This is a genomic window from Caballeronia sp. PC1, assembly GCF_021353155.1.
Classification (GTDB): Bacteria; Pseudomonadota; Gammaproteobacteria; order Burkholderiales; family Burkholderiaceae; genus Caballeronia; species Caballeronia cordobensis.
This window is the reverse complement of the sequence record NZ_JAJUBH010000003.1, coordinates 854752-912422: the sequence shown is the minus strand read 5'-3', so window position 1 is coordinate 912422 and position 57671 is coordinate 854752. Positions and strand designations below refer to the sequence as shown.

Below are 57671 nucleotides of genomic sequence, written 5' to 3'. Positions count from 1 at the left end.
CCTTAGCTCATCGACTTTTTTCGAAAGTATTGGTGGCTTTTATCCGCACAGAATCCGACTCAGCCGGAGGATGTCAGGAAGCTCAAAATCATGGACATCAAGTTGTCGATTACCTTTAACAAGAGCGGTATCTTGCGCAAATCGGAACGCCACCGAGCGCTCTCGAAGAAGCGCCTCTAGGCCTTCTCTGATGAGTCTCTTGTCTTTGTCCGACAGTCCATTTTTGAGCACGAGATTTCCGCCGGCATCGTTACCGCTTGTGTTCCCAGGGCATATTTGATTTCGTTTTTCCATATTTCCTAAGACTGAGGCCGACTCCCTTCCCACGCCCGTTGTAGTAGTCCACGCAGGGGCACGGCTTCGATTGAACGAGGGTTCCAGTAAGGGTTTGATAGCGCTACATCGCACGCGCGGTCGAGGTCATCTTCCTTCATGCCAATCTCGCGCAATCCCATCGGAACATTCAACGCTCGGGCTAAATCGTAGATGCCATCGGCGGCCGACTCTGACTCAAGCGCACGAGCAATCCGTGCCATGGCATCAGGGACGGCCACACTGTTATACGCGAGCGCGTGAGAGAGCACAATCGCGTGAGTCTCCGCATGAGGCAAATTAAATGTCCCGCCAAGAGTGTGGCAAAGCTTGTGATGCAGGGCCATGCCGACGTTGCCGAGCACCATTCCGCAAAGCCAGGCTCCGTAAAGACATTCGCTGCGCGCTTGCATTGCCCGTGCATTGCTCTGTAATCCACTCAGACCCTGCGCGAGGGAGCGAATCCCTTCCTCCGCCATCAAGGACACTACCGGATTCCCGTCCTGCGCGTAGATGCCCTCCGCAGCGTGAGCGATAGCGTTCAGGCCACTCACAAAAGACATCTTGACCGGCAAACTCACCGATAACTCCGGGTCGTACAAGACCGTGCGAGGAAGCACGCGCGGGTCCTTTCCAGTCCGTTTGAGATTTCCCTCGGTGATTCCGAATATCGGGGTCATCTCCGAACCGGCGTAGGTTGTCGGAATAGCAAGGATGGGTAGTGCCGATTCGAGCGCTATGGCCTTGCCAAGTCCAATGGTAGACCCGCCTCCAATGGCCACCGCGCAATCAGCGCTAACTGAGTTAGCAAACTCCCTGGCTTGCCGTGCGTGCTCAATCGGCACATGCATGACTGCGCCGTCGAAGACTCCTGCGCTAGAAGGACCAAGAAGCCCTGAGACAATTTCAGCTTGCTCCCGCTGCTCGGGCGTGCACAGAACAATCGCACGTCTCGCGCCCAGTGCTTCGACTTCCCTTTGGACCAGCTTCAAACTTCCAGCGCCGAACACTACTCGCGAAGACTGGGTGGTATAGATGAAGTCATACATGGGGATGGTCCTCATGAAAGGGATTGGAGGCATGCTCAAACATAATCGACTTGGTAACGCGCGACTCGAACGTCTCCGAGCGCTTGTCGCACTCGAAGGTGTTCCGGGTGGCTGGCGTAAGCTTGCAGAAATTCCTCATTCTCGAATTCCGTGTAAAGAACTACGTCGCACGCGTAATCGACCCGGCTAACATCCATGCCGACCTCAAGCCTGGTCATCCCAGGAATTTTTCCGCCCAAGCTCTCGAAAGCGTTCTTGACCATCTCCGCAGTCTGCTGCTTTTGTTCAGGCGTCTCGCCGCGAACATTCCACATCACGATGTGCTTAATCATGTTGAGTCCATGTGTTAAAAACTGAACGCGAAGCGACGAAGCGCCGTGACTCTTTCTACGTTCATATACCGATGACTGCTGGGCCACCGAAAGTTGGGAATCGGTCGGGCGCGCTGTAGATGCGTCGTTCACTACGCATCTACAGCACTCGTTTGGTCAGGCTTTGTTTTTGTTATAGACGTCGACGAAGACCGCCGCGAGAAGCACAAGCCCCTTGATGACTTGTTGATAATCTACGCCAATTCCCATAATCGACATGCCGTTGTTCATCACGCCCATGATGAACGCGCCTACAACCGCACCGAGAACTTTGCCGACGCCACCGGAGGCCGAAGCTCCCCCAATAAAGCAGGCGGCAATCACGTCGAGTTCGAAGCCGGTACCAGCCTTCGGCGTGCCGCTGTTCAAACGTGCCGCGAATATGAGGCCAGCAAGCGCAGCAAGTATCCCCATGTTGACGAACGTCAGGAAACTGACGCCTTGCGTATTCACCCCAGAAAGCTTCGCTGCTTTAACGTTGCCGCCGACTGCGTAGATACGTCGTCCGATGGTTGTACGGTTCATGATGAAGGTGTACGCACCAATCAGAACACCCATGATGACCAGCACGGTCGGCATGCCGCGGTAGCAAGCAAGGAGGTAGCAGAAAAACACGAGCAACCCCGTAAGTACGACATTCTTAATAACGAACATCGAAACCGAGCCGCTTTCAACGCCATGCTTCGCAGCGCTTGAGCGATGACGCAGCTCGATAAAGAAGAAAAGCGCGCCGACGACTACTCCAAGCAGAATTGACGTGATGTGCAAACCTTGGCCATGGAACACGTCCGGAATGAAACCGGAGCTGACTTTTGCAAAGTCACTCGGAAAAGGTCCAATTGATTGACCTTGCAGCACAAGGTTGGTCAAGCCGCGAAAAACCAACATACCTGCCAGCGTCACGATGAACGAAGGCATGCGCCAGAAAGCAATCCAGTATCCTTGTGCCGCCCCAATAACGGCGCCGGCTAAGATGCAGAGGACGGTAGCAAGCACGTAATTGACGTTCATTTGCACCATCAATACTGCCGCGAGAGCACCGATAAATCCCGCTGTCGAGCCTACGGAAAGGTCGATGTGACCGCACACAATCACCATCAACATGCCCAGCGCCATGATGACGATGTAGCTGTTCTGAAGTACGAGGTTGGTCAGGTTGAGCGACTGCATCAATACGCCGCTGGTAGCAACCTGGAAGAAAGCCATGATGACCACAAGCGAAATCAGGAGCCCGTACTCACTCAGGCCTCGCTTGATTGCCTTCAGCGAGTCATTGCGTTTTGCTTCAGTGTCCGGCGACACAGCCGGTGAAAGAGCTTTTCTCATTTCAGTTTCCTCCATTGCGCATGATTGCCCGCATGATTTTTTCCTGCGAAACTTCTTCCGCAGTAAATTCGCCGACGAAGCGTCCCTCGTTCATTACATAGACGCGGTCGCACATGCCGAGGAGCTCGGGCATTTCAGACGAAATCATGACCACACATTTGCCTGCGGCAACGACTTGATTGATGATGTTGTAAATCTCGTATTTCGCGCCAACATCGATTCCACGGGTCGGCTCGTCCAGAATTAGCACGTCCGGCTCCGAGAAGAGCCACTTGCTTAAGACGACCTTCTGCTGATTGCCGCCCGACAGATTACCCACGACATGGTTCACACCTTGTGCTCGAATCCGAAGCTTCTTGAGGAAGTCAGACGCGACGGTGATTTCCTCATGCTCGTTCACGACGCCCGCTTTCGAAACGCCGCCCAAGTTCGCGAGGCTGATGTTGCGCTGGATGTTGTCGTCCAACAGCAAACCGTTTCCCTTCCGGTCTTCCGTGACATAAGCGATCCCACAATTGATTGCTCTTTGCACGGACGACGTGTCAACCTGCTTCCCCTTCATCAGAACCGTTCCGGAGATATCGCGGCCGTAAGTACCCCCGAAAACGCTCATTGCGAGTTCCGTGCGGCCTGAGCCCATCAATCCCGCAATCCCGACAATTTCACCTCGCCTGGCTTGTAGGTTGACGCCTTTGATGACGGTGCGTTCTCGTTGCGTTGGGTGCTGCACTCGCCAGTCACGGATTTCAAATACAACCTCCCCGATATCAGGAGTCCGCTTAGGGTACCGGTCCGACATCTCCCGTCCAACCATCGCCTTGATGATTCGGTCTTCACTCACCGATTCGGCTTTGCAGTCAAGCGCGTCGACCGTTGACCCATCCCGAATCACCGTGATGGCGTCTGCGACCCGTGAGATTTCGTTCAGCTTGTGCGAGATAATGATGGATGTGACGCCCCGCGATTTGAGCTCCAGCAGCAGAGTCAGCAAAGTGTCGCTATCCTTATCGTTCAGACTCGCGGTCGGCTCATCAAGAATAAGAAGGCGGACCTCCTTTGAGAGAGCTTTCGCAATCTCGACCAGTTGCTGTTTTCCGATGCCGAGCGTTCCGATTAACGTGTCCGGAGCGTCCGTCAGGCCAACTCGCCCAAGCAGTTGCTTAGCTTTCGCGAAGGACCCTTGCCAATCGATGACTCCGCCTTTTGCCTGCTCATTCCCGAGGAAGATGTTCTCGGTTATCGACAGCATGGGAACGAGCGCGAGTTCCTGATGGATGATGATGATGCCTACCGCCTCGCTTTCGTGAATCCCATCGAACTCCCGCTCGATTCCGTCGTAGACGACCGAACCGTTGAACGACCCATGCGGATATACGCCGCTCAGAATCTTCATCAGCGTCGACTTTCCAGCGCCGTTTTCTCCACAAATCGCGTGTATTTCACCTTGCTTGACTGAGAGGTCGACGTTGGTCAATGCTTTTACCGCGCCGAAGCTCTTCTGAATACCGCGCATCTCCAGAATCGTATCCATCTTGGTTCCTTCGTAGGGTCACTAAGCGCACGTCAGAGCAACGTTGATGGTTCACAACGTTCAACGCCGCTTCCTTGATGCATTACTTCAATTGCGCTTCGGTGTAGTAGTGGCCTTGGGTGACCAACGTGTTCTTCCAGTTGCTGGCGTCGACCAGGACAGGCTTCACGAGATACGTGGGAACAACCTTCGCTCCGTTGTTGTAGCTTTTTGTGTCGTTGACCGGGACCGGTTTTCCGGTCAAGGCGTCATCGACCATCGTGGCCGCGATAGTTGCCAGTTGGCGAGTGTCCTTGTACACCGTGGTCGTTTGGTCACCACGGATAATTGCCTTGACGTTCTGCATTTCGGCATCCTGTCCAGTAATGACCGGCATCGGCTGCTGAGGCGTTCCGTAGCCCACGCCTTTCAATGAGGAGATGATGCCGATGGAAATGCCATCGTTCGGGCAGAGAACTGCGTCTACGCGTGCATTGCCGTAATTCGCGCTGAGCAGGTTGTCCATGCGTGCCTGAGCTGTCGCGCCGTCCCAATTGTGGGTTGCCACCTTGTCGATAGAAACCTGCTTGCTGCGAACAACGAACTTTCCACTGTCAATATAGGGCTTCAAAACAGACATGCCGCCGTCGTAGACCATGTGCGCGTTGTTGTCGTCGATGGAGCCTGCAAAAATCTCGACGTTGAAGGGTGTCTTGCTACCCTTTTGCTTCCAGATGTCGACGATGCTTTGTGCTTGCAGCGCGCCGACTTGGAAGTTGTCGAACGTAGCGTTGTAGTCGACATTTTTGGTGTCGCGGATAAGTCGGTCATACGAGATGACCTTGATGTGTCGCTGTGCGGCCAGGCTCAGCACGTCAGAGAGTGTTTTGCCGTCGATGGGCGCGATGACCAGCGCCTTAACGCCCTTGGATACCATGTTCTCAAGTTGATTAACCTGAGTCGGAACGTCATCGTTGGCATATTGAAGGTCAGCGGTGTAACCCTTCTCCTTAAGAGCGGCAACCATGCTGTTTCCGTCCGTAATCCAGCGGGATTGAGTCTTGTTCGGAAGAGTGATGCCGACTACGCCTTTGTCTTCCGCATGCACGGTGACGGCAAACGTCGACATCACAACTGAGGCTGCAATGGTCAATGCGAAGCTCTTGAAAATATTCATCTCTGTCTCCTGATTAGGATTACATACTGAATGGCCGGCTTTCTTCCGACCTTGAATTGGTCGTTGATGCCGATTCTGGCATCAACGACTTTGTTGTTATTCGAGGAAGATTTCCGTGCCTGCCTTCTTTGAGGATTCGAACATCGCTTCAAGAAGGCGGTTAATGTTGTATGCCTGAGTTGCAGACACGACCGACGGGGTGCCGTTGCGAAGCGCATCGAAGAACGCGTTTCCTTCACGGTCGAAGTAAATCGGATTTCCGATTTCAGCGATTTCGGGCGAATACACGGTCTTCTTCGTTGCCCAGATTTCGGGGAAGCTCGTCTCGCTCCATTCCGTCCACCCCTTCGGGTGAGCGCCATTTCCTGCATCGTAAAGCTTGTAGCTGGACGGGAGCGAGCGCGCCGACATCACGCCATCGGTTCCGTAGACTGTAAAATCCCAAGTTTCCGTCCAAGGCAAGACATCCCATGACATGAAATCAAGGGTGACGATTTTGTCTTCATAGTTTAGAACTGCGCCGGCTGCGTCTTCGCGCGACTCGTCACCGTGAAAGTCCGGAAACTTGGTAATTCGAGCGTTCACCGACTTAGGCATGCCGAAATGAAGAAGAATGCGGTCAATGGTGTGGCATCCGATGACGAAGACAGCACCGCCGATGTCACCAGGCTGCGTCATATGAGCCGTCCCAGCCTCGTTATGTGAACATCCCGCGTGCGCTCGTACCTGAACCACGCGGCCGAGACGGCCGCTGTGAATCGCCTCTTGCATTGCGTCGATTGACGGTGCGAACCGCCAGCAATATCCGACTTGAACCAGTCCGCCCGTGCGCTCGACGGCGTCAACGATGCGCTTTGCATCAACCGCGCTGCGGCCAGCCGGCTTTTCGCACAGGACTGCCTTTCCAGCCTCCAGCGCTTCGATGGTAAGGTCCGCCATCTTTTCGCTCTTGGAATGGACCAGCACGACGTGCACGTTGTCGTCGGCTAGGATGTCTTCCTTCGAACGAGTCTCGAGTCCAAGCGCATCCACAAACGGGGCAAGCAATGGACTGCTATCCCACGCACCGAGCATCTTCGCGTCGGAGCGACGTTGAATAGCCTTCACACGGCCCGAGGTATGCGGGTGCGTGATGCCGAGGCAAGCGACGCCAAGGGTCTGGCCAGCTGCAATTTTCTGAGCCATTTCTGTGCTCCTCCAGTTATTGGTTAGACTTTAACTGACCTACACGACATCGCAGATTCAAGAGCGCAGTCAGCAAGCCGCAACGCTTTAAGCCCGTCCGCAACAGAAGTCGGGAACGTAGTGTTCGTTCGCAATGCCTCTACAAAGGCGGTGAGCTCCGTCTTATATGCCGCTTCATAGCGCTCCAGGAAAAAGTTAAGGAGCGGCTCACGGGCATCGGTTGCACTCGCGCTCCAGCGGCGAATCGTGGAGGGTCGCAGATTTTCCTGAAGGAGCATGCCGCGGGAGCCGAACACTTCGAGGCGTTGGTCGTAACCGTAGACGGCCTCGCGACAGCAATTGATGTGGCATTGCTTTCCGCTTTCGGTACGCAGTTGCAGCATGACCGTATCGAAGTCCGGAACTTCCGCGAGGCTTGGTTCCACGAGCCGGCTACCAGTGGCCATCACTTCAATGGGCTCTTCTCCAAGAAACCATCGTGCGAGGTCAAGGTCGTGAATAACCATGTCGCGGAAGATGCCGCCGGAGTGCGTCACATACTCTCGCGGGGGCATACCGGGGTCGCGACTGGTAATGACAACCTGTCGGACATCACCGACTTCCCCATCATCGATGGCTTTCCGGAAGGCCTGCGACGTCGGGTCGAATCGACGATTGAATGCCAGCATCACGCGTCCATCGTGCCGTTCGACCTCCTTGGCTGCCGCGAGCGACTTTTTCATATCCAGGTCGATGGGTTTCTCGCAGAGAACTGCCTTCCCTTTTGAAACCGCATGAAGCATGAACTGGATGTGGGTATCGGTCGGCGTGCCAATGACGACAGCATCGACGTCGTCCCTCTCGATAACAGAGAGACAGTCGGTGGACGCTTCGCAACCGAGCTTCTCCGCCAAAGAGTTGGCTGCGCCTTCGAACGGGTCTGCAACCACGACGAGCTTCGCGTCCGAGTTCGATGCAACGTTCGCTGCGTGAATCTTTCCGATACGGCCTGCTCCGAGAACTGCAATGCGAGTCATCATCGTCTCCTTTTATTGAAATCGGTCGCTTAAACGCTCGCAGTTGTCGTGAACTGCGCCATAGTCGTTTCATACGCACGCGTAGCCATTTCTTCGAGCGGCAACTTGCGGAACGTTTCGGAGATGAGTTCGACGCCGTAGTACGGAACGGCGAAACCAGCTTTCTGAATCGAATCAATGAAAGCGGGACAATCGAGGTCGCCCTCACCACAGAGCTGACGCTGGAACCGTGTGTCTTCGAACAGCGTACCGACCACTTGCGTATTGGCGTCGTCCAGTTCGACACCCGTGATGAATCGTGCGGGAATGGATTCGATATCGCTAAATGGTGCACCGCTGCGCGCCACATGCCAGATATCAAGCATCAGGCCACCATTGGGCCGGTTTGCACTTTCGACGATGGTCCGCGCTTGCTGCAGCGTGCTGATGCTGGAGAAAGGCATGAATTCTAACGAGACGTTCGCGCCCACCTGAGCTACGTCATCACAGAGTCGGCCAAATTCTTCAGCCACGAGTTCTAAGTTGGGGGTGGCTTCGTCGAGATGACTTGCACCAATTTTCAGGTTGCGCATTCCGAGTTGAGAGCCCACTTCGATAAAATCTCGACGGTTACGGTCCGATATCGCGCGCGTCTCGTCCTTTCTATACCAGTCCACAAGAATTTCTAGCTCGAAATACTTCATCCCAGTGTCTTCAAGGATTTTTTTCACGCCATCGACGCCGTACGTTTGAACGCTGTGTTTCAAATCGTCAAGGATGAGACCGATGCCTCTCCATCCGGCGCGGGATGCGGCTTCAGCGCGGTCTCTTAATGGAAATGGGCTTACCTCATTCGGAGCACAGGGGTACACATCGCCGGCAATAGTCCAGTACGCTGCCAGCAGTTCAATGTTCTGGGCGCTCATAATTCTCTCGGGTTTCGAAGGTTGTTGAAGCAATCGGGCAACCCTGACTCCCTTGCATGAAGGGGCGTAGGGGAATTACTCAGACAGAGGATTGCTCGCGCTGTGTAGTGGTCGCGAGGGTAAAGTTCCAGTCCACGGACCAAAACGTTGAAGCAAACCCCAAGCGCATTGCAGCTGCCTCGTCTTCGATTCTTTGGAAGTCGGCGATGAGTTCGCGCTTTACTCCAAACACAGCGTCCTCGCCCAAGTAGGGACAATCGGGAGTGAAAATGTGCGTGATGACTGCGTCGTAATCTGGTGCGGTTACGATGAAATGCAAGTGAGCGGCGCGATTGGGATGACGGCCCAGCGCGCCGAGAAGCTTGCCCACGGGGCCGTCCGACGGAATGGGATAGTGACGAGGCTTGACCGACTTGAACCAGTAACGGCCATCGGAATCGGAGTGGAACACTCCGCGCAGATTGTGGTCGGGTTGAATACCTTTTTGCTGAACATCATAGTAGCCGTCGTCGTTAGTTTGCCAGACCTCGAGCTTCGCGTTCACGATAGGATTGCCTTCAACGTCGGTGACACGACCCTGAACGACCATTGGCTCGCCTTTCGCGTCGAGGCAAATATTTGCTCCGTTCTCGTACTCGGGTGCGCCCTCAACATAGAACGGCCCCAAAATCGTGTTCGGAGTGGCAGCGCTGGGCCTTCGGTGATTGATGGCGTCGACAAGCATGGAGACGCCAAGAATGTCCGACAAGAGGATGTATTCCTGGCGCCAATCTGTACACATCTGACCGGTCTGTGTCAGGAAACGAATCGCGCTGAGCCACTCTTCGTGGGTCGGCTCGACTTCCTTGACGGCCGCGTGCAGGTGTTTGACCAAGACGGCCATCACTTCGCGCAGCCGAGGATTGGCGTCGGAGGTCATGCGTGCGTTAACGACTTCGGCCGATTTAGCCTCATCGAAATACGGAGAAGGCGCATGAACAGATTGCGTTGTCTTGGGCATTACGTGTCTCCATCAATTTTCTTGTGCAGCTTGGATACAAGTCTATATTTGTGGTTTCTGGCAAAACAGAGCTGAAAAGGGAATGTCTTTCGCGATGACTGGGAAAGTCGTACGGCGGGCGAACATAGTGCCCATGTGCCGGCGCCACGCGGTAGTCGGCGCGGCACCAGCACCCTTGCATCGGTCCGTCAGTGCGTCCAGAGCCGTTCGAATTCGTTTTTCGCGAAACGGTCGACGAGAGCGTCGATGAAGAGTCGCACCTTGACCGGCATGTGGGCACGAGTCTGGAAAGCGATGTTCATGGTCAGGCGGGGCAAATCCCACTCGTCAAGCACTGGAACAAGGCGGCCTGCTAACAAGTCGTCGTACACGATGTACTTCGGCTGAACAAGAATGCCCATGCCTTCCATTGCCGCGACTCGAAGGACTTGTCCGTCATTGGACTCAAGAAGGGGTTTGACATTCACGACGATGGTCTGGCCATCACGTTGAAACGAAAGCTCACGAGGGTTATCCGCAAGTCCATAGTTCAGCAGGCGGTGTCTTCCTAGTTCCGCTGGGAACCGCGGCGCCCCGTGTGCCTTTATGTAAGACGGCGCGGCTGCAAGAATTCGTCTCGTGGATGCAAGCCGCTTTATCGTGATGTTGCTGTCAGCTTCCAGCACTTTCGTACGGACAGCAACATCGATACCATTTTCGATGATGTCGTAGTAGCGGTTTGCTGCAATAACCTCGACGGATATCTCCGGGTAGCGCGCTGTGAAATCAAGTAGTAACGGTGCAATGTGCTGAGTGCAAAATGAGAGCGACGCCGTCACTCGCAGTGTTCCGCTAGGGCGCACGGTGGAGTCTTTGACTACCGACTCGGCCTCTATGAGGTCGGCGAGGATGCTCTTGCAACGCCGGTAAAACTCTACGCCTGCTTCGGTGAGAGCAAGGTTTCTAGTCGTACGCCGAACCAGTTGCACGCCAAGCCGCGACTCGAGGGAAATTAGGTAGCGGCTTGCTGCAGAAATCGATAGATCTACTGATTCTGCGGCTTTGCTGATGCTGCCCGATTCGGCGACCTCGACGAAAAGCTGAACTTCTTTGAACTGATCCATGACACGGCAACGGTACGGTTTTTTTTAGCAATTTGTCTCCTTGCGAAAGGAAGCAGGCTGAGGCCTGGACCGGAGGGTACCCGTTCCCGGTTGCCACGTGCGTCGACAAATCACCTCAGAAATCTATCAGATTCGGGCTCAATGGTGCCACGCCCGGCGCTACAGTCGACTGATTTCGTTTGTTATTGAGTCACAGCATAGGCTAAAAGCGAGCACACGAGTTAACATAAACACATCAAAAATCTATCAATTGGAAAAGTGTGAACATGGCTCATCGCTTTCTTATCAAGGAGATAGCGCTCCAGGCCGGCGTCGGTATAGCCACTGTCGACCGAGTCTTAAACGGCCGCGCTAACGTCAGGGAAGGTACGCGAAGGAGAATCGAGCAGGCAATCAAAGAGCTTGAGAAGCAAGAACTGCAATTGGCGACATCCGGCCGAAAGCTTGTCATTGACGTTTTGGTTGAGGCACCGGACCGCTTCGCTAGCGAGATTCAGGAGGCGCTCGAATCCGAACTCCCGAGTTTTCATCCGGCCATATTCAGGCCACGCTTCCACCTTCGGGAGACGATGACGACTGCGGAGGTTGTAGATGCACTTCAATCGATTGCGAAGCGTGGAAGCCACGGCGTCTTCCTGAAGGCACGCGACGTGCCGGAAATTTCACATGCAATCGGTGCGCTCCAGCGTGAGCACATTCCTGTTGTCACCACGTTCACTGACGTTCCGCTGTCCGGCCGAATCGCTTACGCTGGGCTAGACAATCGGGTCGCTGGAGCAACGGCCGCGTATCTCATCGGACAATGGCTCAGAAGATCACCAAGCACGGTGCTGATAACGATGAGTGACGAACGATTTCGCGGCGAGGAAGAACGTGAAATAAGCTTTCGTCGGGCCATCCGCATGCACTATCCCAATCTGGATTTACTTGACGCGAGCGGGGGCCACGGATTGGACATACCGACCGAAGCGAAAATCGAAGAAGCTCTCTCGCGCAATGCCAAGATTGCTGCTGTATATTCGATGGGCGGTGGAAATATGGCAATCCTGCGCGCGTTGGAAGCAGCAAATCAAGTAATCTGTTGCTTTATCGGTCACGATTTGGACCGTGACAACGTACATTTGCTTCGCAAACGAAAAATACACGCTGTGATTTATCACGACCTTCGACAAGACATGCGGTCTGCATGCCAACATGTACTTCACTTTCACAAGCTATTGCCTCCTGCGGCGATTTCGCAACCGTCTTCCGTAGTGGTTGTAACTCCCGAAAACCTCCCTGAGCACATTGCAAGCCGGATGCGGTAGCTGACGGACAGCAGTGAGGCTGTTGAAGTATCCGAAGTAGTCTTGCCTCGAGACGCTAGACGTTTGAGCGCCGGCGTTTTGAAGCCAGCGAGTTTTTGGCGTGTTACCTGAGGCCCCGCGCAGAGCGCGGAAACGGCTACACTGACGCGATGCAGATATTGCAGCGCTATGCCGTTCTATCATCAGGGATGACGTATCTGCGGTATAACCCGCGCATTCGGTTCCGACCGTTGGATTGACCTTCTGCATCAGAGAATGCTCGAAAGTAATCGACGCATACTTTGCTCGCAATCCGTGGGATAGGTGATGCTGAAAGCAGGCGCGACGACTAGCGCGACGCTGATAATTCTTTACGTAAAATAGTGCGTATCACGCACAATGCGAACCGTCGGAAGAATGACCGAAGAAATCTAAACAATTGCGCGCTCTGGATCGACGATCAAACCGGCTATCAGTCTGCTTACAGACTCCATGAGGTAATTCGAATCGTCGAGAAATGAACAAAGAGTTAGGATAACTCTAGCTTCGATGAAGCTGTTTATGACCTCATTTATTGCGTATAAGACCGTTCATCCCCGACGGCGATTCAGTTGGAGCACGTAACAAACAGATGCAACTAAAGTCGAAATCGAGGTTTCCTATCTCGACATTTGTGGGTGGCTGTCGTGCCTTCTAATTCAAACTTACCTGCGAAATAGAGCGACGGAAAATAGTTCGTCTTGACAGCGTTGTTCGAAAAGACTCTGCGCGTTAAAGTTACGAGGCGCGATTCGCACGAAACGACTGACTTCTTCGTCGAATGGCATGAGTTCGGTGTCAACAACGTCAGTATGCAGCCGAGTTCGGCCGAGGCGTGTGAATACGCACTGACCGCCAAAATTGAATTAACGCACTGGGACCGGCTAATTCATTAAGCGATCCGTTGAAGGCGATGGCTGCTTTACGGAATCGTATCGCAAGGCGTCCTCGAGCTGGGAAGACCGGCATCTGTGCGGTACGCCAGCGAAGCTTACGGTAAAAGCATACGGCGACTTTGCAACAATATTCCGTTGTTGGCGCGACAGACAAACTCGGCTTGAGCGATGCCACATTTGGTCGGCGACAGAAAAAAGCTGAGAGGACAGACGCTGTCGCGAATTGTGGGGAAAACCACTATTCGATGTGGGCTAGCTTCGACCGCTCAGATAAACTTCATGTTTGCGGAGGCGCGTACTGGCCAAACATAGAAAGCGTCGCTGCGTGATGTTTACGATCAGAAAATACAACAACGTCGAGGCGTCTATGCGGGTCATCGAATCGTGGAAAAAGCAGGTTTTCAGCGTTTCACTTTGCAGTATGCTTACTTTCGTTTGCTACGCCTGCCATGATAGCTCGGGCGACGCGGCAAACACGGACACAGCTAGCAGCGAACAATCAGCACAACAGGCTCAGCCAGTGCCACCGCCAACAACTGCAGTGCAAGAGCCTCGCTACGTCACAGGTCTTCGGTCTTTGGTAAGAAGCGGCTTGGCCTACGAGCCAGGCTCCTATGCAAAAGGACAAATACGTTCGGGCGATTACGTCTTCGTGAGCAAAAACGGCGGCTACTTTTCTGAAGAGCTTAATGGTCAAATTCTTGACAATCAAAATTTTGCATCGTTCGGCTACGCCTATGTTCATGGACTCGGAGATATCAAAACGGACGGGTATCTCATCGCGACGAGTGCAGTCAAAGAACTAGGTGTAACGAGCGCTTTAGATCTTTATCGCGCAATGACGCGGCAGAGTCAGTACAACTTTTCCGGTGTTTATAAAGGTGGTGTTGACCTTCCTGCAGGCCGCTACGTCCTTCAAAGCGCAGGTAGCGCTTATGTGTCTGTGAATACCGGTCCTCTTGGGAAAGCTGACATTGTCTGGAACGATAACTTCAACGGGAGCAAGTCTGTCGATTTGCAAAACGGGCAGTATCTCGAGGTAGACCGGGCCTCCATCGTGCGTGAACCGTCGGCCGAAAGTCAGTCTACAACGACCGATTCATCGACAACCATAGCCGCCAGTGACGAAACAACGAATTCTCAGGCGTCGCCTGCGCCCGATTCACAAGTAAATGTGAACGCCAACACCTTTGAAACCAGTTTCGACTGCAATGCTGCAAAGTCCATCCCAGAGTATCTAATCTGTCACGATGCGGACTTGGCAAGTTCCGACCGACAACTGGCGACGTCGGTTCAGCAGGCAAGGGATGCCGCAACTGATAAAGCGCTGTTTGTGGCGCGAATCAAAAAACAGTGGAACTACCGCGAACGACATTGTCGCGATAAGGCGTGCTTACAAGAGTGGTTTAGCTATCAAGAAGGTGTGATGCAAAGAATTGCTCAAAGCGGAGATCCGAGCGTTCAGTGATAAAGCGCTGGTGTGGCCCGACGTCTGGTAGCTTACATCCCGTACCGCGTCTCGGACTCTCATAGTTGAGATCAGGATCCCGTACGCCTCGGTGTATACATGACGAAATCACTGCACTAAGGCACGCCGGCCACTGGAGCCAAACCTGAATAGAGCACGAAGCAGCTATCGCAACCGGCGAAGTCAACCGCGAAGACCAAGCGGTACTTCATGCTCCGTGTCGGTAGCCTGTATCGGGGTGGTTGCATCTACGTTTAAGAGCGGATGTCCGCATGGCACGCCTAGTAGAGCTCGCAGATCGTTGTGTACAACCTATGACGCGAGGACGCTTGGTCGCAAGAGCACTACTTGGCGGGGTTCTTGACTAGGATTGTTGGTTCATTGTCCTCAGGAACTCCAGCATTCTTTCTTCGTCGCTGTGAAGTAGCGATCACCAACTTGAGCGCTCGTGTTGCAAGCCCAAACTGGCAATGCCTCGAGGCCGGAGTCCAGAAGCGCACAAGCGTTGAAGTCAAACAGTCTTCCGACTCGTGCGTCCCGAAAGACTGTCCGCTAGCCCCAGATTTCGACCAGTTCGGCAATCTTCGTCGCCACCATCGCCATCGAATCTTCAGTGGTGTCTAGGCCAGTTCTGGAAGCAAGCATCGGGCTAACATTGCGGAGATCCGAATACGTTGTCTGATGCACGATAGGCACGAGTCGGTTGCCCGCCAGCAGCGCGGAAAGCTCCTTGTCGGCAACACCCTCTTGCGGGAGGCGGCGCAACAGATTCGGAGTAACGAGAACAAGCCCAATCCGCGAATTTGCCAACCCCTTGTCAATCGCACGCATCATCGGCACGCCCAGTCCAAGATCCCTCTCGCTGAACCAGACCTTCACACCAGCAGCTACAAGAGATTCGTATAGTTCTTTAGCTGCCCCCTGACGGTCGTCCCACGCGTGACACAAAAAGCAATCGCGAAGATCAGGTTGCGCCGCCGCCGATCTCTCGACGGATTCGCGAATCGGCGTGAGCGACTGCACTTGCGATGGAGTGTACGACACGGAAGAACTTGGTCGCGACCAGCGTGGCCTTGCTCCGCCACTGGACCGACTGCTGCCCCCGCTGTAGCCGCTTCCGCTGCTGCTTGATGCGGAATAAGGCGAATAACCACCGCCGTAGCGGTAGCTACGGCTGCTGCATGCAGGACATGCCGCTGCAGCCGCTGCCGAGTTGTGTCCACGTACCGGTGCCGTGCATCTTGTCATAGCCATGCTACCTATTTAAGCGCGACCGGATTGACATTGATGCAGTTGTCTAGCGGTCGCAGGTTTTTTTGACATCAATCCGAAGACTGTCTTCGAGTAAGAGACTGAGTTGTCAATTAGCGTCTCCCTCGCTTCCCTTTACTTGGTTCAGTTCAGGACGTACTTTTTCGCTCGTCACTGACAAAGAAAAAAACCCAGCGCTGCTGCACTGGGCAAACCATCGGCCTAGCCGGTGGCGGAGGAGCCGAAAAGCAAACTGGCCGCCTATCGATTTCGACAGCGGCCAGACATTGCGTTTGAGGTCCGAGCCTCTCGTCAGTCGACAGAGCCTACGCGGACCCGTGTGACGCTATCGCAATGAAACACATCGACACAGGTGGGGGCTTAGTTAGCGACTCCGCCATAGCCCTGGTCGTTCTGTGCTGCTACCTTTGCATTGGCGGCTTGGATGTCAGCGGGATAAAGTGCGTGGTCAGCGGCGGGTTTGTAGCCAGCTTTTTCAGCTTGAATCAGTTGCGCCTTCACTTCTGCACGGGTCAGCGGTTGGCTGGTTTCTGCGAAAGAAACAGCGGGAATTGCGAGTGCAGCGGCGACGAGAATGGTTGCGAGTTTCATGACCTACCTCCGGGCATTGTTTTCCGCAAACACCTCTGTTTGCGTTCGAGTGAGCCCAGTGTAAGCAAAACTGTCTTCAGGGTTAACCAGCAAATGCACAAAGGACTGTTGTCTGCCGAGGGATAAAAGTTTCTCCAGTACGTTGTCCGACGATGAGGTACCGCTTACACCGCTGCGCGTCCTATGGGAGCCTTTCTTTAACAAACGAAAGGCTCCTACCGGCCTCACTGACCCTTGGCAGCGTTGGCGTCGATTTTCTTCTGCGCGTTCTGAAGATTTTGCGGATAAGTAGCATTGTCTCGCGAGGCAGGATTGTAGCCAGCGTCCTCCAGCTTCTTGAGCTCTGCGTTTTTCTTGGCCCGCGCCTGTTTTCGCGCAGCTTTTTTCTGCTCCTTCGTCATTGGCGCAGACTGCTCAGGGTTCGTCGCAGTCGAGCCTGTATCCTGTGCATACGTCAGGGGCCCGGCAATTGTGCCTAGCACCGCGATAGACAGCGAAAGACTGATAATCGTTGATTTAATTCTCATGTCGACCCTCACCTATCAGTTGATACAGAAGCAAACGCCTGTGTCCTGACGACACTCCAGTGCAAACGCATCGTCTGACCTACAGGATCCATGTGTCCAATCGCGAGCATCCTCAAGCTACTACTAAGTCGTAGTTCGCACATAAGTCGCGCGCGTCACGATTTCCGGCGTAACAACAAAAAAGACGCTCCTAGCAATGCCTGTCAAAGGCGCTTGCCGACGCATCCGCGACTAATTGGTCACAACGTTTGCGCCTTCGGCGGGAACCGCTTAGAACGCAAAAACCGTCGAGGCACATCTTACTTGCACGCATCAATGCCAATCCGACGTCATGAATTTTGTGCAACTTACAATTGCATGAAAATCAACTGGAACCGGGTGCTCTCCTTGATACGTCACCCAAACCATCTAAGTCTCCACCGATTCTCTGCGTCGCCGCTGTGAGCTCCGTGCAAGGCCGATGACTGGCGACTATTCGTTCTCGTCGAAATAGTGCCCAAACCGCACTTGCTTGGTCTTAACATAACGCTCATTTTCTTCACGCGTCGGGATCGCTAGCGCGACGCGTTCACAAACGGGGATACCATGCTTGCGTAGGCTCTCGAACTTTGTGGGGTTGTTGCTCATCAACCGCACCGATCTTACGTTCAAGGTTCGCAGGATGGCCGCCGCGGAACTGTATTCACGAGAGTCTTCAGGCAAGCCTAGGTGAAGATTTGCGTCCACCGTATCGAGACCTTGTTCTTGGAGCGCATACGCGCGAATCTTGTTCGCTAATCCGATACCCCGCCCCTCGTGCCCTCTTAGGTAAAGGAGGACACCACAATTCTCGGCTGCAATATATCGCAACGCCAGATCCAACTGCTCCCCACAGTCACACCGATACGAACCGAATACGTCACCAGTTACACACTCCGAGTGCAGCCGCGTCAGCACGGAGTGTCCGCTGTCAACTACACCCCTCACAAACGCGATATGCTCAACTTCCGTATGTTTCACCCGATAGACGTAGGATTGGAACGTTCCATATCGGGTGGGGACGGCTGCTGTTGCAGCCAGTTCAGCGTCCGCTCCCTCATCGCACTCCCCAAAGTCCGACTGCATATACTGTGTTTTTTGCGGAAGCGATGCGACCTTCATAGTCATTCTATTGTCGATATTGATGTGAGCGTCGTGCCTACGGGACCCGTACGGTCGGTCATGCTGACGATTGCGAAAGTTCAACGATTCTCGCACGTGACTGCAATTTTTCCCATGTTGGGCAGGACCTCAAGGTAGCGCGTCACGAACATGGCATTGTCCAGCAATGGAAAGCGCAGAAAATTCGTGTCGTACGCTTCCGTAATACTGATCGAAAAATGAGGCTGTATGACGTGCGGATGCGGCCAAAACCCCAAGCTAGTGCGCTGGCTCTCCTCTCAAAGAATACACATGGACGCCAGCATGTCTCTATCAGCATACGGTGGCGCGCAAGCCTGAGTTCACAAGTATTGAGGCGGGGAGCGCCAACGTGTGGGGAGCCACACAGCCGCCACTAGTTTGCTGATACCAATCAGGCTTTTGTGCCTTTGAACAGACATCCGCGCTGCTATCGATAACTGGCGCTCGAAAGAAAACAAAAAAGCCCTGTCTACGACTACCGAACAGGGCAAGGCCTTAACGGCCGGAGTCAATCAAGCCTACCATCTCAACGCCGCGAGACTATCTGAAGATCTTTTGTGAGACTCAAGGCGATTACGTCACGGTCATGTCACAGTATATTGTCAAGGTCCAGCGCGTATGATTACTAGATACAGCACGAGCGACGGTGAACTACAAGAAGCCGCGCCGAATAGTTGGATCCTCAATGATGCCGCCTAAGCTACCAGCGTGCGATTGCTTTACACATACCTGAGTTGCTAGTGGAGAAGCGAAAAGATGAAAACAAAGTTTAGCTACTATCTGGCAAGCTTCGCTTTTGTTCTTTTGGGCGCGGTCGCATTTGGCGCGGTCGCTTATGCACTTCTTAAGGGTGTTCTTGTCGTGATGCTCGCGCTTCACGGCAAACTCGAGGTACGTTGAGCAGATGCAGTGCCTATTGGCAATGCAGGGCGAACCTAACATACACGACGTCTCACCTTTAGGTCCAGACGGCTATTGTTGCAACTTCAACGAGGACCGGGGGTCGATACTGCGCAGATAGCGGTCTCCATGAAAATCATGTAGGTTGCTTAGGAAATGACGTAAAAGTACTTGGTCGCTAGCCAATTGTGCGTGAATGCGCGACAGGAAGTCCTCTCGATCAACGCGCATTCCCGCTATTTTGCGCTCAATAGCCGCCTCAATTTCCGGGTCATTATGGCGTTCGGTCCGAGCAAAGCTTGGCAGAGGGCGCTCTATCCGCCGCGACTCTTCACGTTCAGATCCGGACTCTTCCAGCAACCGGCCCAGTCTCTCGACGTTTTGCTCATATAGCTCTCTAAAACGAGGGTCTTGTTTTTTAATTTCAATCTCTTTGGTCGATTTGGCGAAATCAAACGCAGCTTTGATGATGGTCCGCTCAGCAAACAAGTCTTTCTCAAGCTCGGACGTCGAAACTTGAAGAGCTTGTGCCGGAGTAACGTAGTCATTCAATTGTGATACACCATCATTGATAGCTTTGAAGAATGATCTAACCGAAAAGCGCTGCTTGTTCGGCATACCGGTCACCTCCTCTGCGAGAGTCGAGTTTGACTGTCTCGCCGAACTTGTTGAAGACAGGCTTCTCGGAAGGGCCGAGGATGTCTCAGACTTTAGCGCCGAAGTCGCGTTTATCGACAGGGAGGAAGTGGGCGCCGTGCCCCGATCAGTGAGAGTCTTCGAAATTGACGCCCGCTTTCCTGGCTTGTAGGTACAGGTAGGGAAGTTGGAACAGGACCGAAACTCGCCGTACGGCCCTGTTCGCATGACCAGCACTCCTTGCTTGCACCAAGGACAATGCTGTTCGTTAATAGCATTGCCATCCGAGTCTGTGATCGACACGAGGCCGTCATCAACCAACTCCTGCAAGAAGCTGGAGCGAGAACCGCTGACCGTGAACATCGCGACGCTTCGCCGGGCTCGAGTCAACGCGACGTAAAACAGGCGCCGCTCTTCCCCTTGGTCGTACTCGTCGCCTGTGGGCATGGCAAGCGTCAAAACCGGATCGTCAGCGCGAGTGTTAGGAAAACTTCGACCCCTCGCCACGCTTATCATCTCAGGCAAAATGACGTAGTCTGCTTCGCTGCCCTTGGACCGGTGAATTGTGAGGAAGGAAAGGTCTACCCAACGCTCGAATCGAGCCTTGCGTGACGGCACGTAATAGCGGTCAACGTTGTAGCGGCCCAGCACATAAACTGACACCTTCCCTTCACGCCCTGGCGGGATGCTCCCGTCTTTTACTCCCGCTGCCAGACGCATGACAAACCGGTCAATCGCATCGGTTAGTTTGTCTTTATGCGTCACCTGAAACCCCTGAAGCACGTCTCCGACAGCCGGCGTTACTGATTTCACCTGCTTGCGAATCTGAGCTGGATTCTTCGAAATAAACCGACTCGACACGTCACAAAGCCCTTGGGGGCAACGAAATGTTTGTTCGAGGGTCATGACTGAAACGTCGGCTCCTGCGAAGCGATTGATGGATTGCCAGTCATCACCGACTGCAAAAAAATATCGGCCAGGCTTCTGAACCAGGGCACGACACAAACGAGCACGGGCTCGAGAGGCATCCTGAAACTCATCGGCCATGACCAGCTCGAATGGCGTCTCGTGGCGCCCGCTCTCCAGAAGCTCGGCGGCCTGGTTGAGCATGTCCTCAAAATCGATGCCTTTCTCAGCCGCCAAAGCAGCATTCCACGCGTCAAGCACTGGCTCCGCGAGAGAAAGGAACTTGTCGTGGCGATAAATGAAGGTATCTACGGGCAGCGATTTCAATCGCGCCCGCATCGCGGAGAATGTTAAACAGTTGCTTTTGACATGACTGGTGAACGTTCGCATGAGTCCGACTAGCTCAGCGGACGCCATCGGATTCTGGCCGCCAAAAGGAACCGGACGATCGGGATTGAAATCGAGCTGGATACCTCGGCTACTCAACTCGGCTGCCAGATGATCGAATGCCTCGTCGATAAGCATTTGGTGCGAAGTCGTCTCGATTAGTTCGGTCCCACTCTCTTTGTGCAGTTGGCGCTTCCACTCCACGCCCTCAACATAGTTTTTGAAGTGAGCCGGGGCCTTTCCATCGGCGTCCAACGCAAAGTGCTCATGGTAGAGGTCGACATCCGGGTAATAGAAATCCGGTCGATATTGACGGTGGTCCTCGTCGGCGGTTGGGAGACGGTACTGCTCTTCATATCTGTAGTTGACGCCATTGAAGAAAAGCCAGTTCGCGAGGAAAAGCTCCTCTTGGCTGCGCACCCGCTTTCCGTCAATTGTGTCCCAGCGATCGTTGCCGTTAAACGTCGACGTTTGCAAATCCCGCGGAGTGACGCATCGGAACATGTCCCAGTTGGTCCGAAAGCTCGGGGAGGCGTCTTTGAGCTCGTCGATAATCTGAGTGAGCTTTCGGAATCCCGCGGTCGTGTCAGTCGCCCAATCGGGAATGTCTGGCTTTTGGCCGGTGGCCTTGCCGATGATGCCAAGACCAAGAGCGTGAAAGGTGGACGCCCTGACCGAGACATGAGTCATGCCCAGCCGTTCGAAGGACTTTGTCGTTCGCTCCTCCAACTCGTCGGCCGCGCTTTTGTTGAAGGCCAAAAGGACGATTCATTCTGGTGCAACAATACCGCGGTCGATTGCGTATGCTGCCTTCGCAACCATTGTGGATGTTTTGCCTGAGCCGGCAGACGCAACAACCTGAACTCTATTATCAAAACAAATCACTGCCCGGGATTGTTCCTCGGTCAGAGGCTTGCTTTCGACTTTATCAAACAAATTTTTGCAGTCAACCAGTTCGCGCTCTGTATGCGCAGCGTTGAGAGAAGCCCAAAATGTGCGATGGTCGGCAGCCCATTGATCAAGGGAGCGCTCAATGCCTCCCGCGGCTTCGGCCAGGAATGCTTTGACAGCCGGCTTCTCCATGCGCGCTCGCACGTCCGCCGCGTCGATTGTGGGCCGCGCCTGTATAAGGGCCGTCTGCATTTCACTCGTGAACCACCGTCGATTGGATTTGGCGCTCAACTCCTGCGCGGCTTTGCTATCAAGCCACTGGCTTATGGCCTGTTGAGCGCCTTGTATATGAGCGACGTCTTCCCGCGTTCGCTTATCGAACAATGCAGTTTCGAGAGCTTCGGACAGAGAGGCTGCCTGAGCATTGGGAAGACCATCAGCCTTAATCTCCAGTCGATGCCCCGGATAGAACGTCACATCCGTCCACAGCAGACCCTGATTAATGCGGTACGCAGTCTCTTCCTCCACGTTGACTCGATGAGTCTGTCCATTTAGCGCTAGTGACAATTGAAGCCCCGAAAGCTCCAACTGCCAGTCGACCGATCCCGTCATTTTCCGGCCTAGCATGGATGGAGCCCATTGCTTTGTCATTCTTTTTCCCGTGGTCTCGTCGAGGTCCTCCTCGTTATAACGAGAAGCTCAACTCGACATGATAGCTTGACAAACTCGCGGACACGGTGCTCGAGGACGCATTTGATGTGATCTGTTTTTTGGACGTCACAACGAACGCAAGCGCACGGGCAAAAACGGCCGGTGCGCTTGCGAGAATATCTAGTTCAGCGAGCACAAAAAGTTGCTAACGCGCCCCGACACAACCATAGCCCTAAAGGTTCAATGTCTTCAATGAACTGTTCCAGACGCACGTTCAGCTAGAAAATCGGAGGACATTGACACGGACATATGGTGAACGACCTTCTTGATGCGGTTTGTTATCAAGATGTTGACAGCCTCTCGATTGTTCGAAATACCTAGCTGTTCAACGCCCGCATCTTGCAACGCATTGCCAATCGCGATGATGGCCTTCAGGACGTCCCAGGTATCCGGAGACTTGCCTTCGCGACTTCCAGGCAGCACCGACTTTGGCTCGAACGAGCTTTGTAGCTCGAGCGTTCCAAAAAGACAATTAGATGGCGCACCGTCCGGTAGCCACAGGGCGAACGCTGCCTTACCTGCTCGGTTCCATTCATCCATCGCCAAGCGAAGTTCCCGCGCGCTCGCGTCCGCCAGCCAGTGCACGTTGAGTGCGCCCACTTGAAGAGAGATTTGCAACAAGTTAGCTGACTCGTGCGACACGGCCTCAAACGCGAGAGACCCTCCCCCTTCGCTTTCGGATTCAATTGCACGGTACTCAAAATGACTGAGCGCTGCCGTCAACACTGGGAACGTGGGCGCTACCGTCTGCGCCATTGCGAACCCGCTCCGGAACTGCTTCGCCTCAGCAAGCTCGCCCACCGGAAAAAAGCCGCTATCTTTGTTGTTGCCAAACATCATGTCGACATGCCCTATGTAAGTGTGAACATCGCTTTGGATAGCGACCTTCGATTTGTTCGCAGCAGCACGGGCGTCCAATTGCGATTACCCCATGCTTACCTGTCACATATAGCGATGCTTGCACAACGTGTATTTTCTAAATTTTAGAATCAGACTTTTCTTCGCGATCCGCCAAAGACTGCCAGATGCCTTTCCTTCTCACTGGCATGTCGGATTCGACGCGAATAGCCCGGACCGAGCGCACTCAAGCGCAGCGGCGTTGGCTCGCAGATAGAGCCGTTGTTGAAAGCAGAACGTAGTTGATCCGTGGATAACGCACAGGCTCACTGAATCGCCAGCGTATGCGCCGCGGAATTTAGGCACTCCGCCGTAGACCATCCGCGTGCCGATCTGTCCTCGACCAACTACGCGACGAATTCATGCCGTGTCGTCCCACGATTCTCGGAATGCCGCGAACTCGACCTGTTTGCCACGGCGATTCGTCGATGGCAGTGAGCCATCTACAAAAGTCAAAATTCCGAAGCCGTTATCTTGACCTCACGAAATGCCGAACACTGATAGATACGATTTTACGGAGGTCATTCGACAGCCTTCCATCACCGTGAGATGACATAGCTCATCACGCTCGATGGCTCCTCTTGACGGCCATCGCCAAGACACACCGATCGCCTCTCTTGCCAGCAGCTTCCGCCACCACTATGTCGCGCGCTGAGAACTTATCAGCAAAACGAGTGGGCTCTCTCCGCAGCTTCTGGCTCGTGCCCAACAGCTATTGTCGCTATCTACCCAGACGGCGAACTAAATCTTCATACGAATTATGCCTAGCGAACCTCATTCTGCGGGAAATTGGTATCGCCGAGCGGGACGAGGTTAATGCTGCCTACCATCGCTGTATATACTGCCTTTCTCTCACTCCTAAGCACACGACAATGAGACTCCTGGACGGCGCGACCACCGATTTTTTGCTAATCGACGAACGACATACAGGCTTACAAGTCAACGAGTTACTTCGAGCAAGCGGCGCCACAAATGTGGTCGCTCGCGTGAATCAAGAACAAGGCCTTTGGTGGCGAGCAGATGAGCTTTCCGAACTACTTTTTTCGGGAGCAAACTCTCCTCTACTTCATGCCCTCAAGCGTCTGTCGACGGGAGCGCCGAATGAAGCCAGCGCGTCTGAAACCCAAGAGGATGTGGAGGAGCTGACCGCGTCGTCCTTGCATGTGCTCGTTCCGTTGGTAGATGGTGACCTTCCCATTGACGCTGTCCCAGCGCAATGTATCGCGATCGACGGCGATGTCATCGCGGGTATCTGGGACGCAGACGACCCGGCCTTTGCGGCTCGCCGGCGCGCCGGTGATGTAACTGCCGGTAGCCGACATGTGCGCGGGGAACCGATTAACGTTCCCTTCGCTGACGTACAGTCAGGAGCGTGCGTGCTCAGTGTCGACTTTCCCTCACGGCTCGCGGTTGGCGAACAACGGTCAATGCTTGTAAGGCTGGTTCAATCGACGGTCGAAGACTCGAGCTTCGGGTCGGCGAGCAATGACACGTTTGACGTTGTTGTGCAGCCAATTGCAAACGTAGAAATCGTCGGCTCATGCGAGCTACAGATGCGCGTCGCAACAAGCGACAACTCACCGCCCATTCGCTTTTTGACGTTAGCAAAGAATGCCGGAACTGCCCGAATAAGAGTATTTGTGTTCCGAGGGGGAGAAGCGGTTGCACAGTTGACCGTGGCCGCCCAAGTAACTAACGACGGCCCAACGTCGTCGACACGCACACAGGTAGCGCTGCAAGCTCAGACAGAGCGCGAATTCGGGCATGGAAATGATTTGACGATGCTCGTACTTGAGCAAAAGACACCCCCGTCGTACACCATCTTCCTGAATGCAGCAGATGCCAGCCATAAAGTAAACTTTATGAAGTTCGGGCCGATCCCTGTCGAACAGAATCCTCAACAACTATTCGACGATTTTTTCGCTGATTTTGAGGCCCTCGCGGACGCTTCAACCCGGACGTCCTCGCACATTGAACTGCACTTGGCACAACGAGGGAGCTGGCCCCTTGAGACGGTCTTTCCCCGCGACCTACGCGAACTCGTTTGGACCCTTAGGACTCGCATCAAGACGGTTTTGATCCAATCTGACGAACCCTATATCCCTTGGGAGCTATGTAAGCTTCAAGGCCTTGAGGATGGCACGATTGTAGAGGGTCCATTTTTCTGTGAGGCTTTCCAGCTCACTCGATGGATGCCCGGCGTTCCGCGCCGCTCGAATCTCACGCTTGATTGCATGGCGGTTGTAGCGCCCGTCGATTCGGGGCTTCGAGCCACCGAAGAGGAAACAGAGTTTCTGCGGTCGCAGAACGGCAAGCAGCGCAGAGTCGAAGGCCTAAACGCGGATTACGCGAGCATCATCGGCGCGTTCGCAAATGCTCAATATGATGGGTTTCATTTTGCGGGTCATGGCGCGTTTGGTGGAAGCGCGGGGCGCTCAGAGATTGAGCTGGACGCAGGATTGTGTTTGCGCAGCACAGATATCTCAGGATCCGCTCGCAATCTTGGAAAACGGAAACCGCTTATCTTCCTCAATTCGTGTCAGTCAGGACGCGCAGGTTTATCTTTGACCAATGTTGGTGGCTGGTCGGCACAATTTCTTCGAGCTGGCGCAGGCGCTTTCGTCGGCACATATTGGTCAGTCTTCGACGATGGTGCTGCGCTGTTTTCGCGTACGTTCTACCAAGGTCTTTTCGATGGACTGTCAATCAGCGAGTCAACGCAGTTGGCGCGCGCTGCTGTCAAAGCGACCGGGGATCCGAGCTACCTGGCGTACACCGTGTTTGCCGAGCCCGGAGCAACTGTGGATGTCATCAACGATCGCGACGCCGGGCTAATCAATGACGAGAGTAACTGACAACTTTCTCCTAACCCTACCTGAAACGGCAATAGATATCGCTGGTGGGGGGGACATCACGCTTGCTCGCGTCCTACTTCAACATTGCCGGGAAGCCGCTGAAGACGCCGGTGACCCGATCTTGATTGAAGAATCTGTTCAGGCTGTCCAAGCGCTCGGCAGCATGATTGACAGCATGGTGGCGGAAGTGAGCGCAGGCAACGATCCTGAACTCGAAAATGCCGATTCCGAGGTGACTGAGCTCCAGGCACTTCTGATACAGAGCATGGAAGCGCTCAAGCATGCGCAATGGAAGGTTGCCGAGATTGGGTTTTCCGCAGGAAGCGAACGAGCACTTAACCTCGGCGCTTCTTCGGAGCATATGTTTGCCACGGTTGGACTCTTGACGGCACTGTCGGCGCTTAGGAAATCGGCGGTCGCTAGACAAACGGGCCTCGCTGCGTTGGACGAGGTGCTGCGAACACCCGAGCCTTTGGCACAAGAGCCGCAACTTTCAGATGACACTTCCGAGTTTCTAGCGCGACAAAACCTTTATCACCGAGCGCAGCAGGCTTCGAGTGAGGGTAATTTACAGCTTGTTGACGCGACATATACAGAGTTGTTGAAGTCGCTGCAGCGGTTTCCGGAGTCAAGAGATCATATCGTTGAACAAATCAGTGTCCTCATAAATAGATGCATTCTTCTCGATTCAATGTCGCGTAGCGCCGAAGCCGAAGAATGCTTCAACGACGCTCTCTTACTCATCAGCCGACTTCCCGACGATGACGTGACCCAAGAATGCCGCGCTTTTGTGCTGATGAACTACGCCGTGACGCTCTCCTCTTCAGGGGACACAGCCCGATCAGACGCGTTTGCGCAGGAAGCACAAGGGATTTTTGATCACTTTGCACCGTACTCGGCGGATTCGCGTCGAAACGCAGTGACCGTCAGAATCAATCGAGCCAAGTCCTACCGGCAAGCCGGCCGTTCACTAGAGGCGGATACACTGTATGTGCAAGCGTTATATCTGCTAAATGCATTGCCTTCAGGAGAAAGAGATGCCGCACAATCCGATTTGGCAAGCATTAGCCTAGGGCGGACGAATAGCGCTCTTGATCAAGGCCGCCTTGATGAAGCGGAGCAACTTGCGCAACAGACTGAAAGGTACTACGAGCAGTTGCCTGAAGGCCCAGAGAGGACCTACAAGCTAGTTGGCATCCGCCAGAACCGTGCACTCATTTTGCGGAGACGTGGCCAACTAAAGGATGCCGAAGACCAGTTCAAGTCGTTGCAGGCACTGGCAGATCAACTTCCCGATGGGCCGCCTAAGCTGGAACAGCAGGCATTGATATCCCTAAATCGTGGCGAGAATCTTGACGCGATGGGTCGCTACGACGAAGCCCAGTACTGCCACCAACAATCCAATGCCTTCTATGACCAACTGTCAGGACTTGGTGCGGAATTAGGTGGCATTAGCGCGCGCATTAACTATGCGATGACGCTCAACGCACAGGGGAGATTCGATGACGCTGAGCACGCGTTCTGCCTCGTCGATGCTCGGATTGCACCGCTTCCGCAACTAGCCGAAGTTAGAGAAATGCGATTCTTGCTGCGACTGAATCGGGCCAGAAATTTCCTGCACTTGAAGCAGCTCAATGCAGCAGCAAATGAACTTGACCGTGCCGCTGCTGTCCTTGGGGAGTTTGGGCAGGAAGCAGAATTCCCTTTTGAATATGTCGACGTCCTTGTGAATCAGGGCGTTACTGCGATGCTTGCTCGAAAACATACTGAAGCACGCGAACATCTCAGCCACGCCCTTAGAATCGCAGACCAGCTTCCCGAATCTGATCGTGCATTTTCGCATCGAATCGTAGTGCGACTCAATCTCATCTCCAACGCTTTGGCCGCCTCCGACGTGGCTTACGTTGTGACCATGTGGCCAAGATGTTTCGAACTCTTGCAGTCACTTCAAGGTAACGCAGACGCTCAGTTGCCGGAAGTCGCAACCTCGCTAATGCAGGCATTGATTGAGCTTAGTGATGCTTCTGCAATCGGTGTTAGCGAATGCGCCGAGCGCGCCATGATGCTATGCGACTGGTCACTCGATTGGCTCGATATCGTCAATGACCCACTCGATGAGAAGCCCGCTGGAGCTGGACAGATGGCCACCGTCCTCGGACTCGCGTTGGGATGGTTGTGCCAACACGAAGTCAAACTTGTACCGGCATTGCTGTCGAATCAATTCGGACGCTTCGCGGCAGCTCTTCGAGAAAGTTCAAACTTGCCTTCAGAGAATGGAGCGGGTGTGGCAAGCTCGGTACGAGTGCTTCGGCGAGCAATTCGACAAATCGGTGGAGAGCTTCAATCACTCGAAGCCCGAGCTCAGGACCTCAGTACGCCAAGCTCTACGCTACGTGAAGCAGAGATCCGTATATTCGATTTGCGTGCACGTCGAGAACGCACCATTTCAGAGTTGCGTACCGCCTTGAGGGCTACCCGTGCAGGAGATAAGCAAACGGACGGAATTAGCATTGACCGTTTAATGAGGGCAACAGCCTCGCCTAGCATCGACCACCATCGCGCATTTGTAGTCATTTTCCGATTTCTGATGACTGAGGCATCTGGTGGAGATGGTCGCACAATCCTGCGTCCAGCAGCCGGCGCGCTCATCGTTCAGTCGGTTGCTCCCGAAGTCCAAGTGGTAACTCTGCCACCACTCGTGCTGGATGTGGCATTGCACGGAAGAGCAACGCGGGCATGGTCAGACGTGACATTAAGAGGGTTGAGTGCCGGCTTTCTGACGGGGACGCCGTCGCTAAATGGAGCACATGTCGACTCGCACCCTGTGATTGCCGACGGTGAGTTTCTTCGCAAGGCCGTGGAAGCAGGCTGGGCGACGATTCAGCCTTACCTTGCCCCCTCTGTAGAGAACATTTTCTTCGCGACGCATCACGAACTCGGACATCTTCCTTGGCAAATCCTGAATGACCGCGCACCCATGCGGGTCTTTCACGGCATTCAGTTGGCGACGCAAGCCGCCGAGCGTCTGGAAGAGACGCGCGTGATTCGTCCTCCGAGCCCCGGCCGATTGCTCGGAGTGTTGGCTCATTCACCGCGTCACGCTGGTGCGCAGCGCGACAATGTCCATCGGGATACTGCGATGGAAGCAATTCCGGGCGTCTACGCAGACTTGCTTGTCACCAGAGAACAGTGGCGCAATTCAAGTGAAATACTTCTCGGCAAAGAAGCATTGCTTCAACGCACGCCGACATTGGTCCAACTGTCGTGCCACGGGACTGCGCGGACAGCCTTCACGGGGCTTGAGGATGCTTCGACTAGTGCATATGAGCTTGCGAGAGTTATCGCAACTCGGCCTGAAAGCGGGCGAATTGAAGCGCTAATCACCATTGCCTGCGCCAGCGCGCAGGCAGGGACTAACGCTTTTGGCGAGGCCGGAGGCTGGTCTGTTGTATTGCACGGCCACGCTGATGTTGTCTTGGGCGCACTTTTCCCCGTCGACGATGTACTGTGTTCTTTGTTCGTGCTTCTGCTACATCGCTCGTGGAAACAATGTGGGGACCTCCGACTTGCCCTTGACGCGACACGCAAGTGTCTCCGCGGCGGTGAATGGGCGAACAGTCTCGAACAGGAAGTCGAAATCTACATGCAATGGGCAAAAGCACTCGCCGACGCGCTTACAAGAGCGTTAGCGCCGCCTGCACACACTGTTGCGGTCATGGAACGCGCGAGAGATCACTTCGAACATCGCAAGTCACTGTATCTCGACGACGAACGCCTGCGCCTCATAACCGAGGCATTCGTCATCTTAGGATGATTCAGACAAACGCATTAGACGCCTGAGATCACGACGGATCTGTCTCAAAGAGCTCCCGAATGCACAAACCATGTTTATCGGCGCAAGCCGTCCGCCTGTGCCCCACTCTTTGACGGAGACTGCCTTTAGATCAGTGCAATACCTTCAAGACTGCATCCGCCATACCCGCATAGCCTTGTCCATTCGGATGGAACGTGCCATCGATGCCATCTTGACGCCCCGTATCACCTGGCCACTGCGTCAGGAACGAATCGTTTCCGGTACGAATTGCCCTCGTGTTGTTGGCGTAAGGGTGCCATGAATGGGCATCCTTTGGCGATAGCAATGTTTGCGCATCGCCTGTACACCACCCTTTTCGGTTCATAACTCCGTCCATTGAGGCGGCTGTCCAGCGAAGCTCCGCCGCACTATCTTCAATCGCTTTGTTCAAAGCAGGTATAACTGCGCGGTTCACAGTCTTCGCCTCATCCTCGGTAAGGTTAATTTCCCATTCAACAGGAACCAATGCTCGTGGAATGAGAGTTCGGGCCGCATACCACGCGTTATTATAATTTTTGTGAGGCGGATTGCCACACAAATTCCCACCCGTGTCGTGAAGCGAGTTTGGGTATTCGTTTGCCACGATCTTCTCAGGCTCGACCTGCAACAACTTCGTCAACGCCATATCCAGCGCGAAAAGTCGTGTCCGCAATTCTGCGATTCGCTGAATTGCAGTGAGTTTTTTTGGAGAGCTACAGTCATCGGAGGCTCCAGCGTATGGACAAACTACCCCGCCTCCTTTTCTAGCGACGCCTGTAATGAAGTTGCTCCAAACCACCTGTGGAGGAATCCCGAATTTACGACCGGACGGCAGCAAACCCCACGCGATCACGCCGCTAAATCCCATATCATTACCGCCAATCGAAAGTAAGACTAGGTCAGGGCGGCGAAATTGAGTGGCAGGACACTCGACGAGATCCTTAATCCAAGGCGGCTCATGAGTCGCGTATCTAGTGCCCGTAAATCTCCCAATAAGGCTTCGCTTAAAACCACTTTCGATCGGGCTGGGACTTCCGGCACACAATGCCTTGACAGTTGCGCTCAACTGAGAGATCGGCACGTCACACTCCGGATCTAATTCGTCGACTGAGGAGCGCTGGAATACCGGTTTGCAACTTCTCGCGGGGTGGCCCGATGGCAATCTCTGCGGCGCAAGTAAGCCGTCTATGATCTCTGCTCCGGCGCAAGAGAACTGCACTAAAACTGTGGATTCATGGGGATGGCGCGCTGCGACTCTTAACGCGACCAGATTTTGGTAGGAATAAAACGACCGATTGCAACGGGTAGATTGCCACTTTGCAGGACTTTCAACAAATTGATTGATATGCTTCGAATCACCAAGTGGCCACTCATCGAAAGGTATTTCAGCTTTCCAAATCGTTGGTGCGTCTGGTGAGCCCTCTCCCGCACCGTAAGAATCCCCCAGCCCAACGATTATGAAACTCGTCGGCCTAACGAGTTCCTCGGCTATCTTACTTCCAGACGCGCGCACCACGAGTAGCCCGGACTTTTTTTGCAAAATTACGTGATTTATGCCTTCTCCACATTGTCCCGTGTGAACAACAAGCCCATCAATGCTCCATTCACATACATCATGCGACGCGTTTGCTTTAAGGCCGGACAATTTTGCGCTTATTGAGATCTGACTTGGCAAACTCACGTAGTTATCGGCATAGCGAGGGTTGATGTTATTGACGTCTTCAATCCAGGGCCCAGTGGAGCTCACATACGGTGACCCACCAGATGCCTCGATTCGGTCTATCCAACCGGAAGGTGTATCGCCATCTCGATACGACAGTTTCTCATAACGCTCGGCGGATTGTTGGGCTGTCGACTCCTGGGACGATTCGAAGTCAAACGCTCTGAAGCGATTGTCCAGCTGCCACTCGATCGTTGCTCCGATTGCACATGACGCAAGTGCCAACCCGAGAAAAGCCACGCCTACAAACTCAATCACTTTCCTCAGCTTATCTCTTCGCATAGCTTTTTCTCAAGTTTAAAGGGAAATTAAATTCATGTTTAGACGAAGCAACAGGCATCCTACTGAGTCTGCGCAATGCTCGACAATTTCCATCCCGAACGTTAAATAGAGAAGAGTAAAGATATGATATTTGCCTTCGCACTCCTATTCAGGCTTGAGAGAAAATCAGGATCGGGTTTGGAGAGTCCGAAATGAGTGCGTGAGAACCTCTTCATGCTCCGGTCGCAAACCGCAGTTTCATAGGGCCACAACGATGGTTATGTGCGGAGGCACACCAATCTACTGAGAATCCACGAGCCTCGTCTGCGGCATGCCTGACTGTCGCAGCACGTTTCACCTTATGACGTTTCCGGAGCGGAGAACGAAATAGGACGAGTGCATCCAAGCGAGTGATTGCAGCGCATGCCGATCGGGCCACAACGCCACCTAAAACATGTAGTGAACTTCGCAATGGTGCTGGCATCAAAAGCCTCAGAAGTGCGTCCAGACGTGGAATGCTGCCAACGAACTCAATCACGCGTTTAAAAAGGCTAACTACACATGCTTCCAATCATCAGGAAACATGTTCCCATGGCAACGACCGCACGTGACCACATCCAAAAAATCTTTGCCGCTAAGCTCTGGTTGCAGCCCTCGCTCGCGACATCCCAATTTTGTACCCTGTTCGGCATGTCGCACCGTCGGAGTTCGTTGTTTCTGGAGGCACGCGAGCCCGCGACGTTGCGCCATAGAACGGGACTGCGACATGTCGCGCACTTGAATAAGCCAGAGGTTATCGAAGCCTATCGAGCTTGCTTCCGAGGCGAAGAACCATCACCTGAGCTGTTGAATCTTGTGGACAAGCCGAAAAGGGGTTCGGTGCCACGGGAAAAGCCCGTCGCTAAAGACATCTCACGGCTATTCCAGCGCGCGAAAAGCGGACGACTAGAAGACGTCGTGAGTTTGCGCGCAAAAATCGGGGACTTGCTAAGGAGGCAGCGGCCCACAAGCGGTGCATTCGCACCTGCAGAAAAACTCGATGCACTGTTGTTGCAGCAACTCTCTGAAAAGTTTTCTTACAGCGGAGAAGTCAGTGCGCGACTCACGAGAGAGTTGGCGACGTTGCGGTCGCGCGAGGCAAGCATGCGCGCCAACGCGAAGTGACTCCAACTACCTCCGCTCATCCGCGCGAGGTAAGCAAAGCGCGCGATATCGTTCATCCGGCTTATTGATGCATAAAGTGGAGGCGCGTGACGTGGACGTGGTTTGCGCTCGCGAGGTGATTTTGGATTTTACGAATACAAAGAACTCAAAAGAGTAACTGATCAGGCGCCGACACCGGCTCCGCATAGGCCAGAGATTGCAAGCTGCTTATGAAAAAATGTCGTTCCACAGAGTGCGCCATCTGGCATCAATGCATAATTCGGTACACAACCAACGCGTTGCCAACCGCACCTATCATATAAGCTCTCAGCCACGCCACCGGTGACTGTGTCGAGGACCAACACTGTCTTGCCTTCAGCCCGAGCCACCTCGTCCACCATCTGCATCAGACCTTGTGCGACACCTCGTTTGCGGGCATCGCTGTGCACCAGCAACTTGGCAACATCCGCTCGATGCGGCTGGTTCTCCGGCTGCAATAGCACTAACTGCACGGTGCCAACGATACGGCCGGCCTCATTCTCTGCGATCAGTAACGCCCGCTCTTCTCGGCTCACTCCATCGGTCACGCCCCGCCAAAAAGCAGTTGCTTTCTCACGGGACAAGGGCAGCATGAAGCTCACCGACGCACCGCCCTCTACGCAGTCGAGCAACACATTGGTCAGTTCATCGACACATGTGGAAGCTTCATTCGGTCCAACACGTCGAATCCTGAAATCACTATTCATTTGCTTTCTCTAATGGCGGTGGAAGAGTAGATGGGCGACGAAGTAGCGCGCAGAGGTAGGTCGGAGCAAAGCCAACGCCCCGTGAGCAACCACTTGGTTACGAACTAGCCATTGGTCTTAGGCGAGGCGTCAAATCATGCCGTCGGCTTCGAACCAAGCAATAATATGTCGACTAGCCTTCGAGCGCTTTGCGGCCAATCAGGAGCTTCTGCGACGTTGGACACGCCAACCAACGCGCGAAGCAAATCGAGCGGTTCCAAGTCAGGACGAATGTCTCCGCTCTCCACTGCGCGGGTGACGAGCGTCCGTATTGCTCCTTTAATCAAGTTGCCTGAATACTCAAAAAGTTCGGTCGGCGTTCCTCCGACTATCGAGTTGAGCGCCGGCGCGATGATTTTCTTGGTCTCGATGTAGTCGATGAACAGCAACATCCAAGCACGCAACGCGTCAGCCGCAGGGAGCGATTCAGCCAGTCGATGCTCCTCTGCTGCCAGCTTCTCGACTTCAGCCCGATACACGCTCTCCAAAAGTGCCTCTCGGGTTGGGAAGTGCCGATACAGCGTTCCCGCACCAACGCCTGCCTGACGGGCGACCTCCTCCAAGCTAATTTCCCCGCCCGCTCGCGTAAACACATCTTTGGCAATGTCGAGAATGCGCTCTCGATTTCGGAGCGCATCCGCTCTCAGTTTTCGTTCCTTCGGGGCTGGGTCAGTCATAAACGAATCTGTAGCTTGCAAACGGAGGATGTCTCCGCTTATTATAAATAAACGGAGACATCCTCCGTTTATGCGGCGTGATCGTGGCCTCAATTTTACTGTGATGGAGTGTCTTGAATGACCGAACAATTTGGAGCGACGTCGACGACTGAAGACGTGCTTTCAGGCGTGGATCTACATGGAAAGCGGATTCTGATGACTGGAGCGTCGGCCGGCCTTGGTGTTGAAACTGCTCGAGCTCTGGCGGCGCACGGAGCGACCGTAGTAGGTACTGCGCGGGACTTGGTGAAGGCAGAAAAGGCAGTCAGTGCGGCAAGGGAAGAGGCCGCTGCGGGACATGGGAGTATCGATCTGGTCGAACTAGACCTCGCCAGCCTCGCGAGCATACGAGCATGTGCAGACCAACTCGTTGCAGACGGGAAATCGTTCGACGTGGTAATCGCCAACGCTGGCGTTATGGCCACACCTTTCGGGAAAACCGCTGACGGCTTCGAGACGCAGTTTGGGACCAACCACCTAGGGCATTTCGTTTTTGTGAATAGACTCGTGCCGCTGCTTTCGAGCGGAGGGCGCGTGGTGATGCTCGCATCTTCAGGTCATCGGTTTTCGGACGTCGATCTCGACGATCCCGGATTTGAGCGCACGGCCTATGATCCTTTCGTCGCCTATGGGCGTTCAAAGACCGCGAACATCCTGTTTGCGGTTGCATTTGACAAGCGCTACCGAGCACGCGGTGTGCGGGGAACAGCCGTGCATCCAGGGGGAATCCAAACAGAATTGGGTCGCCATATGGAGCAAGGACAAATGGAAGGTCTCTTAACCACAATAAACAACCAACTTGCTTCCGAAGGGAAGCCGCCGTTCGAGTTCAAGACCGTGCCTCAAGGGGCGGCTACGTCTGTTTGGTGCGCAGTAGTGGGAGAGGCCGACGCTATAGGAGGCCAATACTGCGAGAATTGTCACGTTAGCAATGTCGTGGCTGACGACGCCGTGATCAACCCCATCAGCGAAGGTGTTCGGCGATACGCGTTGGACCCAGCCAGAGCCGAAGCTCTGTGGCGCAAGAGCGAAGAGTTAGTCGGCGAGAAGTTTCCGTAAGTTCGCGGGTTTGATTGTCGTTTTTTCGAAGTAGTTGCAGATGCTTTCGTACACGAACGGACTCGGACGTCGGGTATCGGGAAGGATGGCGTCTTCCGCGATGCCTTCCCTGTTTTCAGATATCCGATTTTCGTGTGCGGACCGCTTTACACGCCGGCTTCCTTTCACGTCGGCGAAGCTGACTTCGCGTTCGCGCCAGCCACGCAGAGCGTTGACAAGCGCGCGATAGCGCGAAGAGCTATTGGGCTTCAGACCGCGCTCTTGCAGTTAGGCGGCAAGTTCTTTGATGCATCGGTCGTGATATTTAGAGTTTCGAGCACCACTGGCAGTCGACGTGGTCGCTGGGACGATCGCGAACAGTATGTTCAGCCCGAGATCGAGTGCGAGCGCTTCGCAACGCGGCTGATAGGCTGCGTGTAACGCCGCGAACGCATCCGTTACGTCGGTCAGGATGCCGACGCCGAAGGAACCGCCCTGTCGCAGGTTGACCTGAACAGTCAGCGCGCGGTTACCCGCGCGGGCGGTGAAATGCGGATACGCGCGCAGCGGCGGACTCACCGGCTTACCCTTTTCGAGCGTGGACAACCGCGCCCACATTTGGGAGCGAGTCCTTCTTTGACGGAGATGCTCACCGAGCGCTGGTCGACGACCATGTTTAGCCGATTAAAGGCGGAAGTCGGTGCCACTTCGTCGCCGCGCGAAACAGGCTTCTCGCGAGGCACCGAACCGACTCGGGAATGATGGAGTCGGCAACTATGCGTACCGTTAGCGACTGCGACTTTCCATCTCTGGTCGCGGCCTAGCGACAACCACAACCGCGAAGTGTTGGGTTTCCGGATTTTCGTGTGGAAACCGCTCCACACGTAAGCTTCCTTTCACCTCACCGAGGCTGCCCACGCACTAAAGTACGGATTGGAAAGTCTCGGGTCGGCAGGCCTACCCCGAGGCCTGGTGAATCGCTCAACGTGCTGGCGTACCAACGCGCTGAGGAGTGCATCGCGTGACGCCCGCCCGGTATCTGTTAAGCCCGGAGAACGTCTCCGGACCAGATTCCGTGCGGCATTGACGTCGGCGTGCTGACGATGTCCGCACCACCGACACTTAAACCTTGCCTGTGCGGTGCGATTATTTTTGTCCACGTATCCGCAGGCTGAATCAGTCTGAGATGAGTACGCGGCGATGACCTTGGTGCAGCGGATGCCAAAGCGTTCCTCAAGGTCTTTGAGCTTCGCTTCGATGAAACCGCGACCCATGTTGGAGATCAGCCGGTTTAAGCGGCGGCTCAGACCGGGTGCTTGGAAATCCAGCCGCTCCACGATGACCTCCGCCGGCGCCCGCACAGCAACGAGCCGGTTCAGACAGCGGTTGACTTCGCTTTTGAGCCAACCACGCAGCGCGCTGACACGTGCGCGATATCGGGAAGAATGATTGGGCTTCAAACCCCGCTTCTGCAGATACGCGGCGAGCTCCGTGATACGGCGGTCGTGATAATCGAGTTTGGAGCGCCACTGACGGCCGACGAGGTCGCCCTGGTCGGTCGCCAACAGCGTGTTCAGTCCGAGATCAAGCGCGAGCGCTTCGCAGCGCGGCCGGTAGGCTGCGCGTGACGCCGCAAATGCATCAGTTACGTCGGTCAGAATGCCGACGCCGAATGAGCCATCCTGTCGCTGGTTGACTTGCACAGTCAGTGCGCGGTTGCCCGCGCGGGTGGTGAAGTGCGAATACGTCTGCAGCGGCAAGTCAACCCGCTTACCCTTGTCGAGCGTGGACAGCCGGGCCCACAGCCTGAAGTGGGAGGCATTCCGTGACGGGGTGATGCTCACCGCGCGCTGGTCGATAACCATATTCACCCGGTGAAGGGCCGGCAGTCGGTGCCGCTTCATCACCGCGCGAAACAGGTTTCTCGCGAGCCGCCGCACCGCCTCGGGGATGGTCGAGCCGTCACGCATCACTAGCGGCACGGACAAGGTCTGCCACGCGCGCCAGCGGTTGATGAAGTGGAGTTGATGCCGGGTTCTCTCGTCCAGCGACGAGCGGTTGACCATCTCGCTGAAGTCGTTCTGTCGGTTCGACATATACGACTCCAGGGCACCCACCACCTGATGCCGGATCATCTGAACGAAGGCGGCTCCGATCTGGTCCTGTCCTGTGCGGGTTTTGAGTCGTGCATCGAACACCCCGTGTTGATAGAATCTGCGCCACTGCTCACGCCCGTGCAGCACGGCGACCCGACGCCACGCGTGCAGCAACGCCGACACGCGCGCATGCTTGCCGCGGTTCATCGGCGAGGCGAGGACATCACAACGATAGAGTGTGCGGGGTTTCGAAGACATGCATCGTCTAACGACGCATGTTTATACCGGCCATTCGCGTCTATCTTACAGCCGTCCACACGATAGTCTGAATAGCCGAAGTGTTTAACTCATCGCATCTCTAGCATCTTGTTCAGCTTCAGACGACGCTTTCCGGGCTAGACGATCTGCCCGTTCATTGACTTGATGTCCAGCGTGCCCGCGGACATGATGGAAGGTGACGGATGCGTGGCGGCCTACAGCATCGGCAAGACACTGCCAATGTTCAAGGTTTGTCTTTTTCCGGTATTGGCCACGCATAGTCTTTACGACATAAAGCGAGTCTGTGAAAACTTCGACCGTTGCTCCCTCCGGTAGGTCATTAAGTCCATAAGCGGCGGCCCTAATTTCGGCAATCTGATTGGTTGCGTATCCAATAGCTTTGAAGCCTTCGTGCACCACCTCACCTTCGTTCATAACGACCCAACCGCACCCAGATGGTCCCGGATTTCGGATGGTTGAACCGTCGGAATAGACCGCGAAACACTTTGTACTGATTTCTCCGGAGAAACCAACGGAGCGAACAATTGGCGTGCTGGTCTCCAGCGCACATTGCTCATTTGCGAGATACACCGCTACCTTATGGCTTCGTTCGCTCACCAACGCATCAACTGCTGCTCGAAGGGCCCGTTTTGTCGTTCCATTAGGTGTTCGATGCCAAGCAAGCGCTGCATGTACGATATCGTTGGAAAGCGTCGTCGAAGCTTTAATGTTAGGAAAACGCATAAATTTTCAGCCAGATGTTTTCGGCAAAGCGTGCGTATGGTCGAGCCGTCACGCATGACGAACGGCACGGACAAGGTTTGCCACGCGCGCCAGCGGTTGAGGAAGTCGAGTTGATGACGAGTTCTCTTGTCCAGCGACGAGCAGTTGACCATCTCGCTGAAGTTGTTCTGTCGGTTCGACAGGAAAGAGTCCAGCGCGCCCACGACCTGTTGCCGGATCATCTGAACGATGGCCGTGCCAATCTGGTCTTGTCCGAGTTTTGAGTCGTGCTTCGAACGCCCCGTGTTCGTAGAACCCGCGACACTGCTCACGCCCATGCAGCACCGCGACCCGACGCCACGCGTGCAGCAGCGCCAACACGCACGAAAATTGCCGCGGTTCATCGGCGAGGCGAGGACATCACAACGGTAGAGTTTCCGGGGCTTCGAAGCCATGCATCGTCTAACGACGCATGTTTATACCGTCCATTCACGTCTATCTTGCAGCCCTCCACCCGATGATCCGAATAGCCACGAGATTTGTTGGCGACGCGCGACTAGTCGTCATCCCATCCTCTTTGCAGTTCGCAGATTCAGGATACGAGAGCAGCGCTCCTGGTGCCCAGCACTGTCAAAACACGCCATCGTTGTCAGTTGCCTCGAACGAGGCACAACAATCAATCGAGCGCAGTATGATGGTCGTCAAGGTCGTCCCAACGTGCTGAGCGTGTCGCCCTCATTTCCGTTGCGACCTCAATGATGTGTTAGGCGGCTCGCCGTCCTTCCTCAACGCGAGAGACGAAAATGTCTTTTTTGACCCAGATCGAGTCGTTGCTAATTCAACGTGGCCTGACGTTGGATCAGCTCAGTAAACGCCTAGGCGTGTCATCGTCTGATTTGACTTCGACAGGACCAGATGACATGTCAGCGAGAACGTTAGACGCGCTTGCAGAGGGCGCAGATGCGGAGTGGATCCTCGTTCCGAAGGAACATGCTCGTGGAGTTCATCGTCTCATGGAGAGTCGAGGTTTGGAACCCGATTATTCCGCGCCGACTGCTGCGGAACTGTACCTCCGGTCAATTTCAGACAAACGCTGACCTAGACTCTAGACTGTTTCAGCTTAGAGACCTGCCTACGTTGAGCATTTAGATTCGCGTCGAATCGTCCGACTCCTCTCCGGGATCGGGTGATTGACCTGTCGACGACGTCCCGAGCCGACAGGATCGTAACGCTTACTGACATTCCGCCGCGAGCTCCTACTACAAATGGAAACCGTCGGTTAAGCTTCGCGGGCCTTCGCGAAAAGCCAAGCCTGTCGTCCAGGCAGGCCGGATCCGTTGTTAACACAACATTCTTGGATTGTTTGAGAGACTTTTGAGCTTTGGGCAAGGCTCCCCCTAGGACCTTAGTCCTATCAAGAGCTTTGCCCAGAAGCGGTTGACTTGGACTGCCGAGCCGACCTCTCACCCTGGGGCCCCGGCCAGCGCATCGCCGTGACTTGGTCAGACTTTCCGAGGCCATGCGCGCCCCGCCGTTCCCCCTCTAACCTTGCCCCCGGGGTGCACCCAGAACTCCCGCTTAGTGCGCTGCGCTGGTCGCGGTGTGTTTAGCCCCCTCCTCCAGCAATCAGCTTAGGGAAGCGGTTTTATACCTTCCCTAGCTGCGAGGCGGAATGCTGTCGCTCGTCGGAATTCGCACGACGTCGCCGTGCCGCGGTTTGGTACCTCAAGCGGCGCGGTGCATTCGCCCCCGTCATCGATTTCGCATCTCGAATTGTGCGTAAGATCGTCGATAAACTTCGTTCAGTCGTTAGTATTACGTAGTTTTCCAGCATTGAAGAACTCGCACATTGAAGTAAAGGACCTAATATGAAACATGACTCGCGCCTTACCACGTTCGCGCCCATGCACCGGTCAAAATGTGTGAGCCATGAGTCAGCGGCGGTTACGTAACCGGTTCGTTGAAAGCCTCGCGCGCATCAGCGTGTTCCTATTGGGGCTCACTTTGATGAAGGTGCGTCAATGCTTCTACCTCGACCCTATCCAGACGAGCTGATAGGAAGCCTGCTGGTTCGGTCTTCTCGTCGGCTGGGTGTAACAATCACCCAATTGACTCGGTTGGCCGGAATTGCACCCCCAGAGAAACCTTCATTCGTTGTTCCAGGCTACTTAGCACGCTTGAGCGACTTGGCCGGGGTGTCGGCGGAAGAGCTCTTGATCAAGCACACTGTCTTTCCTCTGATCGCTTTGACCTCTGACAGCGTAGAGGTCAAGCGCCTCAGAGCCGCGTCGCTAGAAAAAGATTGGCTGTGCTGCTTCGCTGCGTATCGCGCTCAATTCCCGCGGCACCCCGGGCACGTTTCGGAATTACGCTTCTGCGTTGCATGCGCTGCTAATGATGCGGTCCAATTCGGCGAAACGTACTGGCATCGCACCCATAACCTACCCGGCGTTCTCACCTGTCCCGAGCATCTTTCCAGGCTTACAGCGACGTCCACGTTTCTCTTATCGAGCATCACCAACAAGTCGAGCGCCCTGCCCGACACTGCACATGGTGTGAGGCTCGAGCACTATCCGCCGCGCCTGTTACTTCGACATCTTTCAAACGTAGCTACCGACGCAATGGCTCACGGCTCCAGTTCATGGGTCGACTGCAGCGACGAGTACGCAGCAGCTCTGCGCTTCCGCGGCTATGACGCCATCGATCGCCGTGACGTTCGACTTCAGCTGATGCACGACTGCGAGACAACCTATGGAAAACCTCTTCTTGAGCGACTTGAGCTTCCGTTGTCGACTCCACTAGCACAGAGCTGGGTTGTAAAGCTAATTCAGGGGAAACAATTACGACGACAGGCAGTACTGGCGCATGTTCTACTGCGCAACTTTCTCGCAATCGACAACATAGCGTAGGGAGATTGCCCGACAACCCGCACCTCCATCCATCCCTGGCCCGGAGCCCGCTCCCTAGGTCCTACGCTTCCTCAATGTGCTCACAATCGCGCTAACAACCTCCGTGATGTCAAGACCTTCTCGGTCCAACTGTACAAACCGAACGTAGCTCCGTTGACCGGGAAGCTCGATCAGAGTGCGACTAGTGAAACCATCAACGGTCACCTCCATCCGAGCGTCAATCGTGCTGTCTGGGGAGCCGGCGGGTTGACGCGCAACAAACACAGTTGCATTGGTCAGGAACGGATAAGGGCCATCCGGTTCAATATACCCGCCCGCCTGCATCGCTCCTTCGACTCGTTTCCACACATCGCGCCTTGGGTCCACTTCATCAATGGCAACATAGACCGTTGGCAATCGCGCTGGTGGCGCAGAATGGTGCCCGGCGAATATCTTGACCGCGGTTCGAGTCCATTCTGCGGCCCACGCGGCAGCGGCTTCACGAAGCAGCCGGAATCGACTTCTTTCTCGGAGCATCTCAAGCGGTGATAAGCCTCCTAGACTTGCGAGACCAGACACCAGAAAAACAAGTCTGGCGGCTGCTGGCGAGGGAACCAAAATTCGACAGAGTAAATGCAGCCGACGCCTGCCAAGTGAAGGGTCGGCTAAGATTAGGGGATAGCGTTCGTGCCCGTCCTCTTCTAACGCAAACAAACTCCCTTTCGCGACAAGAGCATCCAGGCATTGCCCAGTGATACCGACGCGCACGCAAAAGGCATCACGCGAAAGAAGGGTCATGCAATCTGACGCAAGAGTGTTCAACTTGGGCTGGCTTTCCAAAAGGACGTTCGACACTGTTGGTGCTCCCTAACCGGCCTTGGCTGGTGCCGACGTAGACAGCATAGGAAGTTCAATCAATGCGCGCGAAGGCTGAGGAATTGGTGCCGTGCCAAGGTACAACGGTAATACAGTGCCGCACGATGAACCCGAGCATCCAAACCTATTCGTCGAATGCAGCGTCTAAAACTCGCCGAGCTACGGTCACAACGTCATCTCCAATCACGTAGAACATACCTTCGATGGAACGGTTCGATTGTTTCGTAGATACGACTGCGCGGGTCCGATGCGTATCGCAGGTGACATCGATGTAGACCATCCTAAGCACTCTCTCACCGGCGGGCGCACTCTCAACTAACTCGTGTACGTATATCGTGAACCGATTGGAAACAGGATAGGGCCCACGCGGACGGCGCTGCTCAAAGGCACGGAAGGCCCGTTGCCTTAGCGACCCACGTTCTTCCTGTGATACGCCCTCGCAGACAAGCGTGAAACTTAAGGAGCAGCCATGGCCGAGGTAAATCGCCAGGGTCGTGGTCAGTGGAAAAGGGCACGGGTCGTCCCGGTAGCTATCGCTCATTGACCGGCTTCACCGTCTCTCTGAACGACGTTGACAGCGCATTAAGCTTGCAGTCTGTCGTAATGGCTGAAGTTGCCTCTCCGCCGGCCGCGACCAGATTTCTGGAGCAATGGATGCCGACTCTGCCAACTCACACTCAGACGGGAAATGTCTGAGTAAAAGCAGCGCGTAGGTCGCCAGCAGCCCCGGAATCGTGACTTCATTGCCGCTCGCCAACGTCTGCAAGAATTCGCGTGTTTCCAGTACAGCATATGTCCGTTCACATGGAGTAGTCATGGCCCGACTCCGGTTCGTACATAAGGGTAAGGTCAATGGATTCCGCAATGTGATTTTTTGTGCACCATTCGGTCCATAGGTACTGTGCGACGCCGGTGGAATCGCAGTCACCAACTAACCGGTAGCGGCGACCGGAAAAGGTACGTCCCAGCCCAGTTCGCGAATCGAATTCCTCGATCGCTGAGCTAACGCGCCCGTTGGTTGTAGCGATATTCCGACCGATGAAATGACATGTACCGTCGGGGACTATCGCCATGACTTGCCACTGGACAAGACAGGTTTCTGGCTCGATTGATACGGGTAAACAGCCCAGAGCAGGCATCAAAGCCCCCACGGAACGCGACGCCAAGCCTCCATCGCCAAAATTAGGGCTAGAGAAGTTGCAAGCGAAGCGATCGAGACATCGAGAGCATCTTATTTTGCTTTTAGCTCGCGACTTTGCGTGTGATTCTACACGCGATTCGAGTATAGGCTAACTTTACGTATTCGCAAAGGGCGGACACATCGGCTCACGCGCTCTGCTTCCCTGCGAGCGCCGCACCATTGAGTGCTGAAACGTCCAAGAACAGGTGAACACCTTCAAAGCGGCACACAGCTGCACACTGGAAAAATAAGGTCGCGGGAAATGAGCCGTCCTCTACTTGAGCACACAGCACATCGGGCTGGACGTCGACTCCAATCTCGCCAAGGCGACGTGCGAGTTGCTGCCAATCAAGCCAAGGCTGCTGCGCAAGTGCGTCCTTCATAATCGAACAAGCGTATGCCTCCCAAGTCCCTTCATCCTGGAGAACGCTTGCCCAGCTGGGTGGGACGTCGACTCGAGAAGCGGAAAGCGCCTGAAGAAAGAAAGCGAAACGAAAGGTTCCGCGCTGTATCTTCCCCTCCACCGATCGCGCCGACTCGGTAACTCCCATCCGAGTTAACTCTACTGCGAGTTGTGCGTAGCTGACGTCCTGTCTCGCGAGCGCGACACGGACGGCACGTGACACCAGCTTGGCCCACGCCGCATCTAGTTTCTCCACACTTCTCGTTTGATTTTGCGTCGACATGTACTATCGTGATGTGTAGAAACGCACGCGCACTCTCTGTAAAAGTCAAAGACCCATAAGAGAGAACCGGCTTTCGCGCCCTTCGCACGAGACGGCCCTTCGGCCGCCGCGGGGAATGCGCGTCGCTTGGCAGCAAACCTGAGCGCTGCTTCTCATGAGCACTGTCCTCTACCTTGGCGTGGAAGGCCTATTCTTCAAACGGCGCTCCGGTGTAGCCTTTCAAAAACAATCTTCTGCTGCGTTCGCCTCTCAGAACACCGAGCTGCTGAATGGCATTGTCGATATCGTCCAGGCCCTGCCCGATGTCGATGTGGTGTTGAATTCATGGGCGGTAGCCGACATCGGCTTCCGCACAGTGCTCAGCATGCTGCCGCACGAGCTAGCTACACGAACCATCGGCGCCACGCTACCCGGCAATCGCAAGCATCGAAACCCGAACGACAGACGACCCCGTGTCGACATGCTCCGAGCTGATATCAGTCGGCGCCAGCCTGAGCGTCTGGCGATCGTAGACGCCTTCGCCAGTGCGGTCCCATTCGAATACGCCTCGCAGGCCGTGATACTAGACTGCACAGGCTCAGCGCCAGTTACCGAAATTACGACCAAGCTCACACATTTACTGAAAGTCCACTCGACGAACCACCCGGCGCCCGAGACCTGAACAGCGAGTGATGATCGTCCCATATTCGCTTCCCGCGCAAATCCGACCCTAAAACGAGCACAGTGTTGCCGCCACGGCAGTGTCAGGCAATAGGCTGTCCGATTTTAGCTGACCGCGGGGTCACGGTGTTTGTCGCCTCAACTATGACAGATTCCTCGCGGTCGTTGAGGCTGCTCAGCCTCACTAAAACACGTAAACCACCGTCGTCTAAAGCCTGAGTCGTGTGCATCAATCTAAAGCGCATGGCTCGACCATTGCCATAAAAACACGGTGCTATATGCCTCAGGAACGCGGGTCGTAGCGTTCCATCAATTCAAGGAGAAGGCATGCCGCGGGGAATCAAGATTTGGACTGAAGAACTCGTCGCTCGTCGAATTCGCGAAGGTTTCGGCGATGGCGAGGGCGCCCAGTATAAGCCGTGGGTCGGCACGGCCGACTTCTCATCGTTGGGGCGAACCCATCGAGCCTACAGTCAACGATTCGGCCGGACGATCGAAATGGTTTCCGACGTCGAGTGGAACACGTTCGTGTTGCTCGAGTACGCAAGGAACGTCACGGCAGTGTATGAAGGCTTTCCTCTTCCCCGAGAAACGACGTTGGAGCTTGCGGCAGCCCTCGGAATCAAGCATCCCTATTACCCAGGTACATCTGTTCCCACGGTCATGACTGTAGATTTTCTTGCAACCCTTGAGGACCAGCGCGGTACTCGGCTCGCGGCCTTTGACTGCAAACGCACGGAAGACGCCGAGAACGAGCGGGCAATAGAGAAGTTGCAAATCACTCATGCATATTTTGCCGGATGCGACGTGAAGCATCACCTTGTATTTCACTCGTCTCTTCCGATGCAAAAAGTGCGCAACATCGAATGGGCTCGAGGTGCGATATGGAAACCCGGTCAGACTTCACCGTCCCTCGAACAGCTGCAAGAGCTGTGCAGCCTCATGAAGCATGAATTCTCGAACTCGTCGCGGCTCGACTCGTTAGCCCAATACTGCAATGGGTTTGACCGCCGCCACGGAGTGGAGTCTGGTCTTGGACTACGGGCTGCTCGCATCCTTCTCTGGGAACAAACCCTCCGCTGTGACTTGAACGTCCCTCATCTCGATCAAGCGCCTGTCAGCAGCTTCTCTGTCTGCGGTGGTGAGCAGACTGCGTTCAACCGCGTTTCAAACGCCTGAAAAACCCTCCAACCTCCGGCACTGCCGTTACCCTCATGTTGCTCAAGAACGATATTTTCGATGCTGCCGATCACACGCGTTATCGCGTTCTCTCCATTGACCCTGAGGGCCATCGCGGGTGGGTCATACCCGTGAGTGGCCTTGGTCGGTGGCCTGAGTATCGAGACTTCGGCGTTTTGACCGGTCATGTTTCCATCAAGGCGCTTCGCGGGTCGGACGGCAACCACCAACCTGACCTCGCGTTTTATTCAGAGACAGCGCGAAAGCGAGCGTACAAGGCCTATGACGCTATCGAGCCCCTCATCAACCATTCTCAGATTTTCGTATCCTCTGCTCGAGGAGCCTTAGTCGAGGCGCGCGCGAAGGAATTGGGCATATCTAAGACTACACTCTATCGATATCTCCGACTGTATTGGCATAACGGGCAAACGCGGCTTGCACTGATTCCTGACTTCGACAAGATCGGGCGCTCGAACGAGAAATTGACTGCAGGCCGCGGACGTCGCCCGAAGGATGGCAAGTACCGCACGTTCCAGATGACGCCAGAAGACGTCGAGAACGTTCAGACAGCAATCAAAAAATACTACCTTGACGGCGAGATATCGACTCTCACAGGCGCACACTTCCGCATGCGAGAGCAGTTTTACTCTTTCGTTGATGGCAACGGCGCACGATATTTGCGTCCGGACGGAGAGTGTCCTTCGGTACATCAATTCCGGCACATTGCCCGAACGAAGTTCACCCTCACGGAAATCCTCCGGAAAAAGCGTGGGTCGAAAGAATTTGACCGTGAACATGGCGCTCACCTCGGCAGCGCGCTCGAAGAGGCTGTCGGGGTTGGCCACATCTACGAAATCGATGCAACCATCGGTGACGTGTTCCTTGTTGCGCTGGAAGACCGCTCGAAAATTATTGGAAAGCCGACTCTCTATCTAATCTACGACCGTTGGAGCCGACTCGTTGTTGGTTTTTACGTTGGCTTAGAAAACGCCTCTTGGACAGGGGCAATGCTTGCGATTCTGAGCGTCGCGGCAGACAAGCAAGCGTTGTGCGCACAGTACGGTGTTACATACAATCCAGAGGATTGGCCTGCCGACGCTACGTTTCCGGAAAAGTGGATTGGCGACCGCGGAGAAATGAACAGCAACAACAGCTATCGGATTTGCGACGGAATGCAGTCAATTGTCGTGAATACTCAGTCCCTTTTGCCGCATCGAAAAGGCACTGTCGAATGCGGGTTTAAGCTGCTTCATGCATCAATAGCAGATGTGACGCCTGGGTACGAGCCGCCAATGAACGCTATCAAGCGCCGGCAGCGACGCTACTATCAGGATGCATCGCTGACCTTGGACGAATTCACGTCAATCGTCATCAAGCATGCCATTGCGCACAATCGAAAGGTCATGAAGGGTTATCGATTGGAGCCTCGGCACGTGCTGTCTGGTACTCCTGCGGTGCCGCTTGATTTGTGGAATGACGACGTCACACGTCGCAGTGGTGCACTCGCGCGCTATGACTACGATTTTCTACGCCTCCAACTGCTGCCTAAAGACAAGGCGACCGTGACGCAGGACGGAATCAAATTCAAGCGGCTTGTATTCGATTGCCCATCGGCAAACGAGCTTGGGTGGTACGTACAAGCGGGAAGGCGAGGCAACTTTGCTGTCGAAGTATCGTATGACCCACGCTCGGCCGACTCTGTCATCGTCTACAACCCTGCGGACCGTCGACAGACGTTTGAGTGTAGGCTTGCACCCGCAAGCAAAGAGTTCGCCGGCTATTCGTTCGCCGAAGTCGAGTACATCTTCCGTCGAGCCGAGCTGAACAATTTTGAGAATAAGGCTAATGCCGATCAGGCAAAGGCCGAGCTGCGGCAGCACATCCGAGGTCTAAGCGAGGCTGCGGTCGCAGAGCGCAAGCTTGCAAGCAAAGGTAAGTCGCGTTCAGGAAGACGAGCCGATACCGCATTCGCGCGCGCAGCCGAACTTGCTGCTCGAAGACGTGAGGACTCAGCGATGCCGGCAACGTCTCTTCCCCTTCCCGCCAATGTCATCCCGCTTCAAGCAGTAAACCCGATACGTACAGCCTTCGGCGAAAACGTTGATGCGCAATCGGTCCATGACGTAGAACCGAACGTCCCCGCAGCTCCTGCTGCACCGACAACCTCATCACCGTTGCGAGACATGTTACGCCGGAAGGCACAGGAGAAGCTTAATGCACGTGACTCGAAATAAGGTCGTTGTAGAGGCACAGTACACGCCGCAGCGTATCCCGCGTTACCGTGGAAACCCCCTCATAGAAGCACTGCCGCCCTCTGTCGATGACGACACGCTTATTGACAGAATTATGGTCGCCCCGGACTTCGACGCGGAACAGCGGGATTGGGAGACCCACGAGAGACTACAAATGGTCGCCGGACTGTCGTCGTTCCTGCGGCCCATGGAACGTCATGTGCAGCTGGCACGTGCCTTTGACACCCTTATCCGCTCCGGATACGTGGGAAGGCGTCCGTCATCCGTGGAGCATGTCCACGTCTTCCAAAACCTGTACCAAGCGATGCAAGCCGGTCGAGCCTTCCACGCTCCTTACCTTCCTCCTACCGAAGAACAATTGTCGTCAAGAGTTATCGGAATGTCGGGCACGGGGAAGACCACGGCAATTCGCCGGATTTTCTCGTGGTATCCGCCGGTGATTCACCACGAAAAGTGGCACTGTTACCAGATACCGTACTTGCATATCGAGGCTCCTCACGACGGCTTGTCGACGAAGGGGCTCGCCGCCTCCATCCTCCGCAAAATCGATCAGCTAGTTCCGGATGCGGACTATTTTGGGATGCACGTCAACAACCATCGCAGTAGCGGCGAATTGCTGCTGAATCACGCGGCTCGCGCCATGCATGACCATTTCGTCGGGGTGCTCGTTGTCGACGAAATTCAAAATTTGCGCAACGCGGGCACATCGAAGCAGACGCTCATGTCTGCCCTGGTCACCGCCTCCAATGAACTCGGCGTCCCTATTGTCTTCGTCGGCACGCATAAAGCGTCCGAACTGCTCGGGCTTGATTTCAGGCAAGGCCGCCGCAGCGCGGGGCATGGCTTCCCGACTTGGTCAACCTTTCAGTCCAGCGGCGACCTGTCCAACCCTGGCGAATGGGAGGACTTCCTGCTCGAGTTGTTCGAATACCAATGGATTAAGACGCCCGTGACTTTAACCCAGGGCCTGTCAAAGACGATGCTGGCGTGCTCGCAGGCAGTGCCGGACATCGCAATCAAGCTTTTCGCCTGTGCTCAATGGCGGGCTATGCTCGATCGAAGCGAGACGTTCACGGCAGCGACAATTACATCAATCTTCGGCGCCGAGCTAGAGCCAGTCAAACGCATGCTAGATGCGATGCGCACGGGCGACACGCAGGTGTTGCGCGCGTATGAAGACATCCCACCGCTTCATTTGAGCTCGCTTCTAGAAGACAGCCTCGCAAGCTTCGAGGGTTCGCGTCAACGTGGCGCGAGCGTTCGACCTGGAGATAACGAGTTCATCCCGGCCGTTGCAAGAGTGCTTCAGCAAGCAGGCATCGACGACCAGCGAGCAGCTTGGGCCGCGAAGAAGGTCGATACCGCTGGGAAGGTCACAGGCGTCGCGGCTGGAGCAGAAGCGGCGTTAGCGTTGACAAAGCCACGCCCACCCGCGAAAAGCAGCAAGAAGAAAACGGCCGAGGCGCTCATAACGCTCGCCCCCGACGACTACCGTCACGCGATTCTGCAAGCAAAGGCGAGCGGTACGACTGCTTTCAGTCATCTGGTAACGATGGGGGCGGCGTGCCAGCTGGACGAGGTTTTGGGCCTCTGAGGGTTCACATCGGCTTTCTCAGTTGAGCAGCTTTGCGGGGCCAGACGAGGCGGCCCGCTAACAGGCTAGCAACAGTATCGAAAGATGTGGGAAAAGGCTAAAACGGATCCCTTACACGCCGAGCCTAACCACACTGCAAGGACACAGAAAATGAACCAAGCCATCAACCAAAATGCAAGCCGTAAGAGCGACCGCATCGTTATTGTCGACAACGTTGCGTTGTTCGACGAGCTCGCAACTTGTGCGGAGCATGCCGGTTTGACCGCGTGCGCTGCCGTAGCCAAGGTGTCTCTCCCGAAAGAGTTGCACCAAGCGATTCCAGAGACGCACGTTTTGGCTTTTGCCGTTCCTTCCAATGAAGAGATTGACTGGGACGCACAAGCCGCGGACATGCTCGTCCCGCATAACGAAATTGACTTCGAGCACCGCCAGGCAACATCCTTGTTTCTTCTCGGGAACGGCCCCGTCGCCTTTGAGCCGAAGTACGGGTTTCAACCTCTCTTCGGCTCCGACGGCTCGCTCTTCGTATTTTTCCTGCATCGAGCCACCACGTATTTGGTTCGCTACAGCTATAGCGAGCGTTTCCTCAATACGTGGGAAGCCCTGGATGCGTCAGCCGGAGAGAACTATCAACACGACGACGAAAGAGCGGCACGAAGCATCATAGTCCTTGGGTCACCCGTCAGCGGCGCGGCCGATAACATCGCTATTGTACCGGCCGCGTACTTTGAAATTGAAAGCGATGGGCGGCTGTCTCAGTACTTCGCTTCGGCACGCATTCGGTCGAGACCAGACTTTTTCGCGGCGCAGTGCCCTGACGCTTGTTCGTGGAACGATTAAGCGTTGCCAGTGTACGAAGCTCGGTCGCGCACGAAGGCCTTCGCTGAACTCTTATTTCGCGACCGTCGCGCCACGAGCTCGGCGGTCGTTTCTTCGCGGCACACCGCCAAAGGACCGCTCAGTCAACCGCATAGAGTGTCACGTCAGCGACGAAAGCCCGCCGCTCACTACACGCGAGTGCGTTTCAAAGAAAGGACGGCATCAATGCAATCACATCAGCGAAGCAGCGGAAAAACCGTTCTTCCGGGCGACTTGGAAAGCGGCTTTACGACGACCAATGCTATTGAGCTCATTCGAGCGACCGGCGAGTCAGGAAGACGTCGAACTTTCACACTTACGGCCCGAGACCTTCCGGTTGGCGCAGGTCGGCAGGACGACAGTTCGCCCTACGTCGCCGTTCTCGCAGAGCCATCAGACATCGCTAATGTCGCAAGTTATTTTGTAATCAAGTGCTATGGCCCCCCTGAAGAGCCGAACCGGAATGTCGTGCTCCTGTTGGGAAACTCGCCAATCGCGCTGGATTTTGACGCACTCGAAGTCAGCCTGCTCGCTCGGCAATGCTTTTCAGTTCTCTTCGTGCATGCGGTCGGATGGACGGTCGCTCGGTTCGATGTCGCGGACGGTGACCGGCTGCGATTGCTCGCAGCCCTGTTTGGGACATTTGGGGATATCGACTGCAAATCGTTCAGCCAGTTAGAGTCGATGCTACCGGACAATGTCCGATACGGCTCGCTCGACGTTAATTGATTTATCCCTTGTGCGTCCCGGGCCGCTTACCGGCTGCGTCGCGAGACAATGCCGAACGGTCTGGGTCTGAACAACCTCTTTACAACGGACCAGACCGACCGGATCAGCCAGCAGTGAGACTCTAGACTGAAAAACTAAACGGTCGCTCCGCCCGTCTAAACCGCTACCTTTCAAAGCGCGGCATCTGGCCAAACATGTCGAAGCGATACCGCGAGTGCGAGAGCGTGCCGCGGGTCGGCTGAAAGCGAGGTCAACCGATGCCTGAAGCGGCTGGTCGCGCACGCGCCCAGGGGGACTGTCGTTGAACGGCGAGATTTTTTCACCGTGTCTGAGCGGCCGGCGAACAGGCTAGTCGCGAACCTAGGACGCAGCGCGATCGAGGCGAAGCTCCGGCCGGTCGTGCGCTGGTCGACGGTGCGAAGACCTCGTCGCGCATCAGAGGCCGGGCGGCTCGTCCTCCTCTTTCTGAGAACCAAGCCACTCCTTCGCTTTGGTGAGCTGCTGCTTTCGGTAGGCTAGGACATCCTCGGTTCGCACAAACATCTCAGCTCCGTCGCGGTGATGCAGCCGAAGCATTCCCTGCTCAATCAGCTTTATCACATGAGGCCGCGACACGAAAAGCAGACCTGCGACTTGAGCGACGGAAATTGTACCGTCCCCTGCGTCGTCCAAATTCGATGTCATTTCTCCTCCTTGCCCCCTGACTTCAGCGCATTCTTGATACAACCTTCTCACTCGCAAATTAGCACAAACGTCGGCCCGCCCGTTCGCGGGGGGGCCAAACGTCCAAACCGAGGCTACGTCGGTTGGGTAGGTGTTTGGCTGCCATAGGCCCTCCCGCGGTAATTTCGCTTCACTTTTTAGCTTACGATCGCGTGGACATTAGCGGAGTCATTCGATCGTTCGACTGCGCCGTCATCCGCTCAATTTTTTGTTAAGTCATCCAGCCATATGGATACAGTCATTTTAGCAGGCTGTTGAAATATCCCTCTTCGAACGCGCGCTCGTCTCTCCGAGAAGTTCGCGCGTTGCATTGTTAAGAGTGAATTGACTGCGATTGTTCTTTATCAGGTGCTGCCGATGCCGCTTTGCTTCTTGCGTACTCTGTCAAGCTGCCCGAGCGGCAAGAGTTCGCATACGGGTTAAGTTGTACGCTGCCTGGGTCAGCAAGAAGAGCTGGTCGACTCGCTTCAGACCTCGGTACATCGCCTGGCGAATCCTGCCGACGGTCTTGCCCCATCCAAATACCTGTTCGATGCGCTTGCGTTTGCATTGACTGATTGCGTAGCCGGGCCATCGCGTCGTTCGAGCGTCAATCGCGGAACCGCCCGCGCGTGCATCGTTTTGCGCCACATGCGGTGTCACATTGTTCGCGCGGCACATGGCCACGAAGCCGGCCGTGTCGTAGTTCTTGTCCGCACCGACCGTAATGGACGAACCGGCAAATCGCGCAGCATCTGCAAGCATCGCTGCTGCCGCATCCCGCTCAGCAGTGCCGTTGGCCTGCGTCACCTGTGCATTCACCACGAGGCCATGCCGGTTATCGGTCAGCACATGACCCATGTAGCAAAGCATCGCGCCCGTGCCACGACTCTTGCGAAACAGTCGCGCCTGAGAGTCCGTGCTGGATTCATGTGTGTCGTTGCTACGCTTCTCACCGCGCCAGTTCTCCTGAGAGCCGGCACCGCCGTCAGACGGCGAGTCATCATCGGGCTTCTGCCTGGGCACAAAGCTCTTGTGCCCGGCCCAAGCCTGAATGAGCGTGCCGTCGACGCTGAAGTGCTCACCCGACAGGTGACCACGCGCTCGCGCTGTTTCAACAGTCTCATTGAACAGACTGACGATGACATCATGAACCATCAGCCGGTCGCGGTTCTTACTGAAGGTGGAGTGGTCCCAAACCGCGTCGTCCATCGCCAGTCCGACAAACCATCGAAACAGCATGTTGTAGGAGATTTGCTCCATCAGCATGCGTTCGCTTCGAATCGAATACAGCACTTGCAACAGTAGTGCGCGAATCAGCTTCTCCGGCGCGATGCTCGGGCGCCCGCCCTTTGCCTCGCTCTCGTACATGCGCGAAAAGACCGCGTCCATGCGACTGAGCGCTTCGTTCAACCACAGCCGAATCGGTCGCAAAGGATGGTTGGCTGGAACGAAGTCATCCAGCTTGGACATCGTGAACATCGATTCGGTGTAGCCGTCCGCTCCGCGCATCGTCTCGGTCTCAGTGGTGTTCGATTCTTTGATTCAACGTTTCTCTCTCTTGCAAGGATGACTCGCGGCGAGGGTATTTCAACAGCCTGTTAGGTCAGGCGGTCACTATACGCTCCATGAACTGAGGAGCGACAGCATGTGGCTGCAATCGATTGAACGCAAGAACGGGCGATTAAAAGGGAAAGTAATTGACAACGAAGGTAGCGTAGATTGGGTAGAGGCATCTTCGTTGTGGCGGGTCAAAATGCGAGAGTCTGGTAAAACCAAGCTCACGCTCACGACAAATCTCGACGATTGGGAGGTCTCAGACTCGGCGGAATACCTAGCCTTTTCAGGCGCGCATTACTGGGCCCCGGGTGACTCTCACGAAATCTACGTTGCTCACCATCTAGGCTTGCGCCTGCTGATTCCTGCTTTGGCTTTAACTAAAGCGCTATTTACGCCGAATGCTATCTTTTTCAGTCATCTTTATCGTCCGTCAAGCGTCGACCAACTTGTCGCGCCGGTACGGCAGGCAACAGGCCTTGTTGGCGCCCCGGTACGTCGTGACTTTGGCCGCCTTATAGGGGCAGCGTCCGGACCAGCACGAATGCAGTGGACGTACTGTTTTCCGTCGGCACGTGAGGCGTTTGCTTCTGTCTACGCGAACGCTTTGCGCGGAGCGATTGGCCTTACATTGCCGAAGCTGCTCGCGGATGCAACGCTCACTGGCTCGCTTCATGGGCAAGTTTTTGTCGCGTCAGCGATGTCCCTGCAGCGCTTGGAACCGAACGAACACGCTTTCACTTGGGCCGGAGAACAACCGACTCAATTCATACTTTCGGCTGCAGATCGCCTCGGCGCGCATCTGAATCCGGTACTGAAGAACTCGGACCTTATTGAAGGACCAAATGGCTGGCGCCTCGCGAACTCCGAATGGTCGCAATTAAAACATATAGTCCGCCCGTATTTCGTAGAAGCTACTAAGGATGACCGAAAGATTGTAGATGCGATACTCATCAAACTTGCGACTGGTATGGGGTGGCGCAGTGCGAACGGGATGTTAGGAAGTGCAACGAAAGTTAGTACCTTTTACCGACGTCTTCGACAGGCCGGCCGATGGGAAGAATTTGAAGCATCGCTACTCCGTCTTCGGCGGGGAGACGAGTTAGTCCCGTTGGAGCCAGGCCGGCACGCCGCTCTATTCACGCACAACCCGAGAATAAGGCTGCGTCCACGCAAGCGCGCATAGTTTGATTGCGGAGCTTGTCGACTTCGACGTGGAAGCGCCCTCATAGTCGGCGCGCGTGGGCAAGCATGCCCGTTGCTAAGTCGGCAGATTCGTCATCTTAGAGAGGAAGTGCGTGCGGAACTTTTCAGACGCAGCTCACGAGGAGTCGCGCACACGGCATCCGGCAAGGCGTTTCTGGACCATGCGCGGCTCACGCTCGCACAGCTTGGTGACGCCGTCGAATCCGCGCGCCGCGCGTTCAGGCCAACGTGTCTTCGGGCTCGGCAGACGATTAGGATATGCAGTAGCTGCCGCGCGCGAATTGATTCTGCGCGGCAAGTTGCCCATTATCGACGTCCTGGTATCGAGCGGCTACTCGCTTGATTTGCCGACGCCGTTGCACAAGTCAGAAAAACGGGACTGGCGTCAAGACAATGATGCCGGCGCCTTTTATGACAACAGCACCGAAATTGCATTGCTTAGGGAATAGCACAAGAAAATCGCGACTAATCAAAGCCGCGACTTATAAACGTTTTAGCCTCAGTGCACCGACATACTCCCCTCTGCCATAGCAGACTCGCCACGCCTTGCGCTGCCGTTCAAGTATTGCTGTTGACGGGGGCTGACAAGTACATTAACGACGACTTGCTGTAAAGCGGTACCGGGGATATCGGTGGTTGCTTGGGCAGCGACAAATCCGTTGCTTGCGACATCACAGACTAAGTCGAAGAATTCTGACGACGGTTCCGGTCGAATGTCGCCTTTGAAACGGTCGAGCGAGCTCCTTTCCGGATTGTAATGCGCGACGAGAAAAGCCCTTTGGTCAACGTGGCCGACTACTAGCGCGACCTGTTTGCGCTTTCTCCAAGCATCGATCGCGCGCCACACTTCCCCATCAGACATATCTGCAAGCCAGTAAAATTGCACGCCGCCAAGCTGGAAACGGATGGTCATAATTTGCATCGTGTCGCCCACTTTCGAGCGGGCTTCCATACTTCCGAAGCCAAAACAGGTCGGGATGCTTCCGATTTGGTGTGGCTGCAGAAGCGCGGCTAATTTTTGAGAGTCGACCGTTGCATTCAGCACAGGCAGATTGCCCGGGAGTTGCTTCGCCGTGCGAAACACAGATTTGAAGCTGGCGTTCGGGATAAGGCTACTGAGAGCGACCGCAGAAGAAATGGTATCGAAATGCGTATTTTTAGACATGGTTGAATTTTCCGTTTGTCCTGTTAGGTGCAGCCAGCGGTTCCCAATCTGTTTTTCAGATCGGGACCCTGCTGTCAGCAGCGTTGAAAGTGCTGCTGTGACATTAAGCGAGTGCATGAACAGTCGACAAAATCTAAAATGGTGTCGCGTCGCCTGAAGGCAGCGAAACGGTTTTAGGCGTGCGACTCTCCCTCTAAATCACCCCCACCGCATTCAATGACGTGTGAATGTTCCTTGCCTTGCTTGCAAACCGCTCGCAACGGAGCTTGTGAGGCCCAGGTGTTTTTCCATACTGCCCGGCAGCAGCAAGTTCACTGAATGGCGATGACTCGATGCGTCTTCGCCTAGGGCGACGGCGCGTTTAAGACGGTTTCCAACCGCGACCATGGCCACCAGCAAATCCTGCGAAACGTTCGGTTCCGAATGGCCTTTACGGGGTTCCAACGATGCTGTTTGCGACGGGATATTAAAGTCCAGCATGCCGAAGATGCAGTTGCACGGCGCAGTATCCGGCAGCAGAAGCGCGAAAGCACTTTCTCCCCGGCTCCTCCAGCTCTGCATTGCGGCCCAAAGTTCCGGGGTATTCGCATCAGACAACCAGTGAACGTGAAGCTCCGATGTCTTGAACGTTAGATGATGCAATGTGGCTGATGAATGCGGCACCACTTCAGACGTGAGCGATACGGGAGTGTTTGCGTTCAATGCGACGTCTAAAGCGACGTAGTCGAGATGGTCAAGCGTCGCAGTTAAAACAGGGAAATCCGCGTCCAAGGGACGGGCTAGCGGGAATTCGTCTCTGAAGGGCCAAGCTGCGGCGATTCCGCCTAATGCAAACAACCCCATGTCTTTATCGCGTTCAAATTTCATATCTCACCTCAAGTTTGTCTTGTCTACCCGGTCGTTGACCGGTTCTGGAATCACCTAGGGAAGCAGTCGCTGTCGTGTAAGCGACGTTGCTTCTGAGACATATAGCGATCTACGTCGCAATCGCCTTTCTAAAACGAAAACGGATGTTCATCTAAAACGGTTGGAATGCCACGAAGCAGCGCCGCGAGCGCTTCAAACCTTTGCAACGCGTTTTAGGTGGACGCGAAGCCGTCCAGAGATGTGCCGCCTGTCTTGATTAAACGTCTCAGAGTTAGCGGCGCTATTAGACCCGTAGACCCCGCGCTGGTAATTGCAGTTCTACA

46 protein-coding genes and 1 pseudogene are annotated in these 57671 nt (G+C 54.9%); 17 read left to right on the top strand and 30 right to left on the bottom strand.

Annotation, left to right across the window (positions count from 1 at the left end; all coding sequences use genetic code 11):
* Nucleotides 1-299 precede the first annotated feature (299 nt).
* From LY284_RS28835 to LY284_RS28790, 10 genes are all read right to left on the bottom strand, one after another.
* Nucleotides 300-1361 carry a maleylacetate reductase gene (locus LY284_RS28835; protein ID WP_008348840.1) on the bottom strand — a complete coding sequence of 354 codons (1062 nt, stop codon included), beginning with the start codon at nt 1359-1361 and terminating at the stop codon, nt 300-302.
* Nucleotides 1362-1396: 35 nt separating this feature from the next.
* Nucleotides 1397-1693 carry a Dabb family protein gene (locus LY284_RS28830; protein WP_008348841.1) on the bottom strand — a complete coding sequence of 99 codons (297 nt, stop codon included), beginning with the start codon at nt 1691-1693 and terminating at the stop codon, nt 1397-1399.
* A 156-nt stretch (nt 1694-1849) separates the two neighbouring features.
* A complete protein-coding gene (mmsB, locus tag LY284_RS28825) occupies nt 1850-3058 on the bottom strand; it encodes a multiple monosaccharide ABC transporter permease (protein WP_008348842.1) in 1209 nt (402 codons plus the stop codon).
* Nucleotide 3059: 1 nt separating this feature from the next.
* Nucleotides 3060-4589, bottom strand: coding sequence for a multiple monosaccharide ABC transporter ATP-binding protein (mmsA, locus tag LY284_RS28820; RefSeq protein ID WP_008348844.1), 1530 nt, complete (start codon nt 4587-4589; stop codon nt 3060-3062).
* 82 nt (nt 4590-4671) lie between these two features.
* Entirely contained in the window at nt 4672-5745 is a 1074-nt protein-coding gene (chvE, locus tag LY284_RS28815) for a multiple monosaccharide ABC transporter substrate-binding protein (protein WP_008348845.1), read from the bottom strand.
* A gap of 96 nt (nt 5746-5841) precedes the next feature.
* Nucleotides 5842-6930: a Gfo/Idh/MocA family protein gene (locus LY284_RS28810; protein ID WP_008348847.1), complete on the bottom strand. Its 1089-nt coding sequence runs from the start codon at nt 6928-6930 to the stop codon at nt 5842-5844.
* A gap of 23 nt (nt 6931-6953) precedes the next feature.
* Nucleotides 6954-7949 (bottom strand): inositol 2-dehydrogenase, encoded by a 996-nt coding sequence (gene iolG / locus LY284_RS28805; protein ID WP_233389600.1) that lies wholly within the window; start codon nt 7947-7949, stop codon nt 6954-6956.
* Nucleotides 7950-7975: 26 nt separating this feature from the next.
* Nucleotides 7976-8851 carry a sugar phosphate isomerase/epimerase gene (locus LY284_RS28800; RefSeq protein ID WP_008348851.1) on the bottom strand — a complete coding sequence of 292 codons (876 nt, stop codon included), beginning with the start codon at nt 8849-8851 and terminating at the stop codon, nt 7976-7978.
* Nucleotides 8852-8930: 79 nt separating this feature from the next.
* Complete coding sequence (locus LY284_RS28795) at nt 8931-9851, bottom strand: intradiol ring-cleavage dioxygenase (RefSeq protein ID WP_008348853.1); 921 nt, start codon at nt 9849-9851, stop codon at nt 8931-8933.
* Between the two features lie 188 nt (nt 9852-10039).
* Entirely contained in the window at nt 10040-10954 is a 915-nt protein-coding gene (locus LY284_RS28790) for a LysR family transcriptional regulator (RefSeq protein WP_008348855.1), read from the bottom strand.
* Nucleotides 10955-11220: 266 nt separating this feature from the next.
* On the opposite strand from LY284_RS28790, the gene LY284_RS28785 reads away from it, so the two are divergent.
* Entirely contained in the window at nt 11221-12261 is a 1041-nt protein-coding gene (locus tag LY284_RS28785; RefSeq protein ID WP_008348857.1) for a LacI family DNA-binding transcriptional regulator, read from the top strand.
* 1281 nt (nt 12262-13542) lie between these two features.
* Nucleotides 13543-14643: a hypothetical protein gene (locus LY284_RS28780; protein ID WP_233389598.1), complete on the top strand. Its 1101-nt coding sequence runs from the start codon at nt 13543-13545 to the stop codon at nt 14641-14643.
* Between the two features lie 552 nt (nt 14644-15195).
* Here LY284_RS28780 and LY284_RS28775 read toward each other — a convergent pair.
* From LY284_RS28775 to ribA, 4 genes are all read right to left on the bottom strand, one after another.
* A complete protein-coding gene (locus LY284_RS28775; RefSeq protein WP_233389597.1) occupies nt 15196-15666 on the bottom strand; it encodes a toll/interleukin-1 receptor domain-containing protein in 471 nt (156 codons plus the stop codon).
* 609 nt (nt 15667-16275) lie between these two features.
* Nucleotides 16276-16506, bottom strand: a complete 231-nt coding sequence (locus tag LY284_RS28770; protein WP_008348865.1) for a DUF4148 domain-containing protein — start codon at nt 16504-16506, stop codon at nt 16276-16278.
* Between the two features lie 224 nt (nt 16507-16730).
* On the bottom strand, nt 16731-17033 hold the full coding sequence (locus tag LY284_RS28765) for a DUF4148 domain-containing protein (RefSeq protein ID WP_008348867.1): 303 nt from the start codon (nt 17031-17033) through the stop codon (nt 16731-16733).
* A 471-nt stretch (nt 17034-17504) separates the two neighbouring features.
* The gene (gene ribA / locus LY284_RS28760; protein WP_051079020.1) at nt 17505-18137 is read right to left on the bottom strand and encodes a GTP cyclohydrolase II; all 633 of its coding nucleotides are present in this window, start codon (nt 18135-18137) and stop codon (nt 17505-17507) included.
* A gap of 813 nt (nt 18138-18950) precedes the next feature.
* Between ribA and LY284_RS28755 the strand changes: the two genes are divergently transcribed.
* Nucleotides 18951-19094, top strand: coding sequence for a hypothetical protein (locus LY284_RS28755; protein ID WP_233389595.1), 144 nt, complete (start codon nt 18951-18953; stop codon nt 19092-19094).
* Between the two features lie 72 nt (nt 19095-19166).
* Here the strand turns inward: LY284_RS28755 and LY284_RS28750 are convergent, their stop codons facing one another.
* From LY284_RS28750 to LY284_RS28740, 3 genes and pseudogenes are all read right to left on the bottom strand, one after another.
* Nucleotides 19167-20093: a topoisomerase DNA-binding C4 zinc finger domain-containing protein gene (locus LY284_RS28750; RefSeq protein ID WP_255727883.1), complete on the bottom strand. Its 927-nt coding sequence runs from the start codon at nt 20091-20093 to the stop codon at nt 19167-19169.
* A gap of 3 nt (nt 20094-20096) precedes the next feature.
* A pseudogene (locus tag LY284_RS28745) lies at nt 20097-22106 on the bottom strand (UvrD-helicase domain-containing protein); the annotation flags it as partial.
* Between the two features lie 708 nt (nt 22107-22814).
* Nucleotides 22815-23465, bottom strand: a complete 651-nt coding sequence (locus LY284_RS28740) for a hypothetical protein (RefSeq protein WP_233389593.1) — start codon at nt 23463-23465, stop codon at nt 22815-22817.
* 929 nt (nt 23466-24394) lie between these two features.
* Between LY284_RS28740 and LY284_RS28735 the strand changes: the two genes are divergently transcribed.
* Nucleotides 24395-26377 (top strand): CHAT domain-containing protein, encoded by a 1983-nt coding sequence (locus LY284_RS28735; protein ID WP_233389590.1) that lies wholly within the window; start codon nt 24395-24397, stop codon nt 26375-26377.
* On the top strand, nt 26361-30191 hold the full coding sequence (locus tag LY284_RS28730) for a tetratricopeptide repeat protein (RefSeq protein WP_008348874.1): 3831 nt from the start codon (nt 26361-26363) through the stop codon (nt 30189-30191). Before LY284_RS28735 ends, LY284_RS28730 begins: the two co-directional genes overlap by 17 nt.
* Nucleotides 30192-30321: 130 nt before the next feature.
* Here the strand turns inward: LY284_RS28730 and LY284_RS28725 are convergent, their stop codons facing one another.
* Nucleotides 30322-32211, bottom strand: coding sequence for a hypothetical protein (locus tag LY284_RS28725; RefSeq protein ID WP_233389588.1), 1890 nt, complete (start codon nt 32209-32211; stop codon nt 30322-30324).
* A gap of 570 nt (nt 32212-32781) precedes the next feature.
* Between LY284_RS28725 and LY284_RS28720 the strand changes: the two genes are divergently transcribed.
* Complete coding sequence (locus tag LY284_RS28720; RefSeq protein ID WP_008348876.1) at nt 32782-33354, top strand: hypothetical protein; 573 nt, start codon at nt 32782-32784, stop codon at nt 33352-33354.
* 161 nt (nt 33355-33515) lie between these two features.
* Here the strand turns inward: LY284_RS28720 and LY284_RS28715 are convergent, their stop codons facing one another.
* Both LY284_RS28715 and LY284_RS28710 read right to left on the bottom strand, forming a co-directional pair.
* Nucleotides 33516-34079 (bottom strand): GNAT family N-acetyltransferase, encoded by a 564-nt coding sequence (locus LY284_RS28715; protein WP_033535987.1) that lies wholly within the window; start codon nt 34077-34079, stop codon nt 33516-33518.
* Between the two features lie 134 nt (nt 34080-34213).
* Nucleotides 34214-34795, bottom strand: coding sequence for a TetR/AcrR family transcriptional regulator (locus tag LY284_RS28710; protein WP_008348879.1), 582 nt, complete (start codon nt 34793-34795; stop codon nt 34214-34216).
* A gap of 117 nt (nt 34796-34912) precedes the next feature.
* Here LY284_RS28710 and LY284_RS28705 point away from each other — a divergent pair, with 117 nt between their 5' ends.
* On the top strand, nt 34913-35893 hold the full coding sequence (locus LY284_RS28705; RefSeq protein WP_008348882.1) for an SDR family NAD(P)-dependent oxidoreductase: 981 nt from the start codon (nt 34913-34915) through the stop codon (nt 35891-35893).
* Between the two features lie 267 nt (nt 35894-36160).
* Here the strand turns inward: LY284_RS28705 and LY284_RS28700 are convergent, their stop codons facing one another.
* The 4 genes from LY284_RS28700 to LY284_RS28685 form a co-directional block, all read right to left on the bottom strand.
* A complete protein-coding gene (locus LY284_RS28700) occupies nt 36161-36478 on the bottom strand; it encodes a hypothetical protein (protein WP_144403621.1) in 318 nt (105 codons plus the stop codon).
* 290 nt (nt 36479-36768) lie between these two features.
* Nucleotides 36769-38175 (bottom strand): zinc ribbon domain-containing protein, encoded by a 1407-nt coding sequence (locus LY284_RS28695; protein WP_033535988.1) that lies wholly within the window; start codon nt 38173-38175, stop codon nt 36769-36771.
* 135 nt (nt 38176-38310) lie between these two features.
* The gene (locus LY284_RS28690) at nt 38311-38817 is read right to left on the bottom strand and encodes a ribonuclease HI (RefSeq protein ID WP_375294316.1); all 507 of its coding nucleotides are present in this window, start codon (nt 38815-38817) and stop codon (nt 38311-38313) included.
* A gap of 23 nt (nt 38818-38840) precedes the next feature.
* Entirely contained in the window at nt 38841-39287 is a 447-nt protein-coding gene (locus LY284_RS28685; protein WP_008348890.1) for a hypothetical protein, read from the bottom strand.
* Nucleotides 39288-40970: 1683 nt separating this feature from the next.
* On the opposite strand from LY284_RS28685, the gene LY284_RS28680 reads away from it, so the two are divergent.
* Together LY284_RS28680 and LY284_RS28675 are read left to right on the top strand one after the other, a co-directional pair.
* The gene (locus LY284_RS28680; protein WP_008348894.1) at nt 40971-41858 is read left to right on the top strand and encodes a TniQ family protein; all 888 of its coding nucleotides are present in this window, start codon (nt 40971-40973) and stop codon (nt 41856-41858) included.
* A 153-nt stretch (nt 41859-42011) separates the two neighbouring features.
* Nucleotides 42012-42386 carry a hypothetical protein gene (locus LY284_RS28675; RefSeq protein WP_144403622.1) on the top strand — a complete coding sequence of 125 codons (375 nt, stop codon included), beginning with the start codon at nt 42012-42014 and terminating at the stop codon, nt 42384-42386.
* Nucleotides 42387-43263: 877 nt separating this feature from the next.
* Here the strand turns inward: LY284_RS28675 and LY284_RS38980 are convergent.
* Together LY284_RS38980 and LY284_RS28670 are read right to left on the bottom strand one after the other, a co-directional pair.
* Nucleotides 43264-43530 carry a BPSL0761 family protein gene (locus LY284_RS38980; protein ID WP_075644168.1) on the bottom strand — a complete coding sequence of 89 codons (267 nt, stop codon included), beginning with the start codon at nt 43528-43530 and terminating at the stop codon, nt 43264-43266.
* Between the two features lie 509 nt (nt 43531-44039).
* Complete coding sequence (locus LY284_RS28670) at nt 44040-44579, bottom strand: DUF6471 domain-containing protein (RefSeq protein WP_033535990.1); 540 nt, start codon at nt 44577-44579, stop codon at nt 44040-44042.
* A gap of 154 nt (nt 44580-44733) precedes the next feature.
* Between LY284_RS28670 and LY284_RS28665 the strand changes: the two genes are divergently transcribed.
* The 6 genes from LY284_RS28665 (at nt 44734) to LY284_RS28640 (ending at nt 51851) form a co-directional block, all read left to right on the top strand.
* Entirely contained in the window at nt 44734-45240 is a 507-nt protein-coding gene (locus tag LY284_RS28665) for a hypothetical protein (RefSeq protein ID WP_008348900.1), read from the top strand.
* A 326-nt stretch (nt 45241-45566) separates the two neighbouring features.
* A complete protein-coding gene (locus tag LY284_RS28660) occupies nt 45567-46418 on the top strand; it encodes a heteromeric transposase endonuclease subunit TnsA (RefSeq protein ID WP_008348902.1) in 852 nt (283 codons plus the stop codon).
* Between the two features lie 35 nt (nt 46419-46453).
* Entirely contained in the window at nt 46454-48652 is a 2199-nt protein-coding gene (locus LY284_RS28655) for a Mu transposase C-terminal domain-containing protein (protein WP_008348903.1), read from the top strand.
* Nucleotides 48633-50264 carry an ATP-binding protein gene (locus LY284_RS28650; RefSeq protein WP_008348905.1) on the top strand — a complete coding sequence of 544 codons (1632 nt, stop codon included), beginning with the start codon at nt 48633-48635 and terminating at the stop codon, nt 50262-50264. The genes LY284_RS28655 and LY284_RS28650 overlap by 20 nt, the downstream gene beginning before the upstream one ends.
* 150 nt (nt 50265-50414) lie before the next feature.
* Nucleotides 50415-51104, top strand: a complete 690-nt coding sequence (locus tag LY284_RS28645) for a hypothetical protein (RefSeq protein ID WP_008348906.1) — start codon at nt 50415-50417, stop codon at nt 51102-51104.
* A 204-nt stretch (nt 51105-51308) separates the two neighbouring features.
* Nucleotides 51309-51851, top strand: coding sequence for a hypothetical protein (locus LY284_RS28640; RefSeq protein ID WP_008348908.1), 543 nt, complete (start codon nt 51309-51311; stop codon nt 51849-51851).
* A gap of 435 nt (nt 51852-52286) precedes the next feature.
* On the opposite strand, the gene LY284_RS28635 is transcribed toward LY284_RS28640, so the two are convergent.
* Nucleotides 52287-52535, bottom strand: a complete 249-nt coding sequence (locus LY284_RS28635; RefSeq protein WP_008348909.1) for a hypothetical protein — start codon at nt 52533-52535, stop codon at nt 52287-52289.
* A 423-nt stretch (nt 52536-52958) separates the two neighbouring features.
* Nucleotides 52959-54065 (bottom strand): IS5 family transposase, encoded by a 1107-nt coding sequence (locus LY284_RS28630; protein ID WP_008348912.1) that lies wholly within the window; start codon nt 54063-54065, stop codon nt 52959-52961.
* 136 nt (nt 54066-54201) lie between these two features.
* On the opposite strand from LY284_RS28630, the gene LY284_RS28625 reads away from it, so the two are divergent.
* A complete protein-coding gene (locus LY284_RS28625; RefSeq protein ID WP_081987196.1) occupies nt 54202-55296 on the top strand; it encodes a transposase in 1095 nt (364 codons plus the stop codon).
* Nucleotides 55297-55477: 181 nt separating this feature from the next.
* Nucleotides 55478-55765, top strand: coding sequence for a hypothetical protein (locus tag LY284_RS28620; RefSeq protein WP_008348914.1), 288 nt, complete (start codon nt 55478-55480; stop codon nt 55763-55765).
* A gap of 50 nt (nt 55766-55815) precedes the next feature.
* On the opposite strand, the gene LY284_RS28615 is transcribed toward LY284_RS28620, so the two are convergent.
* Nucleotides 55816-56481, bottom strand: coding sequence for a hypothetical protein (locus tag LY284_RS28615; RefSeq protein ID WP_008348916.1), 666 nt, complete (start codon nt 56479-56481; stop codon nt 55816-55818).
* Between the two features lie 213 nt (nt 56482-56694).
* A complete protein-coding gene (locus LY284_RS28610) occupies nt 56695-57348 on the bottom strand; it encodes a hypothetical protein (protein WP_144403624.1) in 654 nt (217 codons plus the stop codon).
* Nucleotides 57349-57671: the final 323 nt, after the last annotated feature.

Coding starts and splice junctions, on each gene's coding strand:
- LY284_RS28735 (WP_233389590.1), top strand. CDS start 24,395: ATGAGACTCCTGGACGGCGCGACCACCGATTTTTTGCTAATCGACGAA.
- LY284_RS28835 (WP_008348840.1), bottom strand. CDS start 1,361: ATGTATGACTTCATCTATACCACCCAGTCTTCGCGAGTAGTGTTCGGC.
- LY284_RS28765 (WP_008348867.1), bottom strand. CDS start 17,033: ATGAGAATTAAATCAACGATTATCAGTCTTTCGCTGTCTATCGCGGTG.
- LY284_RS28630 (WP_008348912.1), bottom strand. CDS start 54,065: ATGCGCGGAGCGGACGGCTACACCGAATCGATGTTCACGATGTCCAAG.
- ribA (WP_051079020.1), bottom strand. CDS start 18,137: ATGCAGTCGGACTTTGGGGAGTGCGATGAGGGAGCGGACGCTGAACTG.
- LY284_RS28830 (WP_008348841.1), bottom strand. CDS start 1,693: ATGATTAAGCACATCGTGATGTGGAATGTTCGCGGCGAGACGCCTGAA.
- LY284_RS28680 (WP_008348894.1), top strand. CDS start 40,971: ATGCTTCTACCTCGACCCTATCCAGACGAGCTGATAGGAAGCCTGCTG.
- mmsA (WP_008348844.1), bottom strand. CDS start 4,589: ATGGATACGATTCTGGAGATGCGCGGTATTCAGAAGAGCTTCGGCGCG.
- LY284_RS28755 (WP_233389595.1), top strand. CDS start 18,951: ATGAAAACAAAGTTTAGCTACTATCTGGCAAGCTTCGCTTTTGTTCTT.
- LY284_RS28725 (WP_233389588.1), bottom strand. CDS start 32,211: ATGCGAAGAGATAAGCTGAGGAAAGTGATTGAGTTTGTAGGCGTGGCT.
- LY284_RS28640 (WP_008348908.1), top strand. CDS start 51,309: ATGCAATCACATCAGCGAAGCAGCGGAAAAACCGTTCTTCCGGGCGAC.
- LY284_RS28750 (WP_255727883.1), bottom strand. CDS start 20,093: ATGTTCACGGTCAGCGGTTCTCGCTCCAGCTTCTTGCAGGAGTTGGTT.
- LY284_RS28620 (WP_008348914.1), top strand. CDS start 55,478: ATGCGCGGCTCACGCTCGCACAGCTTGGTGACGCCGTCGAATCCGCGC.
- LY284_RS28770 (WP_008348865.1), bottom strand. CDS start 16,506: ATGAAACTCGCAACCATTCTCGTCGCCGCTGCACTCGCAATTCCCGCT.
- LY284_RS28665 (WP_008348900.1), top strand. CDS start 44,734: ATGAGCACTGTCCTCTACCTTGGCGTGGAAGGCCTATTCTTCAAACGG.
- LY284_RS28660 (WP_008348902.1), top strand. CDS start 45,567: ATGCCGCGGGGAATCAAGATTTGGACTGAAGAACTCGTCGCTCGTCGA.
- LY284_RS38980 (WP_075644168.1), bottom strand. CDS start 43,530: ATGACTACTCCATGTGAACGGACATATGCTGTACTGGAAACACGCGAA.
- LY284_RS28795 (WP_008348853.1), bottom strand. CDS start 9,851: ATGCCCAAGACAACGCAATCTGTTCATGCGCCTTCTCCGTATTTCGAT.
- LY284_RS28670 (WP_033535990.1), bottom strand. CDS start 44,579: ATGTCGACGCAAAATCAAACGAGAAGTGTGGAGAAACTAGATGCGGCG.
- LY284_RS28800 (WP_008348851.1), bottom strand. CDS start 8,851: ATGAGCGCCCAGAACATTGAACTGCTGGCAGCGTACTGGACTATTGCC.
- LY284_RS28785 (WP_008348857.1), top strand. CDS start 11,221: ATGGCTCATCGCTTTCTTATCAAGGAGATAGCGCTCCAGGCCGGCGTC.
- LY284_RS28610 (WP_144403624.1), bottom strand. CDS start 57,348: ATGAAATTTGAACGCGATAAAGACATGGGGTTGTTTGCATTAGGCGGA.
- LY284_RS28655 (WP_008348903.1), top strand. CDS start 46,454: ATGTTGCTCAAGAACGATATTTTCGATGCTGCCGATCACACGCGTTAT.
- LY284_RS28715 (WP_033535987.1), bottom strand. CDS start 34,079: ATGAATAGTGATTTCAGGATTCGACGTGTTGGACCGAATGAAGCTTCC.
- LY284_RS28710 (WP_008348879.1), bottom strand. CDS start 34,795: ATGACTGACCCAGCCCCGAAGGAACGAAAACTGAGAGCGGATGCGCTC.
- LY284_RS28790 (WP_008348855.1), bottom strand. CDS start 10,954: ATGGATCAGTTCAAAGAAGTTCAGCTTTTCGTCGAGGTCGCCGAATCG.
- chvE (WP_008348845.1), bottom strand. CDS start 5,745: ATGAATATTTTCAAGAGCTTCGCATTGACCATTGCAGCCTCAGTTGTG.
- LY284_RS28810 (WP_008348847.1), bottom strand. CDS start 6,930: ATGGCTCAGAAAATTGCAGCTGGCCAGACCCTTGGCGTCGCTTGCCTC.
- LY284_RS28625 (WP_081987196.1), top strand. CDS start 54,202: ATGTGGCTGCAATCGATTGAACGCAAGAACGGGCGATTAAAAGGGAAA.
- LY284_RS28740 (WP_233389593.1), bottom strand. CDS start 23,465: ATGATGTTTGGCAACAACAAAGATAGCGGCTTTTTTCCGGTGGGCGAG.
- iolG (WP_233389600.1), bottom strand. CDS start 7,949: ATGATGACTCGCATTGCAGTTCTCGGAGCAGGCCGTATCGGAAAGATT.
- LY284_RS28615 (WP_008348916.1), bottom strand. CDS start 56,481: ATGTCTAAAAATACGCATTTCGATACCATTTCTTCTGCGGTCGCTCTC.
- LY284_RS28705 (WP_008348882.1), top strand. CDS start 34,913: ATGACCGAACAATTTGGAGCGACGTCGACGACTGAAGACGTGCTTTCA.
- LY284_RS28720 (WP_008348876.1), top strand. CDS start 32,782: ATGGCAACGACCGCACGTGACCACATCCAAAAAATCTTTGCCGCTAAG.
- LY284_RS28685 (WP_008348890.1), bottom strand. CDS start 39,287: ATGGGCGTGAGCAGTGTCGCGGGTTCTACGAACACGGGGCGTTCGAAG.
- mmsB (WP_008348842.1), bottom strand. CDS start 3,058: ATGAGAAAAGCTCTTTCACCGGCTGTGTCGCCGGACACTGAAGCAAAA.
- LY284_RS28650 (WP_008348905.1), top strand. CDS start 48,633: ATGCACGTGACTCGAAATAAGGTCGTTGTAGAGGCACAGTACACGCCG.
- LY284_RS28695 (WP_033535988.1), bottom strand. CDS start 38,175: ATGAACCGCGGCAAGCATGCGCGCGTGTCGGCGTTGCTGCACGCGTGG.
- LY284_RS28730 (WP_008348874.1), top strand. CDS start 26,361: ATGACGAGAGTAACTGACAACTTTCTCCTAACCCTACCTGAAACGGCA.
- LY284_RS28635 (WP_008348909.1), bottom strand. CDS start 52,535: ATGACATCGAATTTGGACGACGCAGGGGACGGTACAATTTCCGTCGCT.
- LY284_RS28780 (WP_233389598.1), top strand. CDS start 13,543: ATGCGGGTCATCGAATCGTGGAAAAAGCAGGTTTTCAGCGTTTCACTT.
- LY284_RS28645 (WP_008348906.1), top strand. CDS start 50,415: ATGAACCAAGCCATCAACCAAAATGCAAGCCGTAAGAGCGACCGCATC.